Source organism: Pantoea sp. QMID4 (genome assembly GCF_030270445.1).
Taxonomy (GTDB): domain Bacteria; phylum Pseudomonadota; class Gammaproteobacteria; order Enterobacterales; family Enterobacteriaceae; genus Pantoea; species Pantoea vagans.
The window spans coordinates 115,344-173,014 of record NZ_BSXL01000005.1 but is presented as its reverse complement, the minus strand read 5'-3'; the positions used below and the strand labels follow the sequence as shown (position 1 = coordinate 173,014).

At 53.6% G+C, this 57,671-nt stretch carries 53 protein-coding genes and 1 pseudogene (2 of these 54 cut by a window edge); 20 read left to right on the top strand and 34 right to left on the bottom strand.

Translation table 11 applies throughout. From position 1 onward, the window contains the following. The 3 genes in view from QSK07_RS12800 to QSK07_RS12790 are tightly spaced (at most 23 nt apart) and all read left to right on the top strand, a layout consistent with a single transcriptional unit that may run on beyond the window. Positions 1–523: the 3' portion of an ABC transporter ATP-binding protein gene (locus QSK07_RS12800; protein WP_285721636.1), read on the top strand. The gene continues 218 nt to the left of window position 1, outside the view; only the last 523 of its 741 coding nucleotides appear in the window; its start codon lies beyond the left edge, outside the window; it ends in the stop codon at positions 521–523. Then, positions 520–1,275 (top strand): ABC transporter permease, encoded by a 756-nt coding sequence (locus QSK07_RS12795; RefSeq protein WP_285721637.1) that lies wholly within the window; start codon positions 520–522, stop codon positions 1,273–1,275. The genes QSK07_RS12800 and QSK07_RS12795 overlap by 4 nt, the downstream gene beginning before the upstream one ends. Positions 1,276–1,298: 23 nt before the next feature. Beyond that, on the top strand, positions 1,299–2,234 hold the full coding sequence (locus QSK07_RS12790; RefSeq protein ID WP_285721638.1) for an ABC transporter substrate-binding protein: 936 nt from the start codon (positions 1,299–1,301) through the stop codon (positions 2,232–2,234). A gap of 36 nt (positions 2,235–2,270) precedes the next feature. Here the strand turns inward: QSK07_RS12790 and QSK07_RS12785 are convergent, their stop codons facing one another. Then, positions 2,271–4,043 carry a sensor domain-containing phosphodiesterase gene (locus tag QSK07_RS12785; protein ID WP_285721639.1) on the bottom strand — a complete coding sequence of 591 codons (1,773 nt, stop codon included), beginning with the start codon at positions 4,041–4,043 and terminating at the stop codon, positions 2,271–2,273. 152 nt (positions 4,044–4,195) lie between these two features. Then, positions 4,196–5,422 carry an FAD-dependent oxidoreductase gene (locus tag QSK07_RS12780; RefSeq protein WP_285721640.1) on the bottom strand — a complete coding sequence of 409 codons (1,227 nt, stop codon included), beginning with the start codon at positions 5,420–5,422 and terminating at the stop codon, positions 4,196–4,198. Positions 5,423–5,584: 162 nt separating this feature from the next. On the opposite strand from QSK07_RS12780, the gene QSK07_RS12775 reads away from it, so the two are divergent. After that, positions 5,585–5,896, top strand: coding sequence for a YicS family protein (locus QSK07_RS12775; RefSeq protein ID WP_098050002.1), 312 nt, complete (start codon positions 5,585–5,587; stop codon positions 5,894–5,896). Between the two features lie 94 nt (positions 5,897–5,990). Further along, positions 5,991–7,367: a H(+)/Cl(-) exchange transporter ClcA gene (gene clcA / locus QSK07_RS12770; RefSeq protein WP_285721641.1), complete on the top strand. Its 1,377-nt coding sequence runs from the start codon at positions 5,991–5,993 to the stop codon at positions 7,365–7,367. Positions 7,368–7,382: 15 nt separating this feature from the next. Here clcA and QSK07_RS12765 read toward each other — a convergent pair whose 3' ends face one another. From QSK07_RS12765 to QSK07_RS12760, 3 genes and pseudogenes are all read right to left on the bottom strand, one after another. After that, positions 7,383–7,574, bottom strand: a complete 192-nt coding sequence (locus tag QSK07_RS12765) for a hypothetical protein (protein WP_285721758.1) — start codon at positions 7,572–7,574, stop codon at positions 7,383–7,385. Between the two features lie 13 nt (positions 7,575–7,587). After that, positions 7,588–7,722: pseudogene (locus QSK07_RS22845) on the bottom strand (phenolic acid decarboxylase); the annotation flags it as partial. A gap of 1,559 nt (positions 7,723–9,281) precedes the next feature. After that, the gene (locus QSK07_RS12760) at positions 9,282–9,962 is read right to left on the bottom strand and encodes a type 1 glutamine amidotransferase domain-containing protein (protein WP_285721642.1); all 681 of its coding nucleotides are present in this window, start codon (positions 9,960–9,962) and stop codon (positions 9,282–9,284) included. A 161-nt stretch (positions 9,963–10,123) separates the two neighbouring features. Here QSK07_RS12760 and QSK07_RS12755 point away from each other — a divergent pair, with 161 nt between their 5' ends. Further along, complete coding sequence (locus QSK07_RS12755) at positions 10,124–11,071, top strand: LysR family transcriptional regulator (RefSeq protein WP_285721643.1); 948 nt, start codon at positions 10,124–10,126, stop codon at positions 11,069–11,071. A 79-nt stretch (positions 11,072–11,150) separates the two neighbouring features. Beyond that, entirely contained in the window at positions 11,151–11,366 is a 216-nt protein-coding gene (locus tag QSK07_RS12750; RefSeq protein ID WP_098049998.1) for a YdgH/BhsA/McbA-like domain containing protein, read from the top strand. Between the two features lie 63 nt (positions 11,367–11,429). Here QSK07_RS12750 and QSK07_RS12745 read toward each other — a convergent pair whose 3' ends face one another. The 4 genes from QSK07_RS12745 to pdxR all read right to left on the bottom strand — a co-directional run bounded on the left by QSK07_RS12745 (position 11,430) and on the right by pdxR (position 16,579). Next, positions 11,430–12,632: an MFS transporter gene (locus QSK07_RS12745; RefSeq protein WP_285721644.1), complete on the bottom strand. Its 1,203-nt coding sequence runs from the start codon at positions 12,630–12,632 to the stop codon at positions 11,430–11,432. Between the two features lie 165 nt (positions 12,633–12,797). Beyond that, the gene (locus QSK07_RS12740) at positions 12,798–13,538 is read right to left on the bottom strand and encodes a nitroreductase family protein (RefSeq protein ID WP_098049996.1); all 741 of its coding nucleotides are present in this window, start codon (positions 13,536–13,538) and stop codon (positions 12,798–12,800) included. A gap of 83 nt (positions 13,539–13,621) precedes the next feature. Next, positions 13,622–14,998, bottom strand: coding sequence for a glycoside hydrolase family 10-like protein (locus tag QSK07_RS12735; RefSeq protein ID WP_285721645.1), 1,377 nt, complete (start codon positions 14,996–14,998; stop codon positions 13,622–13,624). 90 nt (positions 14,999–15,088) lie between these two features. Further along, positions 15,089–16,579: a MocR-like pyridoxine biosynthesis transcription factor PdxR gene (gene pdxR / locus QSK07_RS12730; RefSeq protein WP_275222012.1), complete on the bottom strand. Its 1,491-nt coding sequence runs from the start codon at positions 16,577–16,579 to the stop codon at positions 15,089–15,091. Between the two features lie 110 nt (positions 16,580–16,689). Here pdxR and gabT point away from each other — a divergent pair, with 110 nt between their 5' ends. Both gabT and gabP read left to right on the top strand, forming a co-directional pair. Beyond that, complete coding sequence (gene gabT / locus QSK07_RS12725; protein ID WP_098049994.1) at positions 16,690–17,976, top strand: 4-aminobutyrate--2-oxoglutarate transaminase; 1,287 nt, start codon at positions 16,690–16,692, stop codon at positions 17,974–17,976. A 76-nt stretch (positions 17,977–18,052) separates the two neighbouring features. Further along, positions 18,053–19,468, top strand: a complete 1,416-nt coding sequence (gene gabP / locus QSK07_RS12720; protein WP_098049993.1) for a GABA permease — start codon at positions 18,053–18,055, stop codon at positions 19,466–19,468. A gap of 199 nt (positions 19,469–19,667) precedes the next feature. On the opposite strand, the gene QSK07_RS12715 is transcribed toward gabP, so the two are convergent. The 3 genes from QSK07_RS12715 to QSK07_RS12705 form a co-directional block, all read right to left on the bottom strand. Further along, positions 19,668–19,970: a YmdA family protein gene (locus tag QSK07_RS12715; RefSeq protein WP_285721646.1), complete on the bottom strand. Its 303-nt coding sequence runs from the start codon at positions 19,968–19,970 to the stop codon at positions 19,668–19,670. Between the two features lie 468 nt (positions 19,971–20,438). Next, positions 20,439–20,858: a bleomycin resistance protein gene (locus tag QSK07_RS12710; protein WP_285721647.1), complete on the bottom strand. Its 420-nt coding sequence runs from the start codon at positions 20,856–20,858 to the stop codon at positions 20,439–20,441. Positions 20,859–20,894: 36 nt separating this feature from the next. Further along, positions 20,895–21,776 carry a LysR family transcriptional regulator gene (locus QSK07_RS12705; protein WP_098049990.1) on the bottom strand — a complete coding sequence of 294 codons (882 nt, stop codon included), beginning with the start codon at positions 21,774–21,776 and terminating at the stop codon, positions 20,895–20,897. Positions 21,777–21,922: 146 nt separating this feature from the next. Here QSK07_RS12705 and QSK07_RS12700 point away from each other — a divergent pair, with 146 nt between their 5' ends. Continuing rightward, positions 21,923–22,774: a Vmh family MBL fold metallo-hydrolase gene (locus tag QSK07_RS12700; RefSeq protein ID WP_285721648.1), complete on the top strand. Its 852-nt coding sequence runs from the start codon at positions 21,923–21,925 to the stop codon at positions 22,772–22,774. Between the two features lie 92 nt (positions 22,775–22,866). On the opposite strand, the gene QSK07_RS12695 is transcribed toward QSK07_RS12700, so the two are convergent. Both QSK07_RS12695 and QSK07_RS12690 read right to left on the bottom strand, forming a co-directional pair. After that, positions 22,867–23,538, bottom strand: a complete 672-nt coding sequence (locus tag QSK07_RS12695) for a hypothetical protein (protein WP_285721649.1) — start codon at positions 23,536–23,538, stop codon at positions 22,867–22,869. Between the two features lie 286 nt (positions 23,539–23,824). Beyond that, a complete protein-coding gene (locus tag QSK07_RS12690) occupies positions 23,825–24,730 on the bottom strand; it encodes a LysR family transcriptional regulator (RefSeq protein WP_285721650.1) in 906 nt (301 codons plus the stop codon). 97 nt (positions 24,731–24,827) lie between these two features. On the opposite strand from QSK07_RS12690, the gene QSK07_RS12685 reads away from it, so the two are divergent. Continuing rightward, entirely contained in the window at positions 24,828–25,886 is a 1,059-nt protein-coding gene (locus QSK07_RS12685; RefSeq protein ID WP_285721651.1) for an SDR family oxidoreductase, read from the top strand. Positions 25,887–25,940: 54 nt separating this feature from the next. Here the strand turns inward: QSK07_RS12685 and rluF are convergent, their stop codons facing one another. Next, complete coding sequence (rluF, locus tag QSK07_RS12680; RefSeq protein WP_135910635.1) at positions 25,941–26,819, bottom strand: 23S rRNA pseudouridine(2604) synthase RluF; 879 nt, start codon at positions 26,817–26,819, stop codon at positions 25,941–25,943. A 103-nt stretch (positions 26,820–26,922) separates the two neighbouring features. Beyond that, on the bottom strand, positions 26,923–27,393 hold the full coding sequence (locus QSK07_RS12675; protein WP_285721652.1) for a GNAT family N-acetyltransferase: 471 nt from the start codon (positions 27,391–27,393) through the stop codon (positions 26,923–26,925). 322 nt (positions 27,394–27,715) lie between these two features. Here QSK07_RS12675 and sfnG point away from each other — a divergent pair, with 322 nt between their 5' ends. After that, positions 27,716–28,804, top strand: coding sequence for a dimethylsulfone monooxygenase SfnG (gene sfnG / locus QSK07_RS12670; RefSeq protein ID WP_285721653.1), 1,089 nt, complete (start codon positions 27,716–27,718; stop codon positions 28,802–28,804). A 128-nt stretch (positions 28,805–28,932) separates the two neighbouring features. On the opposite strand, the gene QSK07_RS12665 is transcribed toward sfnG, so the two are convergent. Both QSK07_RS12665 and QSK07_RS12660 read right to left on the bottom strand, forming a co-directional pair. Beyond that, a complete protein-coding gene (locus QSK07_RS12665; protein WP_285721654.1) occupies positions 28,933–30,906 on the bottom strand; it encodes an autotransporter outer membrane beta-barrel domain-containing protein in 1,974 nt (657 codons plus the stop codon). Between the two features lie 201 nt (positions 30,907–31,107). Beyond that, positions 31,108–31,998: a MurR/RpiR family transcriptional regulator gene (locus QSK07_RS12660; protein WP_285721655.1), complete on the bottom strand. Its 891-nt coding sequence runs from the start codon at positions 31,996–31,998 to the stop codon at positions 31,108–31,110. Positions 31,999–32,460: 462 nt separating this feature from the next. Here QSK07_RS12660 and QSK07_RS12655 point away from each other — a divergent pair, with 462 nt between their 5' ends. After that, positions 32,461–34,581: a TonB-dependent siderophore receptor gene (locus QSK07_RS12655; RefSeq protein WP_285721656.1), complete on the top strand. Its 2,121-nt coding sequence runs from the start codon at positions 32,461–32,463 to the stop codon at positions 34,579–34,581. A gap of 34 nt (positions 34,582–34,615) precedes the next feature. Next, positions 34,616–35,710: an ABC transporter substrate-binding protein gene (locus QSK07_RS12650; RefSeq protein ID WP_502921715.1), complete on the top strand. Its 1,095-nt coding sequence runs from the start codon at positions 34,616–34,618 to the stop codon at positions 35,708–35,710. Here the strand turns inward: QSK07_RS12650 and QSK07_RS12645 are convergent. From QSK07_RS12645 to QSK07_RS12590, 12 genes are all read right to left on the bottom strand, one after another. After that, on the bottom strand, positions 35,699–36,682 hold the full coding sequence (locus tag QSK07_RS12645; protein ID WP_285721658.1) for an XdhC family protein: 984 nt from the start codon (positions 36,680–36,682) through the stop codon (positions 35,699–35,701). The genes QSK07_RS12650 and QSK07_RS12645 overlap by 12 nt on opposite strands. Then, positions 36,679–37,245 (bottom strand): nucleotidyltransferase family protein, encoded by a 567-nt coding sequence (locus tag QSK07_RS12640; protein WP_098049977.1) that lies wholly within the window; start codon positions 37,243–37,245, stop codon positions 36,679–36,681. Before QSK07_RS12640 ends, QSK07_RS12645 begins: the two co-directional genes overlap by 4 nt. 94 nt (positions 37,246–37,339) lie before the next feature. Beyond that, positions 37,340–39,649, bottom strand: coding sequence for a xanthine dehydrogenase family protein molybdopterin-binding subunit (locus QSK07_RS12635; protein ID WP_285721659.1), 2,310 nt, complete (start codon positions 39,647–39,649; stop codon positions 37,340–37,342). Beyond that, complete coding sequence (locus QSK07_RS12630) at positions 39,646–40,638, bottom strand: FAD binding domain-containing protein (RefSeq protein ID WP_285721660.1); 993 nt, start codon at positions 40,636–40,638, stop codon at positions 39,646–39,648. Before QSK07_RS12630 ends, QSK07_RS12635 begins: the two co-directional genes overlap by 4 nt. Further along, positions 40,635–41,099 (bottom strand): (2Fe-2S)-binding protein, encoded by a 465-nt coding sequence (locus QSK07_RS12625; RefSeq protein ID WP_352230964.1) that lies wholly within the window; start codon positions 41,097–41,099, stop codon positions 40,635–40,637. Before QSK07_RS12625 ends, QSK07_RS12630 begins: the two co-directional genes overlap by 4 nt. A gap of 651 nt (positions 41,100–41,750) precedes the next feature. Further along, positions 41,751–42,314, bottom strand: a complete 564-nt coding sequence (locus QSK07_RS12620; protein ID WP_285721662.1) for a hypothetical protein — start codon at positions 42,312–42,314, stop codon at positions 41,751–41,753. Positions 42,315–42,577: 263 nt separating this feature from the next. Further along, complete coding sequence (locus tag QSK07_RS12615; protein WP_285721663.1) at positions 42,578–43,516, bottom strand: omptin family outer membrane protease; 939 nt, start codon at positions 43,514–43,516, stop codon at positions 42,578–42,580. Positions 43,517–44,397: 881 nt separating this feature from the next. Next, positions 44,398–45,942, bottom strand: a complete 1,545-nt coding sequence (locus tag QSK07_RS12610) for a methyl-accepting chemotaxis protein (protein ID WP_285721664.1) — start codon at positions 45,940–45,942, stop codon at positions 44,398–44,400. A 556-nt stretch (positions 45,943–46,498) separates the two neighbouring features. Continuing rightward, entirely contained in the window at positions 46,499–47,368 is an 870-nt protein-coding gene (locus tag QSK07_RS12605) for a metal ABC transporter permease (RefSeq protein ID WP_285721665.1), read from the bottom strand. Next, positions 47,368–48,228, bottom strand: a complete 861-nt coding sequence (gene sitC, locus QSK07_RS12600; RefSeq protein WP_285721666.1) for an iron/manganese ABC transporter permease subunit SitC — start codon at positions 48,226–48,228, stop codon at positions 47,368–47,370. Before sitC ends, QSK07_RS12605 begins: the two co-directional genes overlap by 1 nt. Before the next feature lie 2 nt (positions 48,229–48,230). Beyond that, positions 48,231–49,046 carry a manganese/iron ABC transporter ATP-binding protein gene (locus QSK07_RS12595; protein WP_285721667.1) on the bottom strand — a complete coding sequence of 272 codons (816 nt, stop codon included), beginning with the start codon at positions 49,044–49,046 and terminating at the stop codon, positions 48,231–48,233. After that, positions 49,043–49,957 carry a metal ABC transporter substrate-binding protein gene (locus QSK07_RS12590; RefSeq protein ID WP_285721668.1) on the bottom strand — a complete coding sequence of 305 codons (915 nt, stop codon included), beginning with the start codon at positions 49,955–49,957 and terminating at the stop codon, positions 49,043–49,045. The genes QSK07_RS12595 and QSK07_RS12590 overlap by 4 nt, the downstream gene beginning before the upstream one ends. Positions 49,958–50,369: 412 nt before the next feature. Here QSK07_RS12590 and QSK07_RS12585 point away from each other — a divergent pair, with 412 nt between their 5' ends. From QSK07_RS12585 to QSK07_RS12570, 4 genes are all read left to right on the top strand, one after another. Continuing rightward, a complete protein-coding gene (locus QSK07_RS12585; RefSeq protein ID WP_285721669.1) occupies positions 50,370–50,708 on the top strand; it encodes a hypothetical protein in 339 nt (112 codons plus the stop codon). Between the two features lie 246 nt (positions 50,709–50,954). Then, positions 50,955–51,200 carry a regulatory protein YcgZ gene (gene ycgZ, locus QSK07_RS12580; RefSeq protein WP_098049965.1) on the top strand — a complete coding sequence of 82 codons (246 nt, stop codon included), beginning with the start codon at positions 50,955–50,957 and terminating at the stop codon, positions 51,198–51,200. A 177-nt stretch (positions 51,201–51,377) separates the two neighbouring features. Further along, the gene (locus QSK07_RS12575; protein WP_061060656.1) at positions 51,378–51,671 is read left to right on the top strand and encodes a hypothetical protein; all 294 of its coding nucleotides are present in this window, start codon (positions 51,378–51,380) and stop codon (positions 51,669–51,671) included. Between the two features lie 163 nt (positions 51,672–51,834). Continuing rightward, on the top strand, positions 51,835–52,089 hold the full coding sequence (locus QSK07_RS12570; protein WP_285721670.1) for a biofilm/acid-resistance regulator YmgB/AriR: 255 nt from the start codon (positions 51,835–51,837) through the stop codon (positions 52,087–52,089). A gap of 354 nt (positions 52,090–52,443) precedes the next feature. On the opposite strand, the gene QSK07_RS12565 is transcribed toward QSK07_RS12570, so the two are convergent. Then, entirely contained in the window at positions 52,444–52,749 is a 306-nt protein-coding gene (locus QSK07_RS12565; RefSeq protein ID WP_285721671.1) for a hypothetical protein, read from the bottom strand. A gap of 311 nt (positions 52,750–53,060) precedes the next feature. Next, positions 53,061–53,981 carry an AraC family transcriptional regulator gene (locus QSK07_RS12560; protein ID WP_285721672.1) on the bottom strand — a complete coding sequence of 307 codons (921 nt, stop codon included), beginning with the start codon at positions 53,979–53,981 and terminating at the stop codon, positions 53,061–53,063. A gap of 104 nt (positions 53,982–54,085) precedes the next feature. Here QSK07_RS12560 and QSK07_RS12555 point away from each other — a divergent pair, with 104 nt between their 5' ends. Beyond that, entirely contained in the window at positions 54,086–54,919 is an 834-nt protein-coding gene (locus QSK07_RS12555; RefSeq protein WP_285721673.1) for an oxidoreductase, read from the top strand. A gap of 665 nt (positions 54,920–55,584) precedes the next feature. Here the strand turns inward: QSK07_RS12555 and QSK07_RS12550 are convergent. After that, on the bottom strand, positions 55,585–55,779 hold the full coding sequence (locus QSK07_RS12550; RefSeq protein ID WP_033735335.1) for a hypothetical protein: 195 nt from the start codon (positions 55,777–55,779) through the stop codon (positions 55,585–55,587). A gap of 412 nt (positions 55,780–56,191) precedes the next feature. Here QSK07_RS12550 and QSK07_RS12545 point away from each other — a divergent pair, with 412 nt between their 5' ends. Beyond that, positions 56,192–57,208, top strand: coding sequence for a substrate-binding domain-containing protein (locus tag QSK07_RS12545; RefSeq protein ID WP_285721674.1), 1,017 nt, complete (start codon positions 56,192–56,194; stop codon positions 57,206–57,208). A gap of 136 nt (positions 57,209–57,344) precedes the next feature. On the opposite strand, the gene QSK07_RS12540 is transcribed toward QSK07_RS12545, so the two are convergent. Then, positions 57,345–57,671 carry the 3' portion of a LysR family transcriptional regulator gene (locus QSK07_RS12540; RefSeq protein ID WP_285721675.1) on the bottom strand. 558 nt of this gene lie beyond the right edge of the window, so the window shows 327 of its 885 coding nt (coding positions 559–885); its start codon lies beyond the right edge, outside the window; the stop codon is at positions 57,345–57,347.

The window sequence follows — 57,671 nt, the reverse complement described above, 5'->3', positions numbered from 1 at the left end:
TCTGCCGCTGGCCGGGCGCATAGCCTGGATGGGGCAGCAGGATTTGCTCTATCCGTGGCTGACGGTGGAACAGAATGTCTGCCTCGCCAGTCGTCTGAAAGGTGAGAAAGCCGATCGCGACCTGGCGCAGCACCTGCTGGCGCGGGTGGGCCTGAGCCACTGTGCCCATGCGCGACCTGCGACACTTTCGGGCGGTATGCGTCAGCGCGTGGCGCTGGCGCGTACCCTCTACACCCGTCAGCCGATTGTGCTGATGGATGAGCCCTTCTCCGCACTGGATGCGCTGACCCGGACGCAGATCCAGACCCTGGCGGCAGACGTGCTGGCCGGGCATACCGTGTTGCTGATCACTCATGATGCCGCAGAAGCCTGTCGCCTCGGTCATCACCTGCTGGTAATGGGCTCCGCAGGCATTGAAACCTGCCCGCCACTCCAGGGCCAGCCACCACGGGAAGCAGACGATACGAGTGTAATTCAGAGTCAGGCCACCTTGCTGAAACAGCTAAGCAGGCTGTCCGGATGAAACTACGTTTCGCCGCGCTTCGCCGTGGAGTCATGCTCCCGGCCGGATTGATTGCGCTGTGGTGGCTCGCCACGCTCACTTCCGTTCCGGCCTTTCTGCTGCCCTCGCCTGCTGCGGTTGCTATCGCACTGTGGGACAACGCTGGCTATCTCGGCCATCATAGCCTGATCACCCTGACTGAAATCCTCAGCGGTATGGCGCTCGGCGTGCTGCTCGGCGTGGTGCTGGCACTCGGGATGACCTTTTCGCCGTGGTTACAGCGCTGGATGATGCCGCTGGTGATCACCAGTCAGGCGATTCCGGTATTTGCCCTGGCACCGCTATTGGTGCTCTGGTTTGGCTTTGGCATGAGCGCCAAAGTCGCGATGGCGGTACTGGTGATCTTCTTCCCTGTTACCTCCGCCTTTTTTGATGGCCTGCGTCGCGTCACGCCAGGCTATCTCGATCTGGCTCGCACGATGGGCGCTTCATGCACAGCGCAACTGCGCCATGTCCGGCTGTTAGCCGCACTGCCCGCCCTGGGTTCAGGCTTACGCATGGCAGCAGCTGTCGCGCCCATTGGCGCCATCATTGGTGAATGGGTCGGATCGGCCGAAGGGCTGGGCTACGTGATGCTGAATGCCAACGCCCGGATGCAGAGCGACCTCTGTTTCGCCGCCCTGTTTATTCTGGTGCTGATGACACTGACCCTCTGGCTGTTCATCGACCTTCTGCTTCGCCGCCTGATTACCTGGACTCCCGAGCCACACTGACGACCCTACGGATGAGAAAACCTATGACTAAAACGCCCCTGTTTGTCCTGCTGTTCAGCGCCACCTTAGCCTCGCAGGCTCAGGCAATGGAGAAACTGACGCTGGTGCTCGACTGGTATATCAATCCCGACCATGCACCCATTATGGTGGCGCAGCAAACCGGAGCGTTTGCGGCAGAGGGTCTGGAGGTTAACATTGTGCCGCCTTCCGACCCCGCGCTGCCGCCGCGTCTGGTGGCTGCTAAGCAGGCGGACTTAGCGATAACGTATCAGCCGCAGCTGCATTTTTTCGCCGACCAGGGACTGCCGTTGATGCGGGTGGGCACGCTGATTAATACGCCGCTGAATACGCTGATGACGCTGGACAAAACGGTGAGAAAGCCATCGGACTTAAAAGGAAAACGCATCGGCTATTCCGTCAGCGGCATTGAAGAAGCAACGCTGGCGACGATGCTGAGCCATGACGGTATCAGGGCCGATCAGGTAAAGCTGGTTAACGTCAATTTTCAGCTCACCAGCGCCCTGATGACCGGACAGGTTGATGCGGTGATTGGCGGCTATCGCAATATCGAAGCCCTGGAGATGAAGCTTGCTGGCAAAGATCCGGTGGTGCTTAACGTCGAGGATTATGGCGTGCCGGCCTATGACGAGCTGATTATCGTTGCTAACCGCGATGAGGCGCATTCAGAAAAAATTAAAAAGTTTCTGCGGGCTCTAAACAAGGGAAATGCACAGTTGCAGGCACATCCTGAAGAGAGCTGGCAGGCGTTTGCACAGACGCATCCGGAACTGAACACACCGCTAAACCATCAGGCATGGCAGGCTACGCTGCCGCTGTTTGCCGCCGATCCGGCCAGACTGGATCGCGCACGCTATCTGGCTTATGAGCGGTTTTTGTTTGATAACAAGTTGATTAAGCACATCACTCCGGTTGAGCGTTACGCCATCGGCAGTGAGTGATTAGCGCGCCCGCAGCTGGTGATGCGGGCGGGTTGACTAGCGTGACTTCTGATAAAGCCAGTGTTCAATGTCGCTGGCTGGCAGCGGTTTCGAAAAGAAGTAGCCCTGAATCTGATCGCAGCCGTAGGTTTTCAGCAGTCCCAGTGTGGCTTCTGCTTCCACACCTTCGGCCAGCACGGTGTAATTCAGCTCTTTTAGCATCCGGATGATGCATCTGACGATGATTTTGGATGCGTCGTCCTCGCCCATGCGCGAGATCAACGATCGGTCGATTTTAATCACATCCAGCGGGATATCCTGCAGGTAGCTGATATTGCTGTAGCCAACGCCGAAATCATCCAGCGAGATCACAAAGCCATGCGATTTCAGCGCTTCCAGCCCTTTAATCGCCACATCGCTTTTGGTGATCAGTTCATTCTCCAGACACTCAATGCCCATAATCGAGTTAGGTAACTGTGCTGCCGCTAATTTCGCTACCAGCTGGTCGGCAAAATCAGGCCTGGCGAAGTCGCGTTCACTGACGTTGATCGAGACCGGAATCAGGTCGTAGTCGCGATTCCAGCGCACCAGTTGCTCGACCGCATGATCAATAACCCAGTTGGTCAGATCGGAGATCAGGTTGGTTTTACCCGCTAGCGGAATAAACTCTGATGGGAAGAGCTCACCTCGCTCAGGATGATTCCAGCGTATCAGCGCCTCCAGCCCGACCGTTTTACCGGTTTTGAGACAGACTTTAGGCTGCCAGGCGAGATACAGCTCTTCATCTTTCTTCAGCGCCTGAGCCAGATCGTTCATGATCATAAAGTCATCGGTGCGCCGCGAGTCGTAACTCTCATCAAACGACATCGCACTAATGTTCTCATCAATCGCTTCATGTAGCGCGCTGACGGCCTGACGTACCGTTTCGTTGGCATCCATTTGTCCCGGTACAAACTCTGTTTCGCCGGTAAAGACATCCAGATCCAGCGTGATATTTTCCGCCAGATCGGCCCGCATACCTTTAAACAGATCAATTATATTATGCGCTGAATAACGGCCTGAGTAGGGCTGCACAATGGCAAAACGGCCAGGGGCAAATGTGTAAAGCGTCTCGTTCTTTGGCAGATTGAGCCGCTGTGCGATATCCTGCGCCATCTGTCTGAGCAATTTCTCCATCGGTGCAATACCGACCGCGCGGGAAAGTTCATACGCGCGAATGATATCGAGGCAGTCGATAAGAATCAGGCGAAAACGGCTGTGGGGCGCGGTAACATTCAATTGCTGCAGATCACGAATCAGGCGTGGCCGGTTCGGCAAATGCGTTATAACGTCGGCAAAACCCGCATTGTTCCAGGCATCCAGAAAAGAGGTCACCAGCGTGGCCAGTGACCGCAGTGTAGCGAGTTTCTCATCCGCAAAGTTATGAGGTTGTGTATCGGTTATGCAGAGCGTTCCCAGCATCGCGCCGTCGAGGTTTTGCAACGCTACACCGGCATAAAAACGTATATGCGGGTCGCCTTCCACAAAGGGATGCGTCACAAAGCGTTCATCCAACAGGGTGTCTACCACTACCAGATGCCCCTCACCATCAATAACGTGGCGGCAGAGAGATTCATCGCGGGTCGATTGTTTAAGATCGAAGTTCCGTGAGGCTCTAATGTATTGATTATGATTGTCAATAATCGAAATGAAACTGCCCGAAATACCCAGCACCTGACTGGCGAGATTCACGAATCTCTCCAGCACTCTGTCACGGATTTCATCCGGCGATAAAAGTGCCTTGATCGCACTCAGACGCTTTACGTCGCTGCCATTTTTCTCGTTATGCACTGAAACCTCTCCTTTGCAGGCGCAAAAATCGAAATAAATTTAGCTTAACAATGCTCAATTAGCGCCCAATTATCAGATAAATAGCGGCTCAATCTGACAGTACTTTCACAGTGAAACAGTGTCGCACGATATCTGATCGCTGTCGAAATCATTTAACGTGCTTCTTTCATGCGCGCAACCTGCGGTGTTTCCATCCTGAAGCCAAGACCGATAAGGCGACCCAATACAAAACGCAGAAACGGCAGGCGCTGGATAATAGCCGGAACCTTACTGCTGCCCGCAGGTTTTCTTCTGGCTTTGTTGCGGCTCATTTTAATCTGCAAAAACTGTGTGGCGACAGTGGGAAACTGACGACGCTTCTGCACTTTTTCCAGATCGCGTAGCTGCAGTTCACCCCGTTTCAATGGGGCGGTAAGGAGATTCGCCGTCGCCACCGCATCCTGAATTGCCAGATTGACGCCAACCCCGCCTATCGGCGACATGGCATGCGCAGCATCACCAATGCAGAGCACGCCAGGTCTCGCCCACTTATCCAGCCGGTCGATACGTATCGACAGCAGCTTAAACGCCTCCCAGCGCCCGATTTCCGACATGCGCGTCGCCTCAAAAGGCGACACTGCCGCCACGTCTGCTTTAAACGCGTCGAGACCAGCGGCCTGTTTCGCCTCAAACTCCCCTTTCGGAATGGTCAGACCGCACTGCCAGTAGTCGCCACGATCAATAACGATGAAGTTCTGTTTCGGACCTTTATGCCCCATGCCCAGGTCGGGATCCTGCGGCAGCTTACTTAAGCGGAACCAGATGACATCGCGCGCGGCGCCAAATTCCTGTCCGATCAGCCCGGCCGCGTCGCGAACGCGAGAATGGCGACCGTCCGCACCGACCACCAGTTTGCAGCGAATATGCAGCTGCTGATTGCCGCGTGAGGCCGTCACGCCGGTGACCGTGCCATTTTCTTCGATCAGCGACTCGAAGGCAGTCGACTGCAGCAGGCTGAAGCCCGGATAGCAGAGACTCTGCTCGGCCATATAGTTCAGGAAATCCCACTGCGGCATGAAAGCTATAAAACGACACTGAACCGGCAGACGTGAGAAGTCGGCCATCGTAATGCTTTGTCCAGCAATTTCCGCCTCCAGCTTTTCGGCTCGCTGATGCGGCAGCGTCAGGAAGGATTCCAGCAGTCCGAGCTGATGCATTATTTCCAGCGTCGAAGGGTGGATGGTGTCTCCGCGAAAGTCATGAAGAAAGTCAGCATGTTTTTCGATGACGACTACGCGCAGGCCCGCGCGGGCGAACAGATAACCCAGCATTAAGCCGGCCGGGCCACCGCCGACGATACAGCAGTCAGCGGTAAGAATTTCAGTGGAATGTGGCTGCATGTCAGCTCCCTGTCGCGCCAGTATTGCTATGATTATTGCGTCAACCGTGTCGACATTGCCGCATCCGGTTGATGGTGCTGCTCAGGCTATTCACTCAATGCGATTAAACTCAACTGAAACTGCCGAAGAGCCTTTCCTGTCCTCAGCAGTCAGGAGATCATCATGAACGTGATCCGCAATACGCTGTTTATGCTGCTGTCAGTATGCCCCATGCTTGTGGCCGCCGGGCCGTATGAAACGCTGCAGTTTACACTGCGTCAGCAGCAGATAACCGACGATCTGCGCCAGAAGTGCCAGTTACCGCCAGCCTTCTCCGATGAAAAACTGCGCCAGACATTTCTCAATGACAAGCAGAACCTGCAACAGAATCAGCTCACGCTGACCGCCGCGGCTCAGGCGCTGAAAAACCAGGACAACCCAGCCTACCGCGAACGCATGGCGCAAGTGGTTTGTCCACCGTCGCAGACCGATTAACGCTTTTCCCGGCTGAAATTGATCCTGACATTTGTTTTCACCTTATCACTCAGTAAACTGGCACGCTCGTCTGTTTGAACAAGAATGCCCCTCAATGAATGAAGAATCACCGCAGCCGGTTTATGTTCCCCGTTCCCTCGCGGCGCGCAGCCAGATGTTTCGCGCCCTGCTCTATCGTGACAAAACGCCGCTGGCGATGCTGTTTTGCGCCGCGCTGGTCGGTCTGGCGGGGGTAGCGTTTGCCCGGGCCGTTGAAGCAATACAGCAGTGGCGCGCCGATACGCTTATCCCCGCGCAGTTTCAGGGCTGGATGCTTTACGCCGCCGCTTTTGCCATTTCGGCCTTGCTGGCGATGCTCGGCTATTTTCTCGTCAGACGCTTTGCGCCCGAAGCGGGTGGTTCCGGCATTCCCGAAATTGAAGGGGCGCTGGAAGAGCTGAGACCTGTGCGCTGGTGGCGGGTGATTCCGGTGAAATTTTTTGGCGGCATGGGTACGCTGGGTGCCGGAATGGTACTGGGCCGTGAAGGCCCGACGGTGCAGCTGGGCGGCAACATTGGCCGCATGGTGATTGATGTTCTGGGGATGCGCAGCAACGAAGCGCGTCATACGCTGCTGGCAACGGGCGCGGCTGCGGGCCTGGCCGCCGCGTTTAACGCGCCGCTGGCGGGCATACTGTTCATCATTGAGGAGATGCGTCCGCAGTTTCGCTATAGCCTGATTTCGATTAAAGCGGTGTTTACCGGTGTCATCATGGCGAGCATCGTATTTCGTTGTTTCAACGGCGAACAGGCGGTGATCTCCGTTGGTAAACTGGCTGATGCGCCAGTGCAGACGCTGTGGATGTATCTGGTGCTGGGTATGATTATCGGCATGGTTGGCGTGCTATTTAACCGCCTGATATTCATAACGCAGGATTTCTTTGCCCGCTTTTATGCCGGCAAAACGGCACGCATGGTGCTGGCGGGTGCATTGCTCGGCGGCGGCTGCGGTATTCTGGCGCTGCTGTTCGCACCTGGCGCAGGCGGTGGATCAGAACTGATTCCTCAGGCGGTTCATGGCGTGTTTCCGTTCACCCTGCTGCTGCTCATCTTCATGGTCAGGCTGGTTACTACCCTGCTCTGTTTTGGCTCAGGTGCGCCGGGCGGTATTTTTGCGCCGATGCTGGCACTGGGAACGCTGCTCGGGACAGCTTTTGGAGTAGCGATGACGGAACTGTTCCCGTTTTATCATCTGGACGCGGGAACCTTTGCGATTGCGGGGATGGGCGCACTGTTTGCCGCTTCGGTAAGGGCACCGCTCACCGGGATCGTACTGGTGCTGGAGATGACGGATAACTATCAGCTGATATTGCCGATGATTATTACCTGTCTGGGGGCTACGCTGCTGGCGCAGTTTCTGGGGGGAAAACCACTCTACTCATCCATACTGGCCCGCACGCTGGCGCGTCAGGCTGAAGCGACCCTACCATAGCGGCGGATCGTGATATCAGTTACGTACCATCAAAATAGTCAGCAGGGATCTGCCCAGGTACCTGATTAATGACTTCATCGTTATCCGGGCCATCGTCGCGGAAGCGGAGCATATCTTCAATGAAGTCATTCTGATAGCAGATGGTTTTTTCGGATGCTGACCTTCTCCGGTAATCCACTGCGGGAAGAAAATTGTTCCGTGAAGCAGGGTGCGATTGAGTTCAAACAGCAGGCTGACGCAGGTGCCCGTAGTTTATACCAGTTAGCTTTGTAGATGCCGTGCTAAATTGCACTGCGTGCATTTTCTGGTTGGTCACCCAACGACCGCCCACCAGCCCCTGATGAATAGGGTAGTTACAGGTTGTCTCTTAAACATTAATTAATGAGCATAACCGGGGGCAGAAGCGAGTACATTCCATTTACTGGCGATACAACGCGGTGTAGGAGCAAAGTCCAAAGAATAATTTTCAGATAAACACCCTTGGCGCGAGGGCGCGAGTTTGAAAATAGCGGGTCACCCACTTAAATGTAATAATTCATTTATAAAGCACAGCCTATCAAAACCTGTCACTGATCTGATTTCTAAGAAATTTATTAAGAGACGGACGGCAGGCCGCACCAGTGCTGGACATGCAAATGTTTCAGAAGATAATCCTATAAGGGTGTAATTCGTAGAGCTGAGCAATAAAAAAATGCGCTCGGAATCTTTTGCTTAAGCTGACCTGTGATAGCGAAGGCTTAAATAATACTGACATAGCCATTAAATTTGTTAATGATCTGTAGTTTTTCCGGATCAGCGCTGGACGGCATTCGTTAGAGAACGGCTGCACCTGCACTGGCATATAGTTAATATGTCTTGCTATGAATCGATGTGATGTTCATTGCTGGTCTCAATTCTGAATGTCTTGCGCAGGGTAAATGCCCGCAGTCACTCCCGATGACAATGCTAAAGACACACCTTGTGAATACTCTTAGCAGAGCATGGAACCTTGATACGAAGCGATGAAGAGGATAGGTAAACTGAAGAGAATCATAGCACGCGTGAATGCGGCAAAGAGTGACTAATGGGAAAGGATTTGAAAATAACGATCAATAATGGCACCCCTTCAAAATCTGAAAGAAATGCTTAAATGATAAAAGCCCTGACTAAAATAGTCAGGGCTTTTAAGGTACTGCAGATTTAACATTAAACATTAACTAACTTAATTGATAGGTACTGCTTCGGTACTGCTATTTATGAACAGATCCTGTGGATAATAATGATCATCATAATGAAATGTCACTATTATTAGCAGTTTCAACCACCTGATAGTCTTTCAGGAGACAAAAACAGGTCAGGCCCGTAGAAATCTGTACACCCCCATCGCGATATATATTCTATGATGCGTTGCCTTACTTTCATTACGACGTTTAAACCGCAATCGTATCCTGTCGTAAAGTAACGTTCAGAACTACGAGGCCTTACATCATCGCGACGCGATACTACTGACTTATTGAAGATTTACTCAGACTCCATCTAACAGCGTCGTTATTAACTTATCTGCGATTAATAACAACTTCGTTTAACAGAACCATCGGCAACTTATATTAACAAATTGTCGACACTATTGACGCTAAACACCCGGGTTTTTTTGGTGTATCAGGGCAACTTCACGCCGCTGATGTGATTTACTTTACGGATCTGATAAACGATGTCAACACTGTTTTTAAAGACATGTTTATATTTTCAGTATACTTACTCGGCTAACCGTTAATTAGAGAAATCCAGCACTGTAATTATTGGCATCAATTTAAATTTAGCCCTAATCTATTTGATCTGAATAATTCATCAGGTAACTATCTACACTGTGCCTTGATTTCAGCAATAAAAAAGGCGCCCTGAGGCACCTTGCGAAACGTCTTAACTACAGACGCTTTAACTCGCCAGACTTGAGAGTAAAACTTTCGCAGTCTCAGCCGACGAACCTGGGTTCTGTCCGGTAATCAGCAAGCCGTCCTGCACAGTGTAGGATTGCCAGTCATCACCGCGTGAGTAAAGACCGCCATTCTGTTTCAACACATCTTCTACCAGGAAAGGCACGACGTCAGTGAGGCCAACGCCTTCCTCTTCACTATTAGTAAACCCGGTTACTTTCTTACCTTTCACCAGCGGTGTGCCCTCGGCGTTTTTCACATCACGCAGAACACCTGGCGCGTGACAAACCAGCGCCACCGGCTTACCAGCCTGCAGGGTTTGCTCAATCAGCGAAATGGAGTGTTTGTCGTTAGCCAGATCCCATAACGGCCCATGGCCGCCGGGATAGAACACGGCATCAAACGTTTCCTGATTAACCGTATCAAGCCTTACGGTCGAGGCCAATGCGGCCTGAGCAGCAGAGTCAGCATGGAAGCGGCGTGTCTCATCAGTCTGAGATTCAGGTTCATCACTTTTTGGATCGAGTGGCGGCTGTCCACCCTTCGGTGAAGCCAGGGTAATGTCAGCGCCCGAATCCAGGAATGCATAGTAAGGTGCGGCAAGCTCTTCAAGCCAGAAACCCGTCTTCTTACCGGTGGTGCCCAACTCATCATGCGAGGTCAAAACCATTAAAATTTTCATTTCCGCTCCCTGTAACAGTCAGTCAGTTTAAGGTCTAAGGATAGTCAGAACCCGCGATTTAGCCGCCCTGTTCTGCGTTGACCCACTAATCATGGCGCGCATATAAATATTTATGAAATTTATTTCTTCAATTTAAGCTATTCACAAAACATTATAGCTAAATGAAATACGACCTTAATTTACTGCCGGTTTTGCTGGTTATGATGGAAGAGCGCAGCGTCACCCGCGCAGCGGAACGGCTTGGTATTACCCAGCCAGCACTTTCAAATGCCTTAAACCGGCTGCGGGAAACGCTCAACGATCCGCTGTTTATCCGCGAGCGCTACGGTATGCGGCCGACGCCGAAAGCAGAACAGCTGGCCCAGGTGGTCGGTACTGCCCTGTCATCCATTGATAAGATGATCCTTGGTCAGCAGGACTTTGATCCGCTGCACGCAACCCGGTTGTTTACCCTCGCCCCTAACAGCTATGTTGAATTCATCATGATGCCTGCCATTGTGGCGCGTCTTCGTGACTGCGCGCCCGGTATCAGGCTTCGCCTCACGCCGTTTGGCAACGACGTAACGGAAACGGGTGTGATTTCAGGAAACACCGACATGGTGCTGGGGCGCATCGTTGAGCCTCCTGATAATCTGGTTGTGCAGCACCTGATGAATGAAGGTCTGGCGTGTGTGATACGCGCAAATCATCCGCTGGTGGGTGAAAACCTCAGCGCAGAACAGTATGAGCAGCTCAAACACGTTAATGTCCTGCCGCCTGGTCGTATGCGCGCGGGTTTATATCAGGCACTTGAAAAGCGCGGCCTGCGCCGTCAGGTTGCCGTGTCGGTAACACATTTTCTGGCCGTACCGGAGATGATTGCGGTCACTGACTACTGCGCGACCCTGCCTCGCCTGATCTGCCAACATCTTTCCAGAGATCAGCGGCTCAGAATTGTTCCCGCGCCGGTTGATCTCGGCACTTTTCCGGTTGAAATGGGCTGGCATGCGCGCTATCGCGACGATCCTGCACATCGCTGGTTCAGGAGTTTAGTTGCAGAAACAGCCCACGCGCTAGCCGACCCTCAAATAAATAGCTATCACGATCATAATTGCCGCACTAATGGTTAATATATATATAGTTACCTGAGTTACTATCATTCCCATCGGAGGCCAGTATCCTCCTCATTCACAACTCAGGAATATGACCATGAAAAATGTAAAAGCACTCTCAATTGCCGCGCTCGCAGCTCTTTCACTGATCTCATTTGGCAGCTTTGCCGAAAGTATTTCAGTCATCTCCTCTACACTGGATGGCGCAGAATCGAAAATCGCCGCTCAGGCGCAGGAACAGGGCGCGCAGTACAAAATTACGGAAGCGAACACCAATAACCGTGTTCACATGACCGCTGAACTGTATAAATAACGGATGGTCGCAAACGGATTTGCCAGACGAGGCTGCCCAATGGGCAGCCTTTTTTGTGCCTGATCAGGCAAGACGGGTGGCAGGCGGAGTACCGGTACGCCACCATAAAATCAGCGCCGCCAGGGCTATCGCCCCAAGAACCGCAAAGGCAGCGCTGTAAGAATAACGTGCGGCGATTGCTCCGGTCATGGCAGGACTCAGCGCAGCACCTGCGCCCTGCATCAGCATAATGACGCTCTGTCCGGCATTAACATGGCCGGTACCCCGCATCAGAGACACAATATAACCCGGCACCGCCACGCCCAGAATCCCTGCCGCAATACCATCCAGAACCTGAACCGGAATGACAAAGAGCGGCTCGGCAAAGCCTGCCGCAATAATCGCGCGCAGCGGTAAAATTATCAGAGCAACCATAATAAAGAGGCGATAGCTGTGCGTTTCTACCCGTTTAGAGACCCATAGCGCGACCGGGATCATCACCAGCTGGGAAATCACCACCGTTGCCGCAGCGTACAGACCCGGACTGACCGCCGCCTGTCCGCCTGCCGAGGCGACGCGCATGCTCAGCATCGGTAACAGCGCGGCATTGGCAAGATGAAACAGCAGCAGCGTCACGCCAGCAATCATTAGCGCTGGCTCACGCATCAGCATTGATAAGCTCAGCGCTGGCTGACGCTCTTCATTCTGTTCATAGCCTCGCGCCACCTCGTTATCAATCTCATCACCGCGAATCGCCAGAGTGGCGAAGGCAGCAAATATCGCCATTACCGTCATCAGAATAAAGACGGCACCCATGCCCCAGTACCAGGCTGAAAATCCCGCCAGCAACGCCGCAATAGTGTTACCGCCATGATTGAAGGCCTCATTGCGTCCCATCTGATGGTTGAAGCCGCGCTGACCGGTCAGCCCCAGGGTGATACCCGCCACGGTAGGGCCGATAAACGCCGCAGCAATTCCCGCTACAATTTGCGAGACCATCGCGGTCCAGGTCTGATTGCTGTACCACAGCAACAGCGTAGCAACGGTGATCACCAGACAACCCAGCAGCACAATCATTTTTTTATGACGGGTCGCATCGGCAGCTATTCCTGCAGGCAGCGTGGCAAGGAGTCCGGCAATGCCGCCACAGGTCATCACCAGTCCGATTTCGTCAGGACGCCAGTGCCGTTCCGTCAGAAATATGCCCAGAAAAGGCCCCAGACCGTCGCGGACATCAGCCAGAAAAAAGCTCATTAAACAGAGCGCATAGCGTGAACGCTGAGACATGTTATTTCCCTGGAAGGTAAGTGTTTAAGGCAGTAGCGCTTCGGTTAACAGGGAAATTATGTGTTACAAAGAAGAAAGTCACATTTCGTTATAGTAACAAAATGAAAAAGGCCACTCGTCACATTATACGGATGGCCTGATACTTTTCTCTTCGCGCAGGATAGGTTATTTATCCGTGCCGAAACCCTGTTTCAGCAGGGCGGGCAGCACAGCCGGGAAGTAGATGTTTTTATAATAACCGCTGACGCTTTCGCTCCAGCTCTCACCGTCGTGACGACCGATGTTTTTCCAGTGCTGAACCATTTCATCGTTGTAGGCCGCAATCTGCTGCTCCAGCCCCTGCGTCTGATAGGTCTCATCATGGCGGAAGGTTGCCAGTGGCAGACGCGGTTTCTGATGAGCGGGTTCATCAACGTGACCGATGACCACACCGGCAATCGGGAAGGTCATTGGCGGCAGTTCCAGCAGTGAAATCATCGCCTGTGGATCGCGACGGATTCCGCCAATCGGCACAATGCCCAGACCTTCTGCCCGCGCAGCGGCCATGACCGAGCCAAGCGCAATACCGATATCAGTAGAACCCGACACGATGCTCTCAATGCTCTGATGCGCGATCTGCTGCTGATCGACAGCAGCCATTCCCACCGCTGATTTATGCATGTCCAGCACGAAAGTGATGAAGACCGGTGCTTTGGCAATCCACGGCTGACCGCCTGCAATTGCGGCGATCTCTGCACGACGTCCGGCATCTCGCGTAATCACCACAGAAACCTGCTGTGAGTTTACTGATGTCGGTGCGCGGTAAGCGGTACTGATAATCCGATCCAGCACCGCTTCATCGACAGGTTGCTCAGTGAAACTGCGTTCACTTTTATGACGTGTAAAAATATTAATCAGTTCGCTCATGGTTCCTCCCATATAAAGCGCAAGAATAGCAGTAGATCACAGGGAAAAACTTAACCGCACTGGTCATGCTGTCGGGGCATTTTTCAGCCTCCCCAGCGGCTTTTAAGATAGCTCACCGCCTGCTGAGTCTGCGGCTGGTTCAGATAGTTCTCTCTGAACAGAATAGTGCCATCAATATTGTGGTTTGCTTCATTCAGGTCGAGCTGCTTTTTCAGTTCAGGCACGCCACCCTGAAGCGTCCAGTCAGGTTCGATTTTTGATGGCTCACCGACTTTGTAGAGCGCAAGCCCGATGTAGAGCCGGGTATTAGTCGGTTTCACCACCTCTGCCCACCAGTTTGCCAGCACGTCATAACGGGCAGCCTGACGGGAAAAAGGCCAGTAAAGTTGCGGGGCGATATAATCCAGCAGGCCCTGCTGCACCCAGCGACGGGTATCCGCAAAGGCTTCGTCGTACGCCGCGGCGCCCCGCGTATCGGAACCAGCAGGATCGTGCGACAGGTTCCGCCAGACGCCCGCCGGACTCACACCAAATTCAACCTCTGGCTTCAGCTGTTTGATAGTACGTGACACCTGCTCAATCAGCTGCTGGGTATTGTGACGTCGCCAGTCCGCTTTACTGGCAAAACCCTGTCGGTAGCGAGTAAAGGTCTGATTATCGTTGAGCAGTGAACCTGCCGATTCGGCATAAAAATAGTCGTCAAACTGCACACCGTCGATGGGATAACGCGTCACCACCTCGGCCACAATACTGGTGATCCAGTCACGCGCCTCAGGAATGCCCGGATCGAGCACATAGCGATCCCCTGCGGTGCGAATCCAGTCGCGGTGCAGCACAAAAACGCTGGCCGGATGCAGTGACAGCGTGCGGTTCAGTTCGCTGACGGTAGAGGGTTTGGTATTCACCGATACCCGGTAGGGATTAAACCAGGCGTGAACTTTGATACCGCGCTTGTGCGCCTCGTCCAGCATAAACTGCAGCGGATCATATCCCGGATCTTCACCGATTTTGCCGGTCAGTATATCGGACCAGGGGAGGATTTTTGAGGGCCAGAGTGCCGTGGCATCCGGTTTCACCTGGAAAAAAACCGTGTTAATTCCCAGGCTTTTCAGCTTATCCAGCTTATCGGCCAGGGATTGCTGCTGCAGACGGATACGCTGCGCCGGACTGGTGCCATTCACCGACGCCACAGGTGGCCAGTCAAGACGTGATACCGTGGCTAACCAGACGCCCCGCATCGGTTGATTAACCTGAGGCTGTGCTGGCTTGCCGGGCACAGGTAATGGCTGTTTCGTTACCGGCGGAAAAGGGGTCACCAGCGATTTCGGCGGTTCGGATGCGCAACTGACCAGCAATAACGCCGCAGCCAGTGCAGCGCCTCGCTTAATGGCCGCTCTGGCCTGTGCAGAAAAGGGATTAAGGGTGATGATAAACTCCAGTATTGTCTGGTCGGAACGCAAAGAGCTGTATTCTCGGTGACGCTGATGAAATGTCAATGCGTTAGCACAGCTCCAGCCCTGAAACTGCTGCCTTTGAAACCCTGGGAACCGCTAACGCGGCGGACTAAAGATCATCCCTGCGGACATAAGACAGGCTTTGAGTGTGCCAAAGGCGTCCTGACACTGCCGCTCATTGACGCAGGCATAGCCCAGCAGCAATCCACGCGCCTCCTGGGGATGCATGTAGTATTGCGAAAGCGGCCGCACTTTGACCCCGCGTTTCAGCGCCTCCGCAGCTATTGCTACGTCATCCGCGCCCGCAGGCAGCGGCATCACCAGATGCAGTCCTGCTTCATGGTTGAATGCCGGTAAAAAGGCCGGCCCCAGATAGCGCTCAATCAGCCTGCAGAGAAACTGTCGCCGCTGACGATAAAGCAGGCGCATCCGGCGAATATGCTCCATGTAATGGCCTAACCGGATAAATTCTGCCAGCGCCCGCTGAATCAACAGATGTCCGCCACGATAGAGTTCCGCTGCCGCGATGCGCAACGGCTGTGCCAGCGGTTTCGGCACCACCATGTAGCCAATACGCAGAGCGGGATAGAGTGTTTTACTGAATGTTCCCATGTAAATGACCGGTGCATCAGCTTCCAGCCCCTGTAATGAGGGATGAGGCTGACCGGAAAAACGAAATTCGCTGTCGTAGTCATCTTCAACAATCCAGCTCTGATGACGGCGAGCCAGGGCGATCAATGCCTGACGACGCGCCAGGCTCAGGTGCACCCCCAGCGGATACTGATGAGAAGGCGTTACAAACACCATTTTAGGGGCCGGGCCGCTGTCCGGTACCAGGCCCTGCTCATCCACCGGCATCGCGCGAATCTTCAGACCATTCATGCGCAGCAAATTACGTGTTCCCCAGTAGCCCGGCTCCTCCATCCAGACCCGATCGCCGGGGTCACATAATACCCGCGTCACCAGATCAACCGCCTGATGAACCCCTTCGGTAATCAGGATCTGGTCAGCATCGGCTCGAACAGAACGCGCCACCCGCAGATAGTCCACCAGCGCATGGCGAAGATCGGGACAGCCGCCGCCGCTGCTGTAGACCAGGCGATGTACGTCAGGTTCGCGGTTCAGCCGCGCCTGAATCTGGCTGAAAAGCTTGTGAGGAAATTCGGTGACATCAGGCGCGCCGGGCACAAATGCGCCCCACTGCCAGGGCGAGGCGGTGGCATGGCCCAGCAAACTGGCACCGCGCCTGGACAGCGTCGCCGGTCGTTGCGCCTTCACCGCATGCAGATCAGCAATCGCTTCACTTTGCAGAGAATTCTCCGGCAACGTTTCGGCAATCCAGGTGCCGCTGCCCGTGCGCGCGGTAACATAGCCCTGCGCCATCAGACTTTCATAGACATGCATTACCGTGTTTCGCGACACGCCCAGTTCGCGCGCCAGATCGCGGGTTGGCGGCAAACGGCTTCCGCGCGGAAACACCTCTTCAGCAATCGCGGCCTGCATACACTTCAGCAGCCGCTGGTGTAGTGAGCCGGTTCTCAAAAACTGTAACCGTGCTAATAGATGATCTGCGTACAAGAGTCGCAATTGGCTCCACCTTTCCTCTGACAATTGGCTCTGGCAACTCACCACGCCTCTGGCATAAATAAACGTGTTTGTCGGGAATTGTAAACACGCATATTAACGAGGTGGATGAAATGAGCGAAAATAATAACCTGATGCAGCAGCGCAAAGCACAGGCTCTCCCCAAAGGCATCGGTACGCTGTGCGACTGGTACGTTGCCCGGGCAGAAAACGCCACCTTATGGGATCAGGCCGGTAACAGCTGGATCGACTTTGCTGGCGGCATCGCAGTGCTGAACACCGGCCACCGCCATCCACGTATCGAACAGGCCATTGCCGATCAGTTAACTAAGTTCACCCATACTGCCTTCCAGATCACCCCCTACGAAAGCTACATAGCCCTGGCTGAGCGCATCAATCAGCGGGTGCCCATCACTGGTCCGGCGAAAACGGCCTTCTTCACGACCGGCGCGGAAGCGGTGGAAAATGCGGTCAAAGTGGCGCGTGCCTATACCCGCCGTCACGGCATCATCACCTTTGGTAACGCGTTCCATGGTCGTACTTTCATGACGATGGCAATGACCGGCAAAGTGGCACCTTACAAGCGGGATTTTGGGCCGATGCCACCGTCGGTGTTCCATGCCCGCTACCCCAGCGCGGTTCAGGGGATCAGCATTGAGGCGGCACTGACCAGCCTCGACGACATCTTTACCCAGGACATTGCACCGCATGATGTGGCCGCTATCGTGCTGGAGCCGGTACAGGGTGAAGGCGGATTTCATGCCGCACCCGCAGAGTTTATGGTGCAGCTGCGGGAGCTGGCTGATCGCCACGGCATTCTGCTGATTGCGGATGAAGTCCAGAGCGGATTCGCCCGGACCGGCAAGCTGTTCGCCATGGAGCACTATCCGGTGAAGGCCGATATCATCACCATGGCCAAAAGCCTGGCTGGTGGCATGCCACTCTCCGCCATCGCTGGTCGTGCAGAAGTTATGGACGCGCCTGCGCCCGGTGGCCTGGGCGGAACCTACGCCGGTAACCCACTGGCTATCGCCTCAGCCCATGCGGTGCTGGATGTGATTGAGGAGGAGCAGCTTTGCCAGCGCGCCATCGATCTTGGTGCCAGGCTTGAAGCTGAACTGCAGGAGCATCAACGCAACCATCCGGACATTGCTGACGTGCGTGCGCTGGGTTCAATGGTGGCAATGGAGTTCTATCAGGCCAGCACCGCGCAGGCGGTTCAGAAGATGGCAATGGAACAGGGCCTGCTGCTGCTGACGTGTGGAGCTAAAGGCAACGTCATTCGCTTCCTCTACCCGCTCACCATCCCTGATGACCAGTTCAGCCAGGCGCTGACCATTCTCTCCACGGTGATTAATCACTGTGTTGCCTCTGCCGGACATCCCGTCGTCCCGGCCTGATTTCGCTGTGCGTTAACGCAAGCCTGTTCCCCTTTCGTCCGGCCACTCAGGCCGGGCGTCGCCTGGAGACGTTTACATGACGATGACTCAGAGTGCGAATGAAGATTCGCTGGCTCAAAACCTGAAACCGCGCCACGTGCGTATGCTCTCAATTGCGGGTGTGATTGGCGCAGGGCTGTTTGTCGGCTCCGGCCACGCTATTTCTGAAGCCGGTCCTGCGGTGCTGATCTCTTATGCGGCTGCCGGTGCGCTGGTGGTGCTGATTATGCGGATGCTGGCCGAGATGGCCGTCGCTTCACCCGATTCTGGCTCATTCTCAACCTATGCGGATAAAGCGCTGGGCCGCTGGGCCGGTTTTACCATAGGCTGGCTCTACTGGTGGTTCTGGGTGCTGGTGATCCCACTGGAAGCCAATGCAGCGGGGACAATTCTGCACGCCTGGTTCCCTGAGGTCGCTATCTGGCAATATACCTTTGCCATCACGTTACTGCTGACCATTACCAACCTGCTCAGCGTTAAAAATTATGGGGAATTTGAGTTCTGGTTTGCGCTGATTAAGGTGGTGGCCATCATCCTGTTCCTGGGTGTGGCGGGTGCGGCAGTATTGGGTCTGCTGCCTGACAGCAATACCAGTGGCCTGTCGCATCTTTATGACACGCACGGGTTTATGCCGAACGGGATAGGTGCAGTTGTAGCAGCCATCCTGACCACGATGTTCTCTTTTATGGGAACCGAAATCGTCACCATTGCCGCTGCCGAGTCCAAAAACCCTGGCAGGCAGATTACCCAGGCAACTAACTCGGTTATCTGGCGCATTGCGCTGTTCTATCTGCTGTCAATTTTCTTTGTGGTCGCGCTGGTGCCGTGGAACACGCCAGGCCTGGTTGAACAGGGTTCATGGCAGACGGTATTAACAGCGATGAATATTCCGCATGCCCGGCTGATTGTCGACCTGGTCGTGCTGATGGCGGTGTGCAGCTGTCTTAACTCTGCACTCTATACCTCATCGCGCATGCTCTACTCTCTGTCACGCCGCAAAGATGCGCCTGCGGCTGCTTCACGTACCAATCGCAGCGGCACGCCGTGGGTTGCAGTGCTGCTTTCTACAGCGGCTGCGTTTCTGGCGGTAATCGCGAATTACCTTGCGCCGAGTGTCGTGTTTGAGTTTTTACTGGCGACGTCGGGAGCGATTGCGCTGCTGGTTTATCTGGTCATTGCCGTGTCGCATCTGGTGCTGCGTAAAAAGCGCGAAAAGGCGGGTGAAGTCCTGAATTACCGGATGTGGTTATTCCCAGGCCTGACGTGGATAACGATTCTGTTTATTACGACCGTACTGGTGATCATGTTGTTTGATGCGAAGCATCAGGCTGAATTACTGGCAACCGGCGGTTTAACGCTGCTGATCATTACTACCAGCCTGGTCGTGCGCCGTAAAAAGGAGAAGCGGCAGAATACCAAGTACTTTACTCAGCGCTCTTCTGATCCTTCGTAATTCTCTGATGCATTTCATAAATTAAAAAGCCCACCCTTAGCAATAAAGGTGGGTTTTTCTTTTTACCTTTCTGCTGACCCATACAGAAGCTAATAACCCTCTTAGAGCTATGGGTGTAATCATTTACTTTCAGCATAATCATTGCTATCCGCACATTGCGCTGGTGTTATCAGGTTGACAGTAAAATCAGTGGTGAGAATTACAGATAGCTGACTTCAATAATCCCCTTGCTTTTCTCAGGATTCAACCAGTGCATTTTTACTACCATGGGCAAGCCGTTCAGTGACTGGGCGTTCATCATATCAGCAGTAGTAACCACAGACTTGCCCCGGACGGAATCAAAGCAGTCAAACACGACAGGATTCTGGCCGATATTCATATTACATGAACCATTGGTGATGGCTCCACTGAAGTAGATCGTGCCTGAATTTGAATCTGCGCTCGCTGGACCGGCCAGGGTAATCAGCAGCATGGTAAAGCCGTTAATCAAAAGCGATTTCATTTTTGGTCCTCAAGAGTATGTGTATCCTGTTATCGGCTCACAGACTCAAAGATTAAGTCCTGAATGAGAGAATAAATGTAAATATTCAGCCGTCTGGCGCAATGAAATCCATTAAGTGGGTGCTGTTAAGATTTATCCCAGCCATGCAGGTGGAAGTGAGTATAGGATAATTACACCGTTTCACTTATTGTTATATTCATCGAATCACATTGACAAAAATCTGTAGAATCCGCGTAGTAATTGGCTTGAAAACCTCACTTTCTCTTAGCTAAAATTCATCCGGGTCATCCGCCGGGTCATACAGAAACCATTAACTCAGCAGGACGATATATTTTTTATTATAAAGGCATCACATTTCATCTTTTTCGAAAATTATTTTTTTTGGACAGACAAAATAAAAAAAATAGGCTGGATGAGTTAACTAATGCCAGCCTCATCAATTTTAATATTTCCAGACAACTTTTCAGCTTATTCCAGATACTGACTAAAGCGCAGCAGATAACCATCCGGATCCTGCACCAGAAATTCCCGCTGGAAGGCAGTGGTCTCACCCGTGTCATAGTGATTATCCCGAAGCGGCCGATAAAGCGGAACGGCGTGGTGCTGCAAGCCTGTCAGTACAGCTTGAATGTCATCGACTTCGATCTGGAAATTAATGCCCCGCCCCAGCGGCCTCTCCATTTCAGCTGTGTTCCAGCCCTGAGTATGGCACTGCTCAATCATCAATTGCGCCTGACCATAGCAGAGGTATGCGAAGTCAGGATCCTGACGCTGGATCCGCACGTTAAAGCCCAGCACAACAGTGTAAAAATGCAGCGAAACGGCAAAGTCAGTGACGGTCAGTTCTGGCACCATAGGGTTCCAGTACAGTAGTTGATCATTATTCATAAACGTCTCCATCCTGATCAGGACGACTTCCTCTCATCATCGACTCTGGATGCTGTTTTGCAGTTCATCCAGCATCAGACGCAGCGCGGCAGACTGATGCTCGCGCGACAGGTAAAGCCCCCAGATGCCAATGCGCTGCGGCTCATAATCGGGCAATAGTTCCACCAGCTTTCCCGCTTTGAGCGCATGGCGTGCTTCCCGTTCAGGCACCATCGCTATCCCGCAATCTGCAATCGCTGCGTCACATAGCAGTGACGAGATACCTGCACTGAAATTTCCTTTTACGGCGACAGATATTTTGCCGCCATCAGCCGCCGTGAAATGCCAGCTCTGTCCGGCAAAACGACTGTAGTAGAGGCAGTTGTGCTGCGCCAGATCGCCAGGCGTTTGCGGGATGCCTCGCTTCTGCAGATAGCCGGGTGAGGCGCAAAGCACCGAGTGACATTCACCGAGACGGCGTGCGATTGCCCCCGGCTCTGGCGAATCGGTGATGCGGATAGCGAGATCGATGCGCTCGCTGATCAGGCTTACCGGCTGATTGTTTATATCCAGTTCGATGCGCAGTGCCGGATAACGGGCAAGAAAATCGGGGACGACCGGGCTGACAAGATGAAGCGCCGTATAATGGGCACAGGCGATACGTAACGTTCCGGCCGGCACACCCTGGGTGGTTTCCTGCTGGATCGCTTCTGACAGCAGGGCCAGCTGGCGGGTCTTTTGCAGAATCGCCTCACCGGCAGGCGTCAGCGTCAGCCGGCGCGATGAGCGATGCAGTAGACGCGTTCCCGCCCACTTTTCCATCTCTTCCAGATAACGGCTGACCATCGGGCGCGAGATCCCCAGCGCCCGCGAAGCAGCACTCAGGCTGCCCAGCTCACATATCCGGTTAAAAACGGCCGCTGCCGTCACTCTGTCCATTCCGATCACCTGTTCAGATTATGAAACTCAGCATCTCTGATTTCGGGAATTCTAACAGATAGCCAGATGGGTAGAATAGTGCTACTGATTCTGCACATCGCCCGATACATCTGCCTGAGTCGGGCATTTATCTCTGAGGAATATTCATGAAAACGATTCTGTTAACTGTGATGCTCGTTCTGGCTACAGCTTCTGCCAGCGCGGCCACGCTGCAACTGGAAACCTATAATCCGCAGGAGAAGGGGATTTTTGCCGTCTCCTCGACCCTGGTCTCCGGGCCAACCGAAGCGATTCTTTTTGATGCCCAGTTCAGCACCCAGGATGGTGAGAAGCTGGTGGAGATGATTAAAAAGAGCGGTAAAAAGCTGAAGGAGATTGTGATCACCTCTGGCGATCCCGATTTCTACTTCGGTCTGGAGCCAATTATTAAAGCATGGCCGGAAATCAAAGTTGTTGCCGCACCTGCAGTGGTGAAGCATATCCAGCAGACACATGACGCCAAGCTGAAATACTGGGGCCCTCAGATGAAACAGGGCGCACCGGATAAGGTCTTTGTGCCTGAAGTTACGCATCAGACCCGCTTCAGCGTGGATGGCGAGACGCTGGAACTGCGTCATCCTGATCAATATGCTGCATACATCTGGATCCCCTCAGTGAGCACCATTCTGGGCGGTACAGCCCTTTCCTCTGGCATCCACGTCTGGACTGCTGACACTCAGACCGTTAAGAGCCGCAGTGAGTGGCGCCATATCCTCACAGAGATGCAGACGCTCAACGCGAGAAATGTTATTCCGGGCCACTATCTGGGTGCACGTCCGGCCGGTTCGCAGGCTGTGGATTTTACCCTGAATTATCTGAAGAGTTTTGAAGCGGCGTTGTCAGAACACAAAACCTCAGCAGCGGTGATAGCCGCCATGAACACCGCCTGGCCAAAACTGGCTGAGCCGGCTTCACTGGAACTCAGCGCGAAAGTGAATACCGGCGAGATGAAGTGGTAAACCTGCAGAGGGGTCCGCTAACGGCAGAGTGAGCCGCCTTTCAGCGACCATTTTGTGCGGATTCCAGTGACTGAGAGTAAGGTGACCGGGCGCTATCTTTTCGCCAGATAGCGCCTGTCGTCACGCGCCTGCAACCGAGCCTCTGCCGGTGTGGGAAAGATATAGTGAAACAGATCGCGGTAAAAACTCAGGTGCTTCAGCAATCCATCCTGAATGGATTTACGGATGTCTTTAATCAGGAATTCCTGAGTGGTATTGAAGTTAGTCATACTGAAAAAGGTTTTGTCGTAGACGTTGACCACCCCTTCCCATTTCATCACCTGTTCTTCAGGAGACGCGCCTTCCGAGGCGACAAACATCCCTTTATGGGATTTCACTCCCTGTTTACTGACATAGGTGGTTAAGGCGTCATAGCCGCGTTTGTTGCGCCAGCGACAGAATTCATAAGGCACATCGTAATGCGGCAGTACAAAGTCCGGGCTGCGAAAATGTTCATCGCCGATTAATCCATCCAGGGTGACCGTTAAATGAAGGAAGTCCTGCAGGAAGTCGAACTGACGGGTTTTGGTCAGCGTGATATTAATGGTGTAATGGCCAGCCTGCACATACCAGTAATTGGTAAAGCCGGTCACCAGAATACAGAACGCCTGCCAGTCACTGAGTCTTCTGTCGCCCGCCAGCCCCCTGAAACGGCTGATCATCATCCGTGATTTGGGATGCTGATACGCTTTCAGCAGCGGATCGTTCATACCTTTCAGTAACATCAGGCACACTCCTTAATAGATTGCGCTTATCCTGCCACGCCCTGATCAGGGTGAAAAGTGTCGTTGTTCTGAATGTGAGCCCTTTAAAATCTCGCTTGTGGCGAGAAATGTACTGTCTGATTAGGCGAAAAAGAGGGCTGTGTTAATCTGCCGGGCATCGGATGCCGGGCGCAACCGTGAAAGAATGTGCTGCCCGCCATCCGGACGGGCATATCAGAACTGCGCGAGCGTTTTCAGCATTTCCGGGGTTTGCTGCACCATGCGAATTAATAATGCAGCCTGGGCGTCAGGTCTGGCTCTGCACTGCTCCCTGCATCACCACCTCACTCAACCGCCCGACCAGCTTACGGACTTTATCAGGAATAAAACGGGCATCCGGGAACACAGCATAGAGATAACGGTCGGGCAGTCGCCAGTCCGGTAACACCCGCACCAGTCGGCCGGCGGCCAGCGCGTCTGAGCCACGCAGCGTCTGTAAGCCGCCAATCCCGAGGCCTGCTTCAAGAGCCTGCATCAATGCATCGCTGTTATTAGACCGAAACACGCTTTCCACCGGAACAGAAATCCTCATGCTCTCAGAGACCAGCTGCAGCGGCGCATCGGTCGCTATACCACTAAAACGTATATGTGGATGGCGCATAAGGTCATCGGGTGTCTGCAGTGTGCCGTTTCGCGCTATCCACTCAGGGGAAGCCACCAGCACGGTTTCAACCGTGGCGAGTGAACGGGCAGCCAGCGTAGCGGGTGGCGACTCGCTGATACGGATCGCCACATCAACGCCCTCTGCAACGAGGTCCGACAGGCGATCCTCCAGCGCAATATTCAGACGCAGCGCGGGATGCGCCTGCTGGAAAGCGATCAGATGCGGCATCAGCCGCTGCCCGATGCCGCTCGGCAACTGAATATGGAGTCTGCCGTGAAGCGGCTGCGAGCCGGGCCGTAATTGCTGCTCCAGTTCCTCCATCGCACCAAGCAGTTCCCTGACCTGCTGAAGATAATGGTGTCCCTGCTCCGTCAGCGCCATTTTTCGCGTGGTACGGCGCAGCAGCACCACGCCCAGCGCCTCCTCCAGCGCGGCAATCTGCTGGCTCACCGCCGATTGCTTCATGCCATTTTGCCGGGCAGCCGCCGAAAACGATCCTGCTTCGGCGACCCGGATGAAGGTCTGCATCGCAGTCAGTTTGTTCTGCATTTATCGTTTTTCCTGATAAGTGATATCCGGTTCATGGGATTTAATCAGAATTTAACGCAGGTGAGAATGCGGCTTCATTTTTAACCGGATAGCGATCATGAAAACGACACAGGGTAAAAAGGTTGCGCTGGTGGCGGGTGCCAGTGGAATTGTGGGTCAGCAACTGACTCAGGTGCTGGTCGCAGAACAGTGGCAGGTAATAGCGCTGACTCATCGCTCAGGTTCTGCTAGAGGCGGCACAGAGGCTGTTGCGGTCGATCTGCGCGACCGCCTGCAGAGCCAGCAACGGCTGGCATCACTCACCGACGTTACGCATATCTTCTACAGCGCCTGGCTGAATGCTGCTGACTGGGCTGCGATGGTCGGCCCCAATCTCACCATGTTGCAGAATCTGGTTCAGGTCATGGAGGGTGTCGCCCCGCTTGAGCATGTCAGTCTGATGCAGGGATACAAAGTGTATGGCGCACATCTGGGCCGATTCAAAACCCCGGCGCGGGAAAGCGATCCCGGCGTGCCGGGGGCCGAATTCAACGCGGTACAGCTGAACTGGCTGAGCGCACACCAGCAGGGTAAAGCCTGGCACTGGAGTGCGCCGCGCCCTGGCGTCGTTGGCAGTAATCGGCATGGTAACAGCATGAATCTGGCGCTGAGTCTGGCGCTCTATGCGTCGATCTGTCGCGCGGCGCGGCTCCCTCTGCGCTTCCCGGGTTCGCCGGAAACCTGGCACAGCATGGTCGATTTTACCGACGCTCAACTGCTCGCCGATGCTACCCTCTGGGCTTCGCGCAGCGCTGACGCGCGTAATCAGGCGTTCAATATTAACAATGGTGATCTGTGGCGCTGGAGTGAGCTGTGGCCGGTGATTGCAGCGTGGTTTGAACTGGAGATTGCCCCGCCGGTCTCGCTGTCATTCCGACAGATGTTTCAGGATTATCGTGCGCGGTGGCGGCAAATCGCCGTGGAGCACGCCTTAATTGAAGCGGATATTCTGGCACTCAGTGACGGTACTTTCGCTGATTTTGTTTTCGGCTGGAATTACGACATGTTTGGCGACGGCAGTAAGCTGCGGCGGGCAGGCTTTCATGGTTATCGCGCAACGGATGAGATGTTCTGCGATCTGTTTGCCCGCTTTCGGGCGGCGCGCGTTATTCCGTGATGCGCCCGTGAAAGCACAGAGAGCGAGAATATCGCTCTCTGCATCGGGCTGGGTTTAGCGCCCTTTCTTCTTCCGTCCCGGCTGGACAAAGCGTTTGCGAGACGCACCAGCCGCATCCGCTTTTTCAGCCGGTTTGGCGGCACTTTTCTGCGGTTTCTTAGCGGCAGCGGCTTTAGCCGGAGCTTTGGCTTTCTTCGCGGGTTTATCTTCTGAAGAGGAGTTTTCCAGCAGTTTAAACAGCTCAACAAGTTCGTCGTCGGTGAGGTCGCGCCATTCGCCCAGTGGCAACCCCTTGAGATTGACGTTCATGATGCGGGTGCGCTCAAGCTTCGTCACTTCAAAGCCGAAATGCTTACACATGCGACGGATCTGGCGATTAAGCCCCTGAACCAGTGTGATTCGGAAGACAAACGGTGCTTCCTTTTTCACTTTGCACTTTTTCGTCACCGTGCCCAGCATCGGCACGCCTGCGCTCATCCCGGCAATAAATTCATCGGTAATCGGCTTGTCGACGGTAACAACATACTCTTTTTCATGATTGTTCCCGGCGCGCAGGATCTTATTGACCAGATCGCCATGGTTGGTCAGAAAAATCAGGCCCTGAGAGTCTTTGTCAAGGCGGCCAATCGGGAAGACGCGCTTGCTGTGATTGACGAAGTCGCTGATATTATCGCGCTCACCCTCTTCCATAGTGGTGATGATGCCCACCGGTTTATTCAGGGCAATCAGCACCAGGTCGTCTTCGTCGCGCGGTTCGATCAGCTGACCATTCACCTTCACCACATCGCCTGCAAATACCTGCGCGCCCACAGAGGCGCGTTTGCCGTTAATGAAAACGTTGCCCTGCTCAATGTAACGATCGGCGTCACGACGGGAGCAGATACCGCTCTCGCTGATGTATTTATTAAGACGTGTTGATGAGCCAGTCAGCATGATTCCTCCAAAAAACGCGGACTATACCTTACCGGCGGGGGCTTGCGAAGTCTTTGCGCGGGAAACTTTTGCCGCATTTCGTCAGCCTTGCGGCAGCGGGCATTTATAGCTCAATCGCCATCTCAATACAGCGCAACGCGCAGCCCGCCAGCTTTGACGGATAGAGACTTTCTCCCAGCGCGCAGAAGCCATGCTGCTCATAGAAGCTCACGGCGTTCGGCGTCGACGCAAGCGTCAACTGGCGGTAGCCGCGCTGCCGCGCCTCCGCTTTGAGGGTGTCGATGATCAGGCCCGCCATTCCCTGTCCGGTGAAATCGGGTAGGGTAAAAATAGCTTCGACACTGGCGGCGGCGAGATCCAGCGATCCGGTAGCCACTGGCAAACCGGCCGGGCCATCAATCACGAAAAAGGGATTAACGCGGATCATCGCGGGAACGCTGGCAGGCATGCGGTCCGGCGTCCAGGCGGCAATCACATCGGGTGGATAAACCTGCTCGCAGCCGTGACGAATGGCCTGATTTCGGATGTTCCATAAAGTATGCGCCTCTTCAGGCGATGCCTGTCTGACTATCATGATCTCCTCCGGCTATGATCGCGTCGCGCTTCGCTACGTTATCACAGCACGTCCCGCATAACTGACATTCTGGCCCTGTTGCCGTCAATAGCGTGATGGCAGGCATTCACCGTTCTCCGATCCGTTCTGGCATTGCTGCTGCATTGGCAACCCGGTTGTCTCAGCTGTGCCGCATTTGCAACAAGCCCGGCTCATCCCAAACCATTTACTGTTTTAAAAACAGTAATTTATTTTATGGCACGGTTACTGCTTAGGTTTCCGTTATATCTGAAAGTTTGGAAAAAATGAGCGCCTCATTAATTAAGCTATATAAGGAGAGACTATGTCCGCTTCACAGCCTTTACAGTTCGCCTACTGGGTTCCGAATGTCTCAGGCGGATTGGTGATCAGTCAGATAGAGCAGCGAACCCGCTGGGATGCTGCCTACAACCGTAAACTGGCGCAGATCGCCGAACAGGCGGGTTTTGATTATGCGCTGACGCAGATCCGGTTTACTGCCGGGTATGGCGCAGACAATCAGCATGAATCCGTCACCTTCTCGCAGGATCTGCTCAGTCACACCTCGAAGTTAAAAGTGATCGCCGCGCTGCTGCCTGGACCGTGGAATCCGGTATTAGCGGCAAAGCAGATCGCCACCATCAGCCATCTCTATGGGCCACGTATCGCCGTTAACATCGTCAGCGGCTGGTTCCGGGGCGAATTCAAAGCGATTGGTGAACCCTGGCTCGATCATGAAGAGCGCTATCTGCGATCGGAAGAGTTTATTCGCTGCCTGCAAGGCATCTGGCGCGAAGAGAATTTTACTTTTGCGGGTGATTTTTATCGCTTTCGCGATTACGCCATGAAACCCAAGCCGTTGTCTCCGTTACCGGAAATTTTCCAGGGCGGCAGCTCACGTGCGGCGCGCGACATGGCTTCCCGGGTGTCTGACTGGTATTTCACTAATGGCAATACGCCGGACGGCGTCCGTCTGCAGATCGCGGATATCCGTGAAAAAGCGACACGCAATCAACATCAGGTCAGAGTCGGACTGAATGGATTTGTGATTGCGCGGGAGAGTGAACAGCAGGCGCAGGCGGTGCTTCAGGAGATCATCAGCAAAGCCAACCCGGATGCGGTGAAAGGCTTCCAGCATGAGGTCAAAAATGCAGGCAGTGCCTCACCTGAAGGAGAGGGAAACTGGGCGAAATCGTCGTTTGCGGATCTGGTGCAGTACAACGACGGCTTCAAAACCAATCTGATTGGCACCCCACAGCAGATTGCTGAACGAATTATCGAACTTAAGCAGGCCGGTGTCGATCTGCTGCTGCTGGCGTTTCTGCACTTTCACGAAGAGGTGGAATTCTTTGGCCGCGAAGTGATACCGCGCGTTCGTGAGCTGGAGGCGCAGGCAGCACTAATCGAAGCGTGAAAACCGCACACCAGGGCGAGTTTAACGCCCTGTCGCCGCGGCGTAATGAAAAACGCGCGACGTCGTCTGCCGTACCGTTTCAGACAGCGGCAGACGATCTCTGCACAGCCTTTTGATACAGCTTATATTTAAAAACGGGCGTTAAGCCCAACGTTCCATGTTACCTGATGATAATCGCTGTTACCTGTCACCGCTGAAACGCCGGCAAACGCGTTCACCGATGTGCCAATGGGCACGCTTGCGCCCACAGACATGTTGATCCAGTTATCATCACGTGACCCGCTGCTGCGGGTAAAGGCGGTGCGGGTCGATTTCAGTCCGGCGGTAACCGCAGAGTCGCTGTCGCCGAACTGATGGTTGTAGCTCACCTGCGACCAGGGATTGATCACTAAATCTTTGCTGTCGATACGCCAGCCCACCGAGCCGATTTGAGAATGCAGCGTCTGGTCACCAAAGCGCATCGCGGTACTGCTGTTACCCTCTTCTCTGTAGCCATCAACCTGGGTGTAGTCGAGTGCATAGCTGGCTATCGGGCCGGTGGAGACATAGCGGCCCAGCGGTAAATCCCAGCCGGTCTGCACCCTTATTCCCAGCACGTTGCCATCGCTGTTACCCTTCTCCGTGCGGGTCGCCGGTCCCAGCCTGACCTTACGCTCGATATCATTAAAGTTAAGATCGGCGTAATGGACATCTGCATTAATCCAGCCCCGATCCAGATAATTTAACTGGCTCCACAGCGCCGCCAGATTGCCGCGTAAACGGTAATCAAAGCGCGGTGAGGGATCCTGTCGTTGCGAGGTGGTGGAGAGCATGGCGCCGGCCTGCCAGTGATCGGTCAGCTGATAGCCTAAACCCACGGTGCCGGTGGCGCTGTTGGTATTACCATCCAGCAGGCTGTCGCCGCGAAAATCTCGCTGCTGTCCGGCATAGCCACCGAAAACCGTAAACTCTCCGACGCTGGCAGGCTGCTGGCGCTGCTGTTGCAGATGGCCATCCAGCGTATTCTGCGCATCGCCCACCAGCATCGTCGGTGCCTGACTCAGCGCGGCCACCTGCAGCGGCGCATTCAGCACTGACTCAATATAATCGGCGATCAATGCATGCACTGCCGGGCTGGGATGCAACCGGTCGGCGAACAGATATTGCTGTGACTGCGAAAATCCTGGCGTTGAGGAGGTGCAGTCCATGGATGAGACGCCGGGCGGACAGGCCATGCCCGCCGTGTTGCTGAGTCCATACAGGCGCGGATTATCAATCACCTCATTAAACAGGCCATTAATATCCACCCGCGCGATGTTGCCACGTGCCGCCACCAGGCCCTGTTCCTCCGCCTGGTTGTAACGATCGGTGAGCGCCGCCGCCTCCTGAATCAGCAACTGCCAGGCGGCAATCAGCTGTTGTGAAAGCGCATCGCGGATCAGCGGAATCGAAGAGACCTGACCAGCTGCCTCGTTAAGCGCGGTCTCAATTGCCTGTTCTCTGGCGGCACGGTCAGGCGTGGTGACGGTACTCAGCGACTGAAACAGCGCCGCCGTGGCAGGCTGCGCAGCCGGACCCAGTACCTGCAGAATCGCCTGAAGCAGCGCGGGCGTCGCCCCGACATTCGGCACCGTCGGCACAATCACCGTGCCGGCCCCGGCATCCAGCAACCGGCTGACCTGTGAGGCTGCGGCACTGGCACTGTTATCCACGATCTGCTGCGCAGCGAGCGGCGCAAGGGCTGCCGCCGCTAAGTCATTGCCGCCAATCCAGTGAATATAAAGTCCGTCCGGATCGGCGCGTCCGTCGCGCGCCGCAAGGTAGCTATCAAGCTGGTCCTGGGTATTAAATAACGGATTAATCGCGGGCACTGCGACGGCACCGCCCTCGGCATAGTTGTTACCGCCCTGGGCTGAGGGGAGCAGAGTGTCACCCAGCGACTGCGCCAGGATCTCGTCATAGAGCGGATGGGTGGCACCATCATAGGTAAAACGTCCTACGTTTCCGCCATCGCTCAGACTGTCACCGAAGACGGTAAGGTCACTCCATGCCATTGCAGGCAGCGGCGACAGCAGGCTCAGGGTGGCACAGCAGAAAAGGTATTGCGCGTGAAGGGGTTTCATCAGCAGCTCCGCACAAAACAAAGTAAAGGGAAAAGAAGTAAAGCCGCACCCGGAGGCGCAGCACGCTGTAAGCGTAGTCGCCCTGGTAAACGGGCTGATGAAAAGACGCGATCGCGCTCGCAAAGCGGGAAAATTTGACTTAAAGCAGACCCGCGACAATGAAGTTTATCGGGAAACGCCGGTCACAGCTCAATCCTGCAATTACTTTTTGCTGGCGGGTTTCAGCCCGCGATAGAGATCCTGTAGCCGTTTCATGGTCTTAACGGTGCGCTGCGGCAGCGTCGAAGCCACCGACAGGATTAGCATTTCCAGACAGACCATAATCGTGCCGTGCAGAGGAATGCGCCCTTTCTCGCCACCACGGGGCACATTGATCACCACATCCGCCTCACGCGCAAAAAACGAGTCGGTGGCGTTGGTGAGCAGGATAATCGGGATATTCAGCCGTTTCGCTTCGCGCACCACGGTCGTCCCTTCCCGGTGCGTCGACTGCTGCGCCATTATTATCAGCACGTCGCCACGCTGCAGCGCCAGCATCTGTTCTGCCAGCGCAATTCCGGCACGATTAAGCGAAAAGGCGGGCAGGCCGATGCGGTTCAGCAGCCGCACGCTATAGTCCGCCAGAATACCCGAGGCGTTAATGCCAAAAATAGCCACTTCCCGCGCTTCAGTCAGTAGTGCCACGGCATCTGCTGCTGCCACCCGGTTCTGCGGCTGCGACAGCACCTCACAGGCGTGCCGGTGGCCCGCAAGTACGAAGTCGATGGCGCTGTTTACATCACTGGTCACCTCCCTGACCGTAGTGATCATCTTATCTTCCGAGGTCAGTGAAGGACCAAACCAGGCTCTCAGCGTCTGTTTGAGATCGCGCAATCCGCTAAATCCCAGCGCCTGAATGGCACGGATCACGGTGGCGTCAGAGGTCGCATTCGCCACGGCGATCTCCATCGCAGTGCTTTCAAGTACCGTTTCACGCTGTTGATCGATATAGCGCGCCACCGCCAGCAGACGAGGCGAGAGCTGCTTTTCGCGGGCGCGAAGACGATCTGCCACCACATCCACCCTGTTTTTAACTGGCCGGTTCTGTTTCATGCTGTTCCTGCTGCTGAGTTAAACGTTGTAAAAATACAGACCAGGTCTGTTTATCCTGAAGCTTCATATGGCTTAAAAATGTAGTGAATGGCTGAATTTGTCTTCTTTTTCACCTGCAAAAAATGGGGATTTATGCCTCAAACAGTATTTAACATGAAGATAAAATCAATGTATTCATTAACCTGTACTGAACGCGCATCTGATTATCAATGAAAGCACTCTTAGCCATAACTGTAGTGATTTATGTGATAATTGTGTTTACTACTACATTACCGAATGTTTGAATGATTCTCAATTACAGATGAGAAGCATTGTCGTCCGGGTGCCGTAACGATCGTAAAGCCCAAATGCTGATCGCCTCTGTTTAAACCGCTGCATCTTGCAGAACACCTTCAGGGAAGCCCGGCGTAGTCATCAGCCATCAGGGCCTTATTAGCTCCAGAAACAGATACGAAAAGAAAAATGAAAAACAGAGACTCGCGATATCCGGCCCGGCACCCCGCTCTGGTCGTGGCGATCTGCGGTAGCATGCTATTGCCGCAGGTCAGTGCAGCAACCGACAGCGCATCAGATATGACTGTGACCGCCGATGCCAGTTCAGAAGGAAATTACAGCGACACCGAAACCAGCGTTGCCAGTAAAATGCCAACCGCGCGGCTCGATGAAGCACAATCGGTCAGCGTGGTGACGCAACAGCAGCTGGAGGATTTCCAGTCCAGCTCACTGGCGGATGCGATGCGCTTTGTCAGCGGCGTTTCAGAAGCCAACACGCTGGCTGGTACCGAAGATGGCTTTGTACGACGCGGTTTTGGCAGTAATGCCGATGGATCGGTTTATCGCGATGGCATCCGTAGCAGTCAGGGACTCAATTTTGATGCCACGACCGAACGGGTTGAAGTGCTGAAAGGCTCCTCCTCGCTGCTGTATGGCATTCAGAATCCGGGCGGCATTATCAATGTGGTCAGCAAAAAGCCACAATACAGCTGGCACTCCAGCGTTACCGGACGTTATGCCAGTGAAGGTGGCGGTGCGGGTACGCTGGATGTCACCGGCCCGCTGGGCAATGGCTTTGCCTTCCGGCTCATCGCCGAAAAGCAGAATCAGGATTACTGGCGCAACTTCGGCAGTGAAGAGCACACGCTGCTGGCACCTTCTCTGCAATGGTTTGGCGAGCAGGCCAGCTTTCTGATCAGCTATGCCGACTACCGTTATGATATTCCCTACGATCGCGGCACGGCCTTTATCGACGGCAAGCCGATCAATATCGGCTATAAAGATCGTCTGGATGACAAAGCCAATCACGCATGGGGTCATAATAAAACCCTGAATGCCCACTATGACTGGCAGTTTAATGATGAGTGGCGCACCCGGTTCACCCTGGGCTGGAATCAGCGGCGCTATGACAACAATGAAGTCCGCGTAACGGCGGTCAATGCCAGCACTGGCGTGGTTACTCGTCGCGCCGATGCCAATCGCGGGTTTAACCACAAAACCAAATATGTGAGCTGGGACCTGCTGGGCAACCCGAGAATTCTGGGCATGCAACATGCGCTGGTGGTGGGTACCGACTATGAGATGAATCAGACTTATCGCGCCCATCAGTATCTGGGCAAGGTCAATCGCCAGTTCAGTTACTTCAATCCTGACTATGACATCCTTTCACCAGTTACAGATGACAGCACGGAAAACACCACCGGCGCTAATAACCTGAACCGTATTCATAGCCGATCGCTCTACGCCAAAGACAGTATTTCACTCACACAGGACTGGACTCTGGTGCTGGGCGGCCGTTATCAGCATTATGAACAGCGCGCCTCCCGCGGCGTTAATCCCCAGTCAGAAATCCTGAACGATGAGGGTAATAAGTTTCTGCCACAGGCGGGGGTAATCTACAAACTCACCCCAGACCTCTCTTTCTACACCAGCGTCAGCAAATCGTTTACGCCATCTACCGATGTGGATGATGACGGTAACGTCGGCAAACCTGAACAGGGCACGAGCTGGGAAGTCGGCAGCAAATGGCAGCTTTCGCCGAAACTGCTGGCAACAGTGGCGCTTTACCGGATTGATGAAAAGGCGATGTCACTGAACATCAATGGCAGCACGCGGGCCATCGATAAAGCGCGCTCGACTGGCGCTGAATTTGAGCTCAACGGCGAAATCGCGCCCGGCTGGGATTTAAGTGCCAACTACAGCTATGATCAGGCAGAGATCGTCAGCGATCGGGTGAATCCGGAAAACAACGGTAATCGCCTGCAGAACGCGCCGCGTCATGCCGGTGCGCTCTATCTGAGTCATGAGATGCAGATTACCAGCCTGCCCGGCACGTTCAGGCTCGGCGGCGGTGCGCGCTATATCGGCAGCCGTGCGGGCGATCCTGATAACAGTTTCACCCTGCCAGACTATATAGTGGCAGACAGCTTCGTGGCATGGAACAACCGCCTGTTTGGTGAAAAAACCCAGCTGCGTCTGAATATCAATAATCTGTTTAACCAGCACTACTACAGTTCAAGCGGCGGCAACCTGCGCGTCCGTGAAGGCGAAACCCGTAATCTGATGGTACAGGCCCGTGTTGAATTTTAACTCGCTACGTTCGGTGCTACTGACGATCACTGTGATGCTGGTCAGCGCGGGTGCACATGCCCGCACGCTGACCGACATCACCGGTCGCCAGGTCACGATTCCCGACCATCCGCAGCGAATTGTGCTGGGTGAAAGTCGGATGCTCTACAGCGTCGCACTGCTGACGCCCGGTAATCCGCTGCAGCATATTGCCGGCTGGCCGCAGGATCTGAAAAAGTACGATCCTCAGACCTGGCAGGTTTTTGCCCGCCAGTTTCCCCGGATGGAGACAATTCCGGTCGTGGGGCTGGATGGCGTTAACGATATGAATCCCGAACAGGTGATCGCGCTCAAGCCCGATGTGGTGATCCTGCCGCAGCTGGCACGCGACAGTGAAAACGGCGCCGTGCTGGAGAAGATGCTCGCTGCAGCGCATATCCCGGTGGTGAAGATCGATCTGCGGGTCAATCTGCTGAAAAACACAGAGCGTAGCATCACTTTGCTGGGTGAGGTGCTGAATCAGCCGCAGCGCGCGGCTGAGTTTAATCACTTCTACCGCAGCCACATGCAGCGTATTGCCGATCGGCTGGCGAATTATCACGGCCCGAAACCTTCCGTGCTGCTGCAACTGCATCTTGGACGGCGCAGCGAATGCTGCGTCACCTCGGTGAATGGCAATCTGGGTGAGCTGCTGACATTTGCCGGTGGTAATAACATCGCAAGCCAGCAGATTAAAGGCGTGTTCGGGCGGCTGAGTGAGGAGAGCGTGATTGCTGCCCAGCCGGAGTACTACTTTGCCACCGGCAGCGGCAGCGCCGATGAGGCGGGCGCACTGAAATTCGGCCCCGCCGTCACCACGCTGCAGACCCGGAAGAGCCTGCTCGTACTGACCGGTCAGCAGAACGCACTGAAACAGCTGACCGCGCTAAGGGTGGGACATACCGGAGCCATCTGGCACAATTTTTATCTCAGCCCGTGGCACGTCGTAGCGACCGAGTTCTTTGCTACCACGCTCTATCCGCATCTGTTCCGCGACGTCGATCCCGAACAGACGTTACAGCAGCTGTTTCGTGATTTCCTGCCCATCCCTTACTCGGGCAGCTATCTTTATCGGCTGGCACCTGAGAACACTGCGGGATCAGGCGGCTGACGGCTCGCTATTCTTCACCCGGACGATATCGGCCATGACCGACAGCGCAATCTCCGCCGGGGTTTTGCTGCCAATAGGCAGGCCGATGGGCGCATGGATGCGGTCCAGTTCTGCCCGATCCATTCCCGCGATCTGTTGCAGACGTGCCCGTCGTTTCTCGCTGTTTTTCGCCGAACCCATAATTCCGATGTAAAACGCGGGGGTCGCAATCGCCTCCATCATCGTCAGGTCATCAATGCGCGGGTCGTGGGTCAGTGCCACAATCGCCACCGCAGCGTGCGCCCCGTTCAGTTCCAGCCAGCGCGCCGGATGCTGTGATACGAGCGTCACGTTGTCCGCGTCGCTGAAGTGACTTTCCAGCTCCGTCCGCATTTCCGGTCGGTGCTCACAGACCCGCACGTGAAAGCCCAGCATCTGTCCCAGTCGGATGCACTCATGTGCCACGCTGGAGTAGCCTGCGATCAGCAGTTCCGGTATCGCGCCAACCGGCAGTAACATCTGCTGCTCGCTGGCATCCAGTGCGGGCAGCCTCCTGTCGGCGGCAATCGCCTCCCACTGCGCGCGCTCGGCCGGCCGTATCATTTTTACCAGCGGCTGTTGCCCGCTCAGCGCGCGCTGCATCGCCGTCAGCAGCGCCAGTGTAGCGTCATCAGCCGGCAGAAACTCTATGACGATTTCCAGACTGCCGCCGCACGGCAGGCTGACGTCAGGACGCATCCCGCCCTCGCCATAGCGCACCCGCTGACTGCTGGCGCGATACGCCCCCGCCGCCAGCTGCGCCAGAAAGTCATCTTCGATGCAACCGCCTGACAGCGATCCGCAATACGCGCCGGTTTCGTTAACCGTCATGAGTGTCCCGGGTGCGCGCGGCGACGAACCATAGGTGCGCAGCACCGTGCAGAGCCAGACCTGCTGGCCCGCCCGGCAACTGCTCAGTGCTGCATTAATCACGCGTTGATCCAGCGTTATCATGAAAATTCCTTTATCAGCTGCAGATCGGCAGGAAAATCGATATCACAGAGGCAGCCGCGATCGTGAAGCGGCAGCCGGACGGACTGTGCTTTCACGATCGTCTGTGGCCCGGCATCGCCCTGTAACGTGCTCAGCACTGGAAAATAGTGATTCTGAAAACCCACCGGATGGCCCGGCTTGCCCTCAATGACTGGCCTGACGATCGGCGAATGCGCCAGCGCGGCACCGACGGCACGGTAACTGTCAGGCGTCACAAACGGCATATCGCCCAGCGCAATCAGCCAGCCGTCGTACTCATGGCTGGCAATAACGCCCGCTGCGATGGACTCGCCCAGTCCGCCGCTGTCGCACAGCACGACAGTCGCCCGCGAGCAGAGCGACTGGATTGCCAGTGCGTCGGGACGGGTCACCACGAACAGGTCAAGCCCGCTGACAGCGGCCTGATCCAGCGTGCGCTGCAGCACCGGTTTGCCTTCAAGGTCAGCCAGCAGCTTATGCCCGCCCGCCTGCTGGCGAAAACGTTGACTCAGCCCGGCGGCCAGTACAATCAGCGCAATCTTCACTCTCTTTCTCCGCTATGCGTGAAAAACGGGCGCTGGCTTAGCCCGCGCCCGCATAACCACCGTCCGGCCTGCTGGCAGCAGGTCAGGAACCGGTTCAGACAAGCTTGTCGAGCGTAATCGGCAGGTCGCGTACACGCTTGCCGGTGGCATGGAACACCGCATTACTGATCGCTGCCGCAACACCGACGATACCCAATTCACCCACCGGTTTGCCGCCCATGGTGGTCGCCTCGAAATCGGGCTCGCCCACGTTGATGGTCGTAATGCTCGGGATGTCGCCATTAACCGGCACTAAGTAATCTGCGAGGTTGTTGTTGATTACCCGACCGTTACGCGGATCGATGATGCCCTCCTCCATCAGCGCCTGACCCACACCCATGATCATGCCGCCAATCCACTGGCTGCGTGCCAGTTTCGGGTTATAGAGACGACCGCTGTCGAGCGCTGCCACCATCCGTTTAACCCGGATGGTACCGAAATCTTCATCGACCCGGACCTCAACAAACTGCGCACTCCAGCTGTGGGCAGAGAATTTTTCGGGGCGGGTGCCGTCATTAAGATTACGCACCATCCTGTCGCGTTCGCTTTCTGACATATCGTCCGGGAAGGTGCCGCCTTTCACCATCAGACGCTCCGCCGGGGCCAGCGTCGCAAGCTGAGCAAAGGAAACGGCGAGATCGCGGCGCTGAATATGCTGCACCCCGTCGCCATTCAGCGTGAGCTGAGACGCAGGCGTGCCTTTCAGTGGCGACTGTGGCAGTTCGCTGGCCAGCTTCAGCAGCTGGTCGCGCATCCGTTTGGCCGTGTCGTTCACCGCCGCGGTCACGTTGCCCGCCAGCTGCGATCCGCCCGCTACACCCGCGCGCGGCAGTTCGGTATCACCCAGCTGCACCTCAATGGTGGTGGACGCGACACCCAGAATATCGGCAGCGGTCTGCGCAAGAATGGTATAGGTTCCGGTGCCGATATCTGCACCGCCACACTGCACAACAAATTTTCCCTGCGGCGTCAGGATAATTTTTGCTTCAGCCGGTAGTTTATTAACCGGATAGGTGCCGGAGGCCATGCCCCAGCCAATCAGTTCACGCCCTTCGCGCATAGAGCGCGGCGTCATAATGCGCTTATCCCAGCCAAAGGCTTCTGCGCCTTTATGATAAGCTTCTTTCAGACGGCGAGAACTCCACGGCAGGTCGAGCTGATAATCTTTATCTGCCCAGTTGCGCAGACGCAGCTCCAGCGGATCAATGTTCAGGGCATAGGCCATCTCATCCATCGCCACTTCCAGCCCAAATGCGCTTGGGTTTTCACCTGGCGCGCGCATCCAGCCTGGCGTCACCGTATTAATCGGCCTGACCTGATGCTGCGCGGAAACGTTGCCTACTGCATACATGCGGGCGGTGACTTTGCTGCAGTTCTCGGCAAAAACGTCGATGAGTGACGTTTCACTGAAGCTGCGCTGGATAATTGCCTGGATTTTGCCGTCGCGGGATGCGCCCAGTTCCAGCTGCTGCGAGGTCGCCGGACGACCGCCAAGACCGGTAAAAGTCTGCGGACGGGTCAGCGACACTTTGACCGGGCGCTTCAGTGCCCGCGATGCCGCCGTCGCCAGCGCAACATGAGTATAAGGCACCGGCTTAGAGCCAAATCCACCGCCGACATACGGTGAGATGATCCGCACGTCTTCCACGCTAATGCCCATCCACTCGGCAATCTCTACCTGCGCGCCAGCTACCCACTGGCTCGGTTCCCAGACGGTAATGCGCCCATCCTGCCACTCCGCCACACAGGCATGCGGCTCCATCGGCATGTTGTATTCACGCGGGGTGGTGTAACGCTGGCTCAGACGCACCTCGGCCTGCTGCATCGCCGACTGGGCGTCGCCCATATCGATATCCTGCTTCGGGAGCGGTTTCGGTTCAACGCCCTCATCGGTGGCAAAAATCAGTGCATCAGACGTTTCATACTCAATCTCCACCAACGAGGCGGCATAGGTCGCCTGCTCAAACGTTTCGGCGACAACCAGACCGATGTTCTGACCGTTGTGAATAATCACATCGTCCTGAATCGGGGTGTAGGTTGACTGCGCCGCGCCGCCATCGGCAATCGCGGTGGGCTTGTTGATCTTCAGCGTGTTCAGGTGGGTATAGACCGCCAGCACGCCTGCGGCATGCTGCGCTTTTTCCGTCGCCATGCGGCTGATGCGACCGCTGGCAATCGCAGACTGAATAACCACGCCGTAAAGTGGATTTTCCGGCTGATGTTCTAACGCATAACGGGCCTCACCGGTGACTTTCACTTTACCATCGCCACGGGAGCGGGCAGCGCCCAGGCCTTCAATCCGGGTGTCTGCCGCTGAGTTCGCGTTGATCACATCCGGACGCACTTTGTCGTTTACTTCACTCATGCGGTTTCTCCTGCTGCCATCAACGCGCGTGCAATCACTCGCGGCGCCAGTTTTACTTTATAGGCGTTGTGGGTCAGCGCCTTTGTCTCCTGAGTAATCCGTTCTGCCGCCTGAAACACCGTCTCTTCATCAAACGGCTGGCCTTCCAGTGCCTGTTCGACCGATCGGACGCGCCAGGGTTTAGTGGCGACGCCGCCCAGGGCAATATGCACGTCACGCATCACGCCGTTTTCCAGCGTGAAGCCTGCGGCCGCGCTGGCTGCTGCAAACTCATAGGAGCTGCGGTCGCGGACTTTGAGGTAGTGTGAGTGCCGGAGTGACTCGGTTTGCGGCACGTCAATGGCCACAATGATCTCGTCATCGCGCAGATTGTGCTCACGGTCAGGCGTATCACCCGGCAGCAGGAAGAAGTCATCAATTGCGATGCGACGTTTTTCGCCCTGCTGATTCTGCAGTATGACGATGGCGTCAAACGCCACCAGCGCAACCGCCAGATCGCCGGGATAGACGGCAATGCAGCTGTCGCTGGCACCCAGAATCGCGTGATTGCTGTTGACGCCATCCAGGGCGGCGCAGCCGGAACCGGGATTACGTTTGTTACAGGCCGGGAACGTTGCCGGGTCACGGTAGTAGTTACAACGGGTGCGCTGGCGTAAATTTCCCCCCAGCGACGCCATATTACGAATCTGCGGCGAGGCAGCCTGCCAAAGGCTGCCATAGATGGCAGGCGCGCTCTGCTGGCAGGCGGGATGATCGGCCAGCTGGCTCATGGTGACCAGTGCACCAGCGGTGATCTTATGGTCATCAAACTGCAGATTTTTCAGCGCCGTTAAGCCGCTGATGCCAATTAATTGCGGTGGCGTAAAGACACCACACTTCATCAGATCGAGCTGTGTCGTGCCGCCCGCCAGTAACTGACTGCCCGACTGCTGTTTCAGAGTGGCAGCCTCTTCAGGTGACTGCGCAACTTTCCAGCTGAATTCATTCATGCGGACTCCTTAGCCATCTCAGCAGCGGCCTGTTTTATCGCATCAACGATGTGCGGATAAGCCCCGCAACGGCAGAGGTTGCCGCTCATGTATTCACGAATCTCATCTTCGGAACCGGCATGGCCCTCTTTGATGCAGGCTACAGCAGACATAATCTGACCCGGCGTGCAGTAACCGCACTGGAAGGCATCATTCTCCATAAAGCAGCGCTGCACCGGATGCAGTTCACCCTCGGTGGAGGCCAGCCCTTCAATACTGGTGACGTCAGCGCCACCCGCCTGGGCCGCCAGCGTCAGGCAGCTCAGCACACGCTGACCATTTATCAGCACGGTGCAGGCACCGCATTGTCCCTGATCGCACCCTTTTTTGGTGCCGGTCAGGTTAAGATGCTCACGCAGAGCATCCAGCAGAGTGACTCGCGGATCGACCTGCATCTGCTGAGACTGACCATTGACCTGCATTGTTAACGATATTTTTTCCGACATTGTCTGCTTCCCATTGTTGGGGGCTAAAAGATGAAATTTTTATAGGTTTAGTTCTGACGGGAGTTAAATCGGGGAAAATCGTGATAACCCTAATCTTTACGCGCGTATCTCTGTCTTAAGGTTTAGCAGCTTTTTGGCAATCTGGCGGCCATGTCAGGAAAAAGTCAGCGTTATCTGATGAAAAATGGAAGGTAATACGCTATATATTATATAATATAGCGATTTCATATTATTGATTTTAGAGGATATATTTCTGGATCTTCCCTGCCAGTATCGCTTACAGGATTGATGCAGCCGCCTCACTAAGTTTTTCACAAATTACGACCAGGACGTTATCCGCCAATGTCAGAGTTGATATCAGGCGGAGTGAAAAGGCTGATCAACTGATAGTGCCAACCCCGGCATAAGAACAGGCGCGTTAAGACGTGCTTAATCAGACACGCTTCAGATGAGGAGTCTGGCCAAAAATGTCGCCCCTGGCGAAGTCATACACCGGGATTTTCACGGGCTATCCACATCCTCTGTGAAAGTGGCAGAAATGCTCAATCCCTTTCGGTGTCAACGATACTGGCCGATTGCTTGTCATTCCTTCACTGTGACGCCGTTACAGCGACAGGTGAATCGTGATTAGCTGCCGCCTATCAGATGCTGACAACGATTTCTGGCGTCCCAGTTATCCCGGGGAAGCGCTTTAAAATCAGACGCAATTCTGGCAGGGTCTGAATAAACAGTAATCGCATAATCCGATGAAATCTCCCGAGCACCATATTTAGTATCAATAAAGTAGCGTTTACCCGCTTGTGGAATAAATGGAACCCACTGTGAGAGTAAATAGCTTTCCGGGAATCTCGTTTTTTTTCCTTGTGTGTCGTAATCGCTCATTATTGTGTTGAGCTGCTGAAAAGCCATGAGCCTGCCAGGTTGTACCTTTGCTGTCATAACGCGCCCAGCGGAGGGGATAAGATTTGACGCCAGTTGATGACGATCAACTCTGTCATAACAGGTGCCTTTCTTCTCATAGACCGAAAGATAAAATGTACCCACAAATCCCTCTGGATTGATAGCCACCACCGTCGCTGCATCTTTACCTTCGTAATCTGTATAATTAAGGGGTAAAAGCGTGGAACAGCCAGTGAGGAAAATAACGGGGGAAAACGCAGCAATTCTCATGATTTTCGGGATGACATGCATTTATTTTCTATTCCTGAGATGCGTTATGCTGGACGCTATCAGCAAACGGGAATGACACTTAACGATATTTATCGACTAAATAAGATTTACAATCACTTAAAAAAGGAGGCTGGCCTGCCGAATTTAAATTTTACTTAAATAAATCAGGTTATTAATTTAATTGTGAATTATATACGCACTTAATATTTTATCGTTTTGCTAAAAACATTAAAAAGCCCCAAAGGGGCTTTGCGTTATATTATCATCAGGCGTACAGAATCGAATCAGAACCGGTATTGCAGACCAGCTGTAATGGTATAGTTTTTATTTGATATACCCGCCGCATCTCCCCCAATTGATGCTGATTCACCAGAGAATCTGTCAATAATCTGAGTGCTGCCTTTGCCTTCTTCATATTTGCTGTAGGTGAATTCGGCAAACACTTTGGCATTTGGCGTAACATAATAGCCGGCATCTACTGATGTTCCGTAGTACCGCGAATTAGTCGCTTTCTCGCGGAAGGTAAGATCGCGCATGTAATGCTCGTCATTATCGTGTGCCCGCACCCAGTCGCTGAATTTAAATAAGACGTTAAATTCAAAGTCGTTAATACGATACTGACCCGCAAGGCCAATATATGGCATGGAAAAACGCTGGCTATAACCAATACCGCGCTCGCCTCTTGGGAAATCACCGACAGAAGCGCCGTTATCGTAATTGTATGAACCGCCAAAAGCTGTCCAGCTTAAACGGGTTTCCTGATAACCAGCAGTCAGCCCGGCCTTATAGTTATCGCCCTGTAACGCCCAGCCTTTGACATTGAGATCGTATTCATTGGCGTAATTAACATCTGTGCGGGGATGAGATGAATGATCCGTCCAGTCAGACTGGTTGTCATCGAGCCAGTCATAGTCATCCATATGACCCGAACCAGAAGCCAGAGAAGTCCAGCCTCGCGCATTCAGCGTCAGAAATGAGTATGCATCCCAGGATAACTCGCCTTTGAGAATAGCAACATTCTTTATTTTCCAGTCCAGCTGACTGACTTTGCGACCTGTTTCGGTGTCATAAACCATCTCATGAGATTTGCCACTCAGCATCCCAGCTGACGTCGACACAATTAAGCTTTCCGGAGAAAAATTCGGTGAAAATCGACCTGCATCTGCACAGGCTACGCCTGACAGAGTCGCCATCATCATCACTGCAACGGTGCTTTTTTTCATTTCAGTTCCCTATCCATAAAGGTAATCCTTGTACAGCAGCGCCGTTCTTTTCGTAGCACGGCTGCTGGGCTTCTATACTCACCTGCCGGGTCCGGGTCCCGGAGTCCTGGCAAAAGCCTGCGCGACAGCTCATGCGAAGCCGTGATTTTTTACCCCTTTTTGCTCGCAGCGTTGAACCGTTAAGGCAAATTCCTTAATCGGCTGCTTTCTGAAAAACATTAAATATTTTTGTTATTTCGCAGTGCGTCACTCATCAGCCCCTTTTTTGCCTGGCCAGAAAATTGTTTCAGGCGAGCAACTGCTGCGGCTGGCAAAAAGCCGCCTTATGAAAAAAAGACAAATGAGACGACGACGGCAATAAGGAGAGATGTTTTCTGAAGTGAGGTTTAGTAGCACCACACCGCACAGGACACATTCCAGGTGATGTTTTACATTCTGCAAGGTCTGCCAGCTTTAGAACTGGCAGTGCCGTGGGATACAGGCAGGTTTACTCAGGCCTTACCACTGAGCGCATCATTCACAATGTGGTCATCTGTCCTTTCCCCGAAGAGTGATCAAAATGGTTAGCGCGTTAGCTGGATTTATCAGCGGTCCAGCTCGGGCTGCGGCACACTTCTTCAGGTTCGAGCCTGGCCGTAAAGCGCACTAAGGCGGCATGGCTGACTTCAGGCGTGATCAGGCGACAACAGGGGTATCTTTACTTCCCCCTGTTCCCTTTCAAGCTCTTTTTTCTGTGGTCAGAAAGTGAAAAAAGAATGATGTCTGAGCGCTGGGTGACAGACAGGTGCCTGTCACCCATCCTCATCTGACGGAAAAGCAAACCATCGGCGGTGCGAATACTGGCGGCACCTCCAGCAAGTAAATGCTTTCACCAGAAGAAATCACACCTGAAATGCGGCCACCATGCCCCGCAGCGCGTGCGCCTGTTCAGAAAGCGACTGAGAAGCAGAAGACGACTCTTCCACCAGCGCGGCATTATTCTGCGTCACGCTGTCCATCTGCGTCACGGCGACACTGACCTGAGATATGCCCTGCATCTGCTCTGAAGAGGCAAGGGAAATCGTATCCATCGACACAGCCAGTTCATTCACCATGCTAACAATTTTCATAATGCTGTCGCCGGTTGACGATGCGACCGTGACGCCGCTTTCCACCTGGGTTACCGCTTCTTCAATAAGCAGTTTTATATCCCGGGCGGCAGAGGCACTGCGCTGCGCCAGTGTCCTGACCTCACCCGCGACCACAGCAAAGCCGCGTCCTTCTTCTCCTGCTCGTGCCGCCTCAACGGCGGCATTCAGCGCCAGAATGTTCGTCTGAAACGCAATGCTTTCAATCACAGAGGTAATGTCCCGGACTTTAGTCGCGCTCATTGATATGGCTTGCATCGTCTCTGCCATACGTTTGACATCCGTTTCCCCAGCGTGGGTAAGCCGCGCAGTTTCACGGGCCGAGTTGGCGGTCTCATGTGCCCCGCTTGCATTGCTTTTTACGGTAGCAGTGAGCTGTTCCATGCTTGCCGCCGTTTCCTGCAGGGCAGCGGCCTGCTGTTCGGTTCGGGAGGAGAGTTCTGTATTACCCTGCGAGATTTCATCTGCGGCCAGTGCAACGGATGCAGAGGTATCTCTGATATTTGCCACCATGCTGCGCAGGTTGGTCTGCATAACATCCAGCGAGGCCAGCAGGCTGGAGGTATCGTTATGCCGCAGCAGAACAGGCGATGTCAGGTTACCTGACGCAATCGCCGCGGCCAGCGCCTGTGCCTGTGCGGGCTCTCCGCCCAGCTGACGCATGAGCGTCCGAATGATGGAATAACAGGCTGCGATAGCGACAAGGAAAGATATCAATACCATCACTGACATCAGCGTAGCCGTTTGCGAAGCTGCTGCCCTAGCATCCAGAACGGTTTTCCTGCTTACCTGCATCTGAATAGTCGAAAGCCGATCGAGGGCATTCAGCATTGATCGCTGTCCGGGCCTTACGGTTTTTAGCAGGTAATCAACAGTTTCAGACTGAGGTGCTTCCATCGCTTTTCTACCCGCCGTCATGAGCAGACTCAGTGCGGATTCATCCGTCGAGGTCAGATTTTCCAGCGCACTTTTGCCTTCCGCTGAGACGTTTTGCGACATACTGGCAGTCAGCTTGTCCCTGTTCTGAATGTAGATGGCTTTTTGAGCGACCATCCTGTCCCATTCAGGCTGTCTGTCATTCTGTTCATTCAGTAATGCAATATTCCTGACTGCCACCGCCATGTCTCTGGCCGCATTCCGCATGTTCTGAATCAGTTCATAGCGGTAAATTTTATTATTTACAGCGTTTTCCATATCGTCCCTGGCCTGCCAGAGTGCATGAAGTGCCGTCCCGGTGCAGAGAAAAAAAAGGATGACCAGCAGGCTATACCCTGCGACAAGACGCGTAGCTATTTTCATATTATTTTCCGTTATATTTTTGAGATTGCTATGTTGCTCTGGTGTTAAGAAATGAGGTTGAATAAAAAACCATGAAAAATTTTCTCTGGTCGCGCCATCAATAACGGCGCGACAGAAAATATATATAGACGATGGGAGAGGAAACTAAGAAATCAGAAAGAGAGGAGCACGCCTGAAAAAATACAAATCATTGATAGTTATCAATTAAAATAATGACTACCAGCAAATTAATTAGTGTTAAAAAACATTTCACGCTACAAATTATTTCTAAGCCTGTTTTTTGTTCAACACGGCTGCATGTATTGCCGTAATCATAAATTTCTAAGGGAGTGCGTTTTTTTTCTGTTTCACATAACAAACATGAATCTGTGCTGATACCAACATCAATCATTACTGAGAGATTAAATTATCCGCTCCGGGCACAGAGCGGATGTCACTACCAGAACTGACATGATGAGTCATTCGCCGTTTAAAGCATCAACTTTCAGGCTTGAGAATAAGTCTGTTTAGACGCTCTCCACTCTGAAATCCGAATTTGACCGCGCATATTATTGCATCAGGATGGTTTATCACCGCAGATGCTCTTTTCGTTATAACGATGTTTCAGCCGTTCCCGCTGCCGGGTTTTCCGTCCCGCAATGATCATCGCTACGACAAACACCACAGCAAACAACACCACGATCGTCGGCGCAGGTGCGCTGTCGATAAAGAACGAGAGATAAACGCCGCTCAGCGATACCAGCACCGACACCATAACCGCCACCAACAGCGCATGTGAAAAACGACGGGTGAGCAGCACCGCAATAGCGCCGGGCGCGATTAACAGGGAGATCGACAGGATGATCCCCACCGCTTTCAGCGTCGCTACAATGGTCAGCGAGACCATGCAGAGCAGGCCGTAATGCAGCAGACGGGCGGGTAAGCCAGATACCTGCGCCTGCAGAGGATCGAAACTGAACAGCATAAAATCACGCCACTTCACTACAATCACCATAACGATGATCAACGCGATAATCGCTGTCTGAATGATATCTGCGCCGGTGATGCCAAGCATGTCCCCAAACAGGATATGATCCAGGTGCACTTCAGGCTTCACGGCGATGTAGAGGATTAGCCCCACCGCGAACATGCCGGAGAAGACAATGCCCAGCACGGTGTCCTGCTTAATGCGGCTGTTGTCCTGCAGGAAACCACTGGCGACGGCACAGAACAGCCCTGCTACAAACGCGCCCACCGCCAGCGGCAGTCCTGCCATCCAAGCGAGCACGATGCCAGGGAATACTGCATGGCTCATGGCATCTCCCATCAGCGCCCAGCCTTTCAGCACCAGAAACACCGACAGCAGCGCGCAGGGGATTGCCACGACCAGCGCAATAAGCAATGCGCTATTCATAAATGCAAACAGGAAAGGGTCAAGGAGCCACATTAGCCAGGCTCCTTTTCAGAGTGATGGCGGCCACGACGCCGGTTAGCCAGCAGGCCATGTTTTGGTGCAAAAACAAACGCCAGCAGGAACAGCAGCGTCTGCGCGACCACAATGATGCCGCCCGTTGCGCCATCCAGGTAGTAACTCGCCCAGGCACCCAGAAAACTGGTGATGGTGCCGATCGCGACAGCAATCATCAGCAGACGCGGAAAACGATCGGTGAGCAGCCAGGCGGTTGCGCCAGGCGTCACTACCAGACAAATCACCAGAAAGGCACCGACAGTTTGTAGTGCCGCCACGGTAGAGACCGCCAGCAGCGTAAAGAAGAGAATTTTCAGACGTTCAGGCCGGAGTCCAATGGCGCGCGCGTGATTCTCATCAAAGAAGGTGACCATCAGATCTTTCCACTTAAACAGCAGAATGATGATCGACAGCCCGCCAATCAGCGCCAGCTGGAATATATCGGCTGGCGCAATCGCCAGTATGTTGCCCAGCACAATGGTCTGTATGTTCACGGCAGTCGGATTAAGCGAGACCATAAACAGGCCCAGACCAAAGAAAGAGGAAAAGATCAGGCCAATAATCGCATCTTCTTTCAAGCGGGTGCGCTGATTGAGTAACAGCATGCTGCCCGCTGCCAGCCCGCCGGAAAGAAATGCCCCCAGCGCAAACGGCAGTCCCAGCATGTAAGCGCCCGCTACGCCTGGTACAATAGAGTGTGAGAGCGCGTCACCTATCAGCGACCAGCCCTTGAGCATCAGATAGCAGGAGAGAAACGCGCAGAGCCCGCCCACCATCGCGGAGACCCACATCGCGTTAAGCATGTAGTAATACCCAAAAGGTTCCAGTAACAGCGCCATGGTTAGCCCCCCTCTTCCCGTGCGGCATGAGGTGCAATAAAGGGACGTTCATTATCGGTGATGATCTGATCGTCCAGCCCCTTCACCATCACATGACGCAATACCCCGCTGAACGCACGCTCAAGATTAGCGGCGGTAAATGTAGTCCGGGTCGGGCCGCTGGCCAGAACCGTGCCTTTTACCATCACGGTGTAATCACAGAACTCCGTAACCGAGCCCAGATTATGGGTGGAGACCAGCATGGTTTTACCTTCATCGCGCAATTCCCCCAGCAGGCTGATGATTCTGGCCTCGGTCTGAACATCCACGCCGGTAAACGGCTCGTCCAGCAGGATCACGCTGCCCTGCTGCGCAATCGCACGCGCCAGAAACACTCTTTTCTTCTGCCCGCCAGAGAGTTCGCCGATCTGACGATGGCGATAATCCAGCATATCGACCCGGGTCAGCGCCTCACTGACAATCTGCTGGTCATGCGACTTTGGCCTGCGCAGCAGACCCATGTGCCCGTAGCGCCCCATCATCACCACATCTTCCACCAGCACCGGAAACGACCAGTCCACCTCTTCCGACTGCGGCACGTAGGCGACCAGACTCTGCCGCAGCGCCTGGCGGGTCGGCATCCCCAGCACCAAGATGCTGCCGCTGGCGAGCCGCACAAATCCCATCAGCGCTTTAAACAGGGTTGACTTGCCGGAGCCATTAACGCCCACCAGCGCGGCAATCGATCCGCCCGACACGCTGAAGCTGGCATCATGCAGCGCAGTATGTCCGTTGCGATAGGTTACCGTGACGCCTGAAACCACAATGGTGTCTGTCATTGCGTTTTCTCTCCCGCTTTAATGCCCTGCACCAGTGTCTCAGTGGTGACTTTGAGCAGATCAAGATAGGTTGGCACCGGTCCCTCCGCGTTACTCAGGGAGTCGACGTAAAGCACACCACCGTAATGGGCACCGGTTTCCCGCGCGACCTGGCGGGCGGGCTTATCTGACACGGTGCTTTCACTGAACACCGCCGGAATGTCATTTTTCTTCATCTGGTCAATTACCCTTCTCACCTGCTGCGGCGTACCCTGCTGGTCAGCATTGATCGGCCACAGGTAAAGCTCTTTCATGCCCAGGTCACGCGCCAGATAGGAGAACGCGCCTTCACTGGTCACCATCCAGCGTTTCTGTTCGGGAATAGCGGGAATCTGCTGGCGCAGCGGATCCAGTGCCGCGGTAATTTTTTGCTTATAGGCGGCAGCGTTCTGACGGTAGGTCTCTGCGTTGACCGGATCATATTTCACCAGCGCATCGCGAATGTTATCGACATAAATCAGCGCATTGTCCGGTGACATCCAGGCGTGCGGATTCGGTTTACCGTTATAGGGCCCTTCGCCAATGCCCATCGGCGTTACACCAGCGGAGACCACCACTTCCGGGACGCCGTCCAGATGCTGATAAAAGCGCTGAAACCAACGCTCAAGATTAAGCCCGTTCGCCATAATTAACTGCGCACCCTGAGCCCGCCTGATGTCACCGGGCGTGGGCTGATATTCGTGTATTTCAGCACCGGGCTTAGTAATAGAAGTGACCTCCGCGGCATCGCCAGCCACGTTCTCAGCCATGTCAGCTATTACCGTAAACGTCGTCACTATCTTAAATTTTTCTGCTGCATAGCTACTGCTCGCCATCAGGGTTGTGAGCAGTGCGCTCAGTAACAGCGTGGTGATCTTTTTTATCGGGACCATTGGGCGGGCTCCAGAAATGATTAAAAACAGAACATAATTAGCATAGGCTATTTTTTATAGCACAGGCTATACCTTCCGGAAAGCAGGGAGATGTGAAGTTTCTTCAGCATTCAGGCTCAGTTGTCAGATTTTGTAAAGGAGTTCAGTTACTGTATGATATAAATAGGAATATTTTTGATGATGTGTGGCATTCAACCCGCTTATAGCTTCGCGACAGGCGGGTTTTTCACCTGCCTGATTCAGTGATACAAAATGAGAAAAGAGGTAATGGCATAAATTAGCGTTCGACTACGCTCTGCCATCCACAAAAGGAAGTTGCATTGCCGGATGATATTTTCGTAACAGACGTAGCAATTTCATAATTAAAATAATCTTATTGATAGGCCAAATTAATTAAGCCTGATGAATTTTTTTGCTACAGTTAATGTTACTTACCGCAATCACCCAGGAGGATATTTTGTATTTTTCCAGCGACGAAAAAGCGAATGTCATCATTGGCGAAGCCGCAATGAACCTGTTTAATGCTGGTCAGGAAGTGAACGTTGAGCTGCTGATTAAAGAGTTGCAGGTTATGGCTGACTCTGAGGTGAATGAGTATCGCCTTAAGCAAATGCAAACTGCACGTCAATGGCTGACGGGATTCAAAACAATTGGTTCTCGCACTACCGGTCCGGCAAACTGGCTATCCAGAAATACGGGTATCGATCAGGCTATCAGCGCCTCAGCTGATGATATTTTCTTCAGGCCTTAACATGGCTGCTAACCTTCTGCCGGCCTGAGTAGTCAGGTCGGAACAGCGGAGGGCTTGTTCCTGTACAAGAATATGGTACAATTTTCACCTCGTCACCTCCTCCCGTAACTCACTGTTTTAAATGCTATAGCATTTTTTGCACAAAAAAATCTATTCCAAAAATCCAAAATTCTGTACAAGTTTTGAAAAGATGTATAACTTGCGCATTAGGAATGCTATACATTTTCACCATCTGAGGAAAACACCATGCGTCAGAACGGACAAGCCCCGGAAACGATCAGCGATATTGCCCGTTACTTCAATCAGGCCAGCTCACCTTCCCAACAGGAAACACTGGGTTCGATAGTGGTCGAAATTCTGCGCGCAGGTCATAGCCTTAGCCGTAAAGCAATTTGCAGTAAACTGTTGCGCCGCCTTGAACTGGCTGCGACGCCAGAAGAACAGAGCCATCTGCATGAATTAATTGCGATGCTTTTTCGTCGCGAAGATTAATGTCCGCTCACCGCGTCAGCTAATATTCACGATACCTGCTCTTAGCCAACACTCAGGAAGATTTACCCACAGGAACGAAGCCCAATACTGCTTTGCCGTATCTGGTGCACCAGGTTGCACCCGCTGACGTATACGGACCTGCAGCAAGGCCAATGATTCGTAATCAGAGAAGCCAGTATGTACAGAAGTGAAGATGAGAAACTGACAGATGTCATGATCGGTGAAGCCGTCCTGACATTGCTCAAGTCAGACAAACCGGTGTCGAGTAATGCTTTAATCGCACAGCTTGAACTCATGGCTGCTAACGCCGATGACGACACAAAAGTGTCTGTGATTCGTAAAGCCATCACTGAAGTTCGGAACGGCATGGTCGCCGCACGTAAGCGTGTGCAGGGCGACGGTGCTGAACGTGATAAGACGACGCATCGTATGAACAGCGATGGCCCGCCTGATGGGTCTAAAAAGCACTGATAAAAGGTATTGCGTGCCTGTCGGACACGGCTGGCAATAAGCGAAGCGGCATCCTTTAAGTGAAATTTTTATTGGCTGGCTGGGCAAAACGAAAACAGCGTCTACACTCGTTTTTGACTTCACCCATTGCGTATAACGAATTTTCCTCAGAGAAAGAAAAATCATGCAACACTCTTCATCAGATTTATCCATCATTGACTATTTTCGTAGTGAAGGCGATTTGCTGGCACCGGAAACCGAACTGCTGGGCGCAGTAATTCGTGACATCGTGGCTGATCAGGGATGTGTGACCAACAAAGCGATAATTCTTTATCTGATCGCCGAACTGGAATGCACGTCCGACGTGATCAGACTGGATGTGTTGCGCAGAACGCTGGAAATTGTCGTTGGCCGTACGCCTGACGATAGTGATATCTGATTATCTCTCCTGCGTTATCCCTGATAACGCAGGATCAGTGAGATGAATACTCTGCTTTCAGGTAATTTTTGACGAAGAGATATAACCCACCTGGTGAGTATTAAACGCCCAACCGTAGTTGCAAGGTATATAGCAGGTTGCAACGGCCATAAACAACCCTGGCGCATCCATTCTTTCCCGAGCAAAATCCCCCTATCAGCTTCCCCACGACGCTCGTATCACTCTGCTGGGCAATAATCCGCGCGAATGTTATTTATTTGCTGGTAACAGGCAGCAAATCACTTCTGGCTGAACTCTACACTGTCTGTCGTGCAGTCAAGCATGGCAAAGAATTCCCCGGAAGCTGACCCATGGTTACGCTGAGTAGGGGACTAACCAGATATCATTCCCGAATGTCATCTGCTCATAGTCAATAAGAATTCCATTCTTTTCGGCTGCTTGCTGAGCGTCAGAAAAACTTTGCCACTCTGCCTCATCTCCGGTTTTAGCCCGAATGACTTTAGTCATAATTGTCTGATTATCATAATGTCGGCAGGCTTCAGTCCGGGCAGCACTAACTTCAGAAGGTCTGAAAGATACGATGATGAGAATCATTACAGCAGATGCGAGCACTGCCAGAGATGTAATGGCGATGACTAAAATTCTGACTAACCTTTTCATGTGGTACTCATCCTGAGTTTCTAGTATGAGGATCATATCTGATGGCACCGCTTCACTGCATAGCTAATAATTTGCATTGCTCACAAATACTTAATCGCCAGCACTTTAATTTCAGTATTTGGGGGCAATAATACAGCCATCATTGTTACTTAAGATCAGAACCGGTTTGCCACACAGGTCGATTTGAAACAGCCTTTAAGATTTAACAATAGATGAAAATAAGATGCCTGAAAAAATTATGCTCACATCTGGCGCAAAACCGATGTTCGTTTTGTTATTCCAAAATGACCACAGATTACACTCTCTCCTTACTAATGCGATGATACAAATACCGGCGGTTGCTGCACGGGCGGAACAGAGAAGTGACGCTGCATACGCTTTATCTCCTCTGCCGGGGGCAGACCAAACAGGCGTTTAAATTCACGATTAAACTGCGACGAGCTTTCATAGCCCACAGCGTAGCCTGCTGCGGCAGCGGTCATCTGCTGGCGTACCATCAGCATGCGTGCCTGGTGCAGGCGTACCGATTTCACATACTGCATCGGCGGCATCCTGATAATGGCTTTGAAGTGAAGATGAAAGGTCGGGACGCTCATGCCCGCTTCCCCTGCCAGCTGAGTCAGGGTCAACGGCTCTGCATACGTGGTATGGATATGCTTTACCACTTTCCCTATTTTGCTGAACTGCCCCTGCATGGCCAGCGCGGCACGCATGGCGTTGCCCTGTTCGCCCGTAAGTACACGGAAGTAGAGTTCACGCAGTCGTGCATGTCCGAGTATCGCGGTTTCAAGCGGACTATTCAGGGCTTCAAGCAAACCCAGCACGGCTCCCTTTACCGTGTCGTCCATCTGGCTTGACATCATACTCTGCGGCGCGGCGGGAGGATGTGAAGCATCATGCTGATCGATCTGCAGGATGAGTTCAGCGGCAAGCTGAAAATCCAGATGCAGGTAAATAGCCAGCAGAGGATGATCCGCGGACGCGTCAGTTTCCATAGTAAACGGCACAGGCACGGAGACCGCGAGGTAGTGATGTTCGTCATATAAGTAAGTCTGCTGGCCAAAGTAACCTCGTTTGCTGCCCTGACAGACAATCACAATGCCCGGATCATAAAGCACGGGTGTTCTGGCAAGAGGACGGTCGGCGCGCAGAATTCGCACACCGGGTAAGGCCGTCAGGTTGTACCCCTCATGGGGCGCTAGGGCTTTGATCAGGGCAATTATTTCGCTCATTACAGCACCTCATAAGATCAGGCAAGAAAACGAGAAGATACGGCCTGAAAATACATCAGCAGTGAGAATACCATGCAATCTCAACGGTTCATGGGAGTTCTTTTATGTCATCTTTAAAAACAATCTTAATAACTGGCGTCAGCAGTGGCTTTGGTCTGGCACTGGCGCGCGAAGCCCTCGATGCCGGGCATCGGGTCATTGGTACCGTGCGTAACCGCGAAGCACTGCAAACTTTTGAGGCGCTTGATGCACAGCGTGCCGCAGGCCGCCTGCTGGATGTCACGGACTTTACGCGTATTGATGAAGTTGTCAGGGAGGTTGAGTCCACAGTCGGTCAGATAGATGTGCTGGTGAATAACGCAGGGTACGGCCATGAGGGCATTTTGGAAGAGTCCTCCCTGGCAGAAATGCGCCACCAGTTTGACGTGAATGTTTTTGGCGCAGTGGCAATGACCAAAGCTGTCCTGCCGGGTATGCGTGAGCGCCGTCGGGGGCATATCATTAATATTACCTCGATGGGCGGATTTATTACTTTGCCCGGCATCAGCTACTACTGCGGCAGCAAGTTTGCGCTGGAGGGTATTTCAGAAACGCTGGGCAAAGAGCTGACTCCGTTCGGCATACACGTCACCGCCGTGGCACCCGGCTCATTCCGCACCGACTGGGCGGGACGTTCAATGGTACGCAGCGCCCGCACTATTCCGGATTACGACACTCTTTTCGGGCCCATTCGTCAGGCCCGCGAGGAAAAAAGCGGGAAACAACCCGGCAATCCCGTAAAGGCTGCTCAGGCTATGCTGGCATTGCTGGAAAGCCCGAACCCACCCGCGCATCTGTTGTTAGGCAGTGATGCCCTGACTTTGGTACGGCAAAAACTTGTGGCAATGCGTCAGGAAATTGATCGCTGGGAGAATCTTACGCGTTCAACCGATGATTGAGGCGTTGCTGAAACAGAGCGTAAAGGCCTGAACGATCATGGCGAGTGACAAAAACGGCCATGAGTTCTGGCGTTCCGCACAGGATAAGGTAACCGATTCAGGTGCAGAGTCTTGCGCCGCCTGAGCGAACATTAAAAGGTTCTCAGCTGGCTGCCGCATCCCCCTGAATGTCGCAGCCAGCTGAACTTGTAGTGCTATCCGTGTGAGATGGGGTGATAAAGCTGGCAGAAGCGATGGTAAATTCCGTGCTGGCACTGGAGCGTCGTCTGGCCGGAAACGCAGGATATTCATTTATGCATAATCATTTCTCAAATCACACATAGTCATAACAGTATAAGTAACAACTTAAGCAGAAGAAAACGCTGCCTCAGCCTGCTGATATTACAGATGTTTTCATTGAAATTTAAGAAAAAGTTTCACGAAGCATTTATTCTGAATAAAGATTTTGGCCGATGCAGTTAATTATTGGGTTTCATTTCAGGCTAAAAGAAGGTAATTCTGGCTGAATTCAAAAAATGCAATATAACCGGACTGATATTAAAACTCTTCAGTTTGAATATTTTTGAACTCTGCTTACTGCTTTTTATTCTCAGTCAAAGCGGCTCTGCGGAATTAGGGCATAAGGGTAAGGTTCTGGATGGCGCCCGCCATCGGCGTCATCAACCTTAATGCATTTTGCGTGTAAAAAAGCCTATTGCTTCCTGGCACAATGCTTTCAGTTTGCTGTCACGCGTCTCTTCGCTCAGGCGAAACAGAGCGTCCGTAATGTCGTGAAAATGAACCGGCTCTCCCGCCTTGATCAAATCACTGACGACCGCGCCAACCAGTGCACGGATCTCGTTATCGTTGTCGTACTTCACACGACCTCCCGATGGTGTATGCATGTACAGTCTAACATTATTGGGTGTCAAAAAACAAAAAAGCCGTTTTAACGGAAATATAAGCGAAGCGGCAAACAGGCTATAAATCATCCAGCCCGGTACTTGAGCTGACTTTATTTAAGTCAGCACCATGTGCTTGCCAGTAAATAGTCAAAAGAGTGTCATCACTGCCAGAATCTGAGCTTGAAAATACCGGAAGTGAGCCGATCATTTATATCGTTTAATGGAACCCTGAGTTTGAGGTTTATAAAATCTGTTATTCCTGTGCCCGATGCCGCATTTTTCACGTTGCCAGCCAGCGATGCTTTGAACAACGTGTTTCAGTTGAAGCAAAGCTATTAGCCAGTATTATGATAAAACTCTTCTTATCCTCTGCTACCGCGAGTCCTGCATGGCTAAATTCACCCTCAAACAGATTGCTGCCCAATCGGGGCTTAGCCTTGCCACTATTGATCGCGCCCTGCATCAGCGTGGCAATGTTCATGCGCGTACTCAGCATCGGATTCAGCAGGCGATAGCGGACCTGGAACTGATGCATAAAGCCGGGCTCGCCAAAGGCAGAACGATTTACTTCGACGTCATCATGCATACTCCTGACCGCTTTCAGCCACTGATACGTGAAGCGCTCAGCAGTCAGATCGCCAGCTTTGCTGCTTTCAGACTTCAATTGCGTTTCCACTTTGGCGCGAATCTCACAGCGGAAGCCACTAATGCGCTGCTGAAAAAAAAAGCGGTTCACAGTCATGGTGTCATTCTGAAAGCGGCCTGCTCCGATGAGCTGAATCCCACTATTGAATCGCTCTTGAAACAACGCGTTCCGGTGGTCACCATGATGAGCGATTTACCCGGCAGTGCGCGCCTGCGCTATATCGGCATGGATAACTTTGATGCCGGTAAGGTGGCGGCTTTTCTGATGTCAAAATGGCTGCGGGTCAGCCGTTCGCATATTGTGGCGGTGACCGGCAGTCGCGATTTCATGGGTGAACAGGAGAGAATCCACGGCTTTCAGCATGCGATGCAGCAGTTTGCGCCTCAACATCAGGTGAGTGTGGTGGCGGGCGGATATGGCATTGACGCGCGGATGCATCAGTCAGTGACGCAGTTTTTACAGAGCAATCCGGAAACGGATGCGGTCTATACGGTCGGCGGCGGCAATCCCGGCATCCTGCGCGCATTTGCCGAACAAAAGCGGCATGTGAACGCCTGTATTGGTCACGATCTCGATCAGGAAAATTGTGGCCTGCTGCAGGCGGGTAAGATTGATGCGCTGATCGAGCACAATTTACAACTCGACGCATTGCACGCCTTCAGAACACTGCTGGAATTTCATGGCTTTCTGCCCGCCTCAGAACCACCCGCGCCCTACTCTAAAATCAATATTATCACCCGATACAACATGACAGGCTAAAGCACTGACACGTTGTAATCCCGCATAACACCATGAGGTATATTGCGATTGCGGTGTCTCTGAATGGCTCTCCGGTTGACCGGATCAGGTTGGTCAGCGATCACCACTATCCGCGCTGATTAACCGGAGGCCTTTCTCACAGCCTGACGTGATCGATCAACGCCCTCAGCTTGGGGGCCAGATTTTTACGGCTGGGAAAATAGAGATAAAACCCGGCAAAGCTGGGTAACCACTCATCCAGCACCGTCACCAGTTCGCCGCGCGTGATGTAAGGCTGAAAGGTCTCTTCCATGCCAAAGCTGATGCCGCACCCGGCGCAGGCGGTGCGGATCATTACCCCCATGTCGTTGGTTGTCAGCTGCGGATTGACGGCAACATCAAACTCCCGTCCCTGTTCAGCAAACTCCCAGCGATAAGGCGCCAGGCCTGGCCCTTTCCGCCAGCCGATGCAGCGATGAGTGAC

Bases quoted from the DNA above. Each gene is read 5' to 3' on its own strand.
- QSK07_RS12795 (WP_285721637.1), top strand. From the start codon at position 520: ATGAAACTACGTTTCGCCGCGCTTCGCCGTGGAGTCATGCTCCCGGCC.
- QSK07_RS12790 (WP_285721638.1), top strand. From the start codon at position 1,299: ATGACTAAAACGCCCCTGTTTGTCCTGCTGTTCAGCGCCACCTTAGCC.
- QSK07_RS12780 (WP_285721640.1), bottom strand. From the start codon at position 5,422: ATGCAGCCACATTCCACTGAAATTCTTACCGCTGACTGCTGTATCGTC.
- QSK07_RS12775 (WP_098050002.1), top strand. From the start codon at position 5,585: ATGAACGTGATCCGCAATACGCTGTTTATGCTGCTGTCAGTATGCCCC.
- clcA (WP_285721641.1), top strand. From the start codon at position 5,991: ATGAATGAAGAATCACCGCAGCCGGTTTATGTTCCCCGTTCCCTCGCG.
- QSK07_RS12760 (WP_285721642.1), bottom strand. From the start codon at position 9,962: ATGAAAATTTTAATGGTTTTGACCTCGCATGATGAGTTGGGCACCACC.
- QSK07_RS12755 (WP_285721643.1), top strand. From the start codon at position 10,124: ATGAAATACGACCTTAATTTACTGCCGGTTTTGCTGGTTATGATGGAA.
- QSK07_RS12750 (WP_098049998.1), top strand. From the start codon at position 11,151: ATGAAAAATGTAAAAGCACTCTCAATTGCCGCGCTCGCAGCTCTTTCA.
- QSK07_RS12745 (WP_285721644.1), bottom strand. From the start codon at position 12,632: ATGTCTCAGCGTTCACGCTATGCGCTCTGTTTAATGAGCTTTTTTCTG.
- QSK07_RS12740 (WP_098049996.1), bottom strand. From the start codon at position 13,538: ATGAGCGAACTGATTAATATTTTTACACGTCATAAAAGTGAACGCAGT.
- gabT (WP_098049994.1), top strand. From the start codon at position 16,690: ATGAGCGAAAATAATAACCTGATGCAGCAGCGCAAAGCACAGGCTCTC.
- gabP (WP_098049993.1), top strand. From the start codon at position 18,053: ATGACGATGACTCAGAGTGCGAATGAAGATTCGCTGGCTCAAAACCTG.
- QSK07_RS12715 (WP_285721646.1), bottom strand. From the start codon at position 19,970: ATGAAATCGCTTTTGATTAACGGCTTTACCATGCTGCTGATTACCCTG.
- QSK07_RS12710 (WP_285721647.1), bottom strand. From the start codon at position 20,858: ATGAATAATGATCAACTACTGTACTGGAACCCTATGGTGCCAGAACTG.
- QSK07_RS12705 (WP_098049990.1), bottom strand. From the start codon at position 21,776: ATGGACAGAGTGACGGCAGCGGCCGTTTTTAACCGGATATGTGAGCTG.
- QSK07_RS12700 (WP_285721648.1), top strand. From the start codon at position 21,923: ATGAAAACGATTCTGTTAACTGTGATGCTCGTTCTGGCTACAGCTTCT.
- QSK07_RS12695 (WP_285721649.1), bottom strand. From the start codon at position 23,538: ATGTTACTGAAAGGTATGAACGATCCGCTGCTGAAAGCGTATCAGCAT.
- QSK07_RS12690 (WP_285721650.1), bottom strand. From the start codon at position 24,730: ATGCAGAACAAACTGACTGCGATGCAGACCTTCATCCGGGTCGCCGAA.
- QSK07_RS12685 (WP_285721651.1), top strand. From the start codon at position 24,828: ATGAAAACGACACAGGGTAAAAAGGTTGCGCTGGTGGCGGGTGCCAGT.
- rluF (WP_135910635.1), bottom strand. From the start codon at position 26,819: ATGCTGACTGGCTCATCAACACGTCTTAATAAATACATCAGCGAGAGC.
- QSK07_RS12675 (WP_285721652.1), bottom strand. From the start codon at position 27,393: ATGATAGTCAGACAGGCATCGCCTGAAGAGGCGCATACTTTATGGAAC.
- sfnG (WP_285721653.1), top strand. From the start codon at position 27,716: ATGTCCGCTTCACAGCCTTTACAGTTCGCCTACTGGGTTCCGAATGTC.
- QSK07_RS12665 (WP_285721654.1), bottom strand. From the start codon at position 30,906: ATGAAACCCCTTCACGCGCAATACCTTTTCTGCTGTGCCACCCTGAGC.
- QSK07_RS12660 (WP_285721655.1), bottom strand. From the start codon at position 31,998: ATGAAACAGAACCGGCCAGTTAAAAACAGGGTGGATGTGGTGGCAGAT.
- QSK07_RS12655 (WP_285721656.1), top strand. From the start codon at position 32,461: ATGAAAAACAGAGACTCGCGATATCCGGCCCGGCACCCCGCTCTGGTC.
- QSK07_RS12650 (WP_502921715.1), top strand. From the start codon at position 34,616: ATGCTGGTCAGCGCGGGTGCACATGCCCGCACGCTGACCGACATCACC.
- QSK07_RS12645 (WP_285721658.1), bottom strand. From the start codon at position 36,682: ATGATAACGCTGGATCAACGCGTGATTAATGCAGCACTGAGCAGTTGC.
- QSK07_RS12635 (WP_285721659.1), bottom strand. From the start codon at position 39,649: ATGAGTGAAGTAAACGACAAAGTGCGTCCGGATGTGATCAACGCGAAC.
- QSK07_RS12630 (WP_285721660.1), bottom strand. From the start codon at position 40,638: ATGAATGAATTCAGCTGGAAAGTTGCGCAGTCACCTGAAGAGGCTGCC.
- QSK07_RS12625 (WP_352230964.1), bottom strand. From the start codon at position 41,099: ATGCAGGTCAATGGTCAGTCTCAGCAGATGCAGGTCGATCCGCGAGTC.
- QSK07_RS12620 (WP_285721662.1), bottom strand. From the start codon at position 42,314: ATGCATGTCATCCCGAAAATCATGAGAATTGCTGCGTTTTCCCCCGTT.
- QSK07_RS12615 (WP_285721663.1), bottom strand. From the start codon at position 43,516: ATGAAAAAAAGCACCGTTGCAGTGATGATGATGGCGACTCTGTCAGGC.
- QSK07_RS12610 (WP_285721664.1), bottom strand. From the start codon at position 45,942: ATGAAAATAGCTACGCGTCTTGTCGCAGGGTATAGCCTGCTGGTCATC.
- QSK07_RS12605 (WP_285721665.1), bottom strand. From the start codon at position 47,368: ATGTGGCTCCTTGACCCTTTCCTGTTTGCATTTATGAATAGCGCATTG.
- sitC (WP_285721666.1), bottom strand. From the start codon at position 48,228: ATGGCGCTGTTACTGGAACCTTTTGGGTATTACTACATGCTTAACGCG.
- QSK07_RS12595 (WP_285721667.1), bottom strand. From the start codon at position 49,046: ATGACAGACACCATTGTGGTTTCAGGCGTCACGGTAACCTATCGCAAC.
- QSK07_RS12590 (WP_285721668.1), bottom strand. From the start codon at position 49,957: ATGGTCCCGATAAAAAAGATCACCACGCTGTTACTGAGCGCACTGCTC.
- ycgZ (WP_098049965.1), top strand. From the start codon at position 50,955: ATGCGTCAGAACGGACAAGCCCCGGAAACGATCAGCGATATTGCCCGT.
- QSK07_RS12575 (WP_061060656.1), top strand. From the start codon at position 51,378: ATGTACAGAAGTGAAGATGAGAAACTGACAGATGTCATGATCGGTGAA.
- QSK07_RS12570 (WP_285721670.1), top strand. From the start codon at position 51,835: ATGCAACACTCTTCATCAGATTTATCCATCATTGACTATTTTCGTAGT.
- QSK07_RS12565 (WP_285721671.1), bottom strand. From the start codon at position 52,749: ATGAAAAGGTTAGTCAGAATTTTAGTCATCGCCATTACATCTCTGGCA.
- QSK07_RS12560 (WP_285721672.1), bottom strand. From the start codon at position 53,981: ATGAGCGAAATAATTGCCCTGATCAAAGCCCTAGCGCCCCATGAGGGG.
- QSK07_RS12555 (WP_285721673.1), top strand. From the start codon at position 54,086: ATGTCATCTTTAAAAACAATCTTAATAACTGGCGTCAGCAGTGGCTTT.
- QSK07_RS12545 (WP_285721674.1), top strand. From the start codon at position 56,192: ATGGCTAAATTCACCCTCAAACAGATTGCTGCCCAATCGGGGCTTAGC.